This window comes from Acinetobacter thutiue, assembly GCF_030385805.1.
In the GTDB taxonomy this organism is placed as follows: Bacteria; Pseudomonadota; Gammaproteobacteria; order Pseudomonadales; family Moraxellaceae; genus Acinetobacter; species Acinetobacter corruptisaponis.
This window is the reverse complement of sequence record NZ_JAUDZE010000008.1, coordinates 57,672-115,342: the sequence shown is the minus strand read 5'-3', so window position 1 is coordinate 115,342 and position 57,671 is coordinate 57,672. Positions and strand designations below refer to the sequence as shown.

Sequence of the window (57,671 nt, the reverse complement as noted above, 5' to 3'; positions counted from 1 at the left end):
TCCCCAGACTTCACATTAAAATGCGATGAATAATCATTTAAATCAATGCTTTTTGGGTGAATTGCCAAACGTGAAAGCTCTTTGGTCAGTAGCTCACGTCCAACCTCAATATTCTTGCTGCGATCCTGTTGTCTAAACCAATGGCGTAACTTGTCACGGGCACGGGCAGTCTTGATATAACCTAAAGAGTTTACCAACCAGTCACGGTTTGGTTCACGATCTTTCTTGGTGAGAATCTCAACCTGTTCACCCGTTTTTAGGGTATAGGTGAGTGGCACATAGCGCTGGTTAACGCGTGCCGCATAGCACTTGTTCCCCACCTCGGTATGCACATGGTAGGCAAAATCCAGCACGGTTGAACCACGTGGCAACTCCTTAATGTCACCATCTCGGCTGAACACATAGATCTTTTCAAAATTCTCGAAATCCTGAATCTGATCAATGTCATTGGATTCATCATCTTCAGTATGTGGCGTGGTTTCAGTACGTTCCTGATAGTGTTCCAGCACCGCACGCAGGGAATGTAGACGATGGTTGAATGAATGGTCAGTGTTCTTCTCGCCTTCTTTATAGTTGAAGTGCGAGCAAACTCCAAGCTCCGCCTCATCATGCATGTCAAAAGTACGGATTTGCACTTCCAGTGACTTGTTTTCGGCAATCACTGCGGTATGCAGTGAACGGTAGCCATTGGCTTTCGGGTTGGTAATATAGTCATCAAACTGATTCGGGATGTGTCGCCAGATTTGATGCACAATCCCCAGCGCGTGGTAGCAGTCAGGGACATTCTTCACCAACACACGCACGGCACGAATATCATAGAGCTGGTCAAAGCTGAGGTTCTTGCTTTTCATTTTTCGATAAATCGAATAAATGTGCTTCACCCGCCCCGTAATCTCGGCCTGAATGTCATACTCTGCCAATTCGGTCTTAAGCTTATCAATCACAAACTGGATATATTGTTCCCGCTCCAGACGCTTTTCATTCAGCAGTGCGGCAATTTCCTTATAGCGTTCTGGTGCCAGATAGCGAAAAGCCAGATCCTCCAGTTCCCACTTGAGCTGCGCAATACCCAGACGGTGTGCCAGTGGTGAGTAAATGGTCAGGATTTCCCGTGCCACCCGTTCCTGACGTTCCTTGCTTGCGGTTGCCAGTTCACGTAAAGAATAGGTACGTTCCGCCAGCTTGATGAGAACCACACGAACATCTTCTGTCACCGAGATCAGCATTTTATAAATGCCACTGAGGTGTTCACGCTGGTTATTGTTGAAATGGTCTTCCAAACGCTTGTTTTTTTCAATCAGTTCAGACAGTTTACCCATTGCAAGTGTGCCCTTGACCAGGCTATGGACTTGCTCGCCAAACTGTTGCTGAATATTTTCCAGGGTGATTAAGCCCTCACGCACACTGCGGTACAACACTGCCGCTGAAAGCGTGTCTTCATCAACATGCAGATGCGCTAAAATATCGGCCATGCCAATCCCTGTACTAAAGGTATTGGTCCGATGGTTTACCGTGGTTTCCAGCTCTTTTGCCAAGGTCAGTTCTGCAACCTGCTGAAGTTGCCTTAACTCTGCCCCATCCAAGATATCACGCACCCGATCCAGCCAGGACACCAGACCACTTTGCGCTTCAGCGGCATGTTCTACAGTCGCTTCCTCAGACAACTCATGGAGCTGTCCAGGTAACTGTTCACGTACTGTGACCATACCATTCTCCTCTGGCTAAATAACTCATTTTCTAATCGTTTATCTCTTCGATTTTTTCAGGCTGCCCAATCTTTTCAAACTGTTCAGTTTTCTCAAATAGTGCAATGGATTCAATATGTTCAGTATGTGTAAACATATCCATCACTGCGGCTTTTTTGAGTTGATAGCCATATTGTGCCAGTACACCCGCATCCCTTGCCAGTGTTGAAGGATTACATGAAACATAAACGATTCTTTTTGCTCCAAAATTAGGTACATATTGCATAACTTCAACCGCACCTGAACGTGGAGGATCAATCAATAATGCATCAAATCCCTGTTTTGCCCAAGAATGATGCGAAAAGTCTTTTGTTAAATCTTGTGAAAAGAACTGTGCATGGGCCAACTGGTTTGCTTTCGCATTTTCTGTTGCCCGTTGCACCATCTCATCACTTGCCTCAACACCGACCACCTGACCCGTCTCACCGACACAGCGTGCCAAAGGTAGAGAAAAGTTGCCCAACCCACAAAACAGGTCAAGTATCCTTTCCCCTTTCTGTAACTGTAGCAATTCACATGCCAACTGAATCATTCTCGCATTTACACCACTATTGACCTGGGTAAAGTCGAGAGGTGAAAAGGCAAATTTGATGGCAAAGTCATCTAGGCTGTAGTGCAGACGCATCTCCGCATAGACATCATCGACACGATGAACACTGTCCGCACCTTTCGGCTGCAAATACAGTTGCCATCCCTTGAGTAACGTAAATTGACGTAATTGGTTGACATCCGACACATTTAATTCATCTAAATGACGAACTAGCAATGCGACCTCGGTATCTCCCATCGCCAATTCTATATGACCAATATGGGCCTTGCCTGTTAGACTTTCGAGAAGTTTCTTCAGTTCAGGCAATACATCTGACAGGGTGTGATCCAGCACCTTGCAGTGCTGGATTTCAGTCAAATGGTTGCTGTGGTGTTCACGGAACCCCATCACCAGACGATTTTGCCTGTGCAGATAACGCACCCCTATACGCGCACGGCGGCGATAATCGGTTTTGACCGAACGAATTGGGTCCAGCCACTGTTCAGGTTGCAATCCTGCAAAATGCTGTAAATGCGACTGCAATACCTGCTGCTTGAGTAAAACCTGCTGGTCAGGGTGAATATGTTGCAAGCTACAGCCACCGCACACGCCAAAATGTGGACAGATCGGATCAATTCGCGCCTCGGCGGCATCACTTTCCAGCCTGAGCATTTCCGCCTCTTCCAGGCGTGTGGTCTGGTTGGTAATCTTCGCCTGTACAGTTTCCCCCACCAACGCATAGCGGATAAACACTTTCTTGCCCTGCTTTTCCTTGGGATGGTCTGGATGCGTGCCATAATGCGCAATTCCACGTCCTTCATGTGAAAAGGACTCCACCTGAAAGGTATAGACAGGGTTTTGTGCTGGGCGGCGTTTTGCTTTATGTTTCAAAAGATGAACCTAAATTTTTGCTGCAAACGTGTGTGCGGTGAATACAGTATATTGCGATGTCTGCCGCCATACCTGTAAAAATTCTGTTTGTTGCGTCTGTGTCTGTAAATAATCGGCTGTCGCCTGAATCCATTGCTGGTGATCCTGTTGATTCAACTGACCTTTTAGTAATAGCCAGCGCAGATAGACCAGCCATGTGTTAAGCACATCACCCTCACAGTAACTGGTGAGTTTCAACCATTGTTCAGTGCGTACATATTCAGGCACATGATAACCCGTTTCACCACGCTTTCCAGGGAATCCCAACAGACAGGCAATGTCATCCAGCTTCTGGAAATTGCGTCCATTAAACATCGCCATCACATCCATCAGGTCAACATGGCGGTGGTGGTAACGGTTCTGGTAATTGTTAAAGCGCTTCTGGTTATCAATTTCACCCTGATCAAACAGGCTTGGCGCAGAAAGTCCATGATACATGGCACGGAATAGAATCACGGGCAGGTCAAACTGCGAACCATTCCAGCTCACCAGCGTCGGCTGCTTCTTGTCAAAAATGGACAGGAATTTTGTCAGCATTTCTGCCTCGGAACCCTGCTCCCGACTAAATGAAAATAGGCGAAAGCCCTTTTCATCAATCCATAGACCTGAAATACAGACAATTTCATGCAAGGGCAGACGCTGAAAATCGCTGCCTGATTCCTGACGGCGGATTTTGGTCAGTGCCTGTTCCACCTCGGTTTCAGGCAAATCAAGGTGATAAAGATGAGCACCAGCCTTTAAGTCAGTCAGTGTTTCAATATCAAAAACTAAAATTGGAAAACGCAAGCTCATCATTCAGTGTAATCAGTTAGACCTGATCTTCATCTTGAACTGAAAACAGCCCTGTTGACAAGTAACGATCACCACGGTCACAGATAATGCACACAATCACGGCATCAGGTGTTTCCTCAGCAATTTTGAGTGATGCCCACACCGCCCCACCAGAGGAGGTTCCCGCACTGATGCCTTCCGTGCGTGCCAGTTTACGCATGGTCTGCTCCGCTGCAAGCTGTGGAATATCAATGATACGGTCCACACGGCTACGGTCAAAAATGGTCGGCAGATATTCTTCAGGCCAACGGCGAATTCCCGCAATGCTCGCCCCATCTTCGGGTTGTAAACCGACAATCTGAATGTCTGGGTTTTGTTCTTTTAAATATTTTGAAACACCCATGATGGTGCCTGTGGTGCCCATCGAGCTGACAAAATGGGTGATTTTTCCAGCTGTCTGTTTCCAGATTTCAGGGCCTGTGGTGAGGTAATGCGCCTCAACATTATCTGGATTGCCAAACTGGTTCAGGACAAAGCCCTTGCCATCCGCCTGCATTTGCGTGGCAAGGTCACGCGCACCTTCCATCCCCTGCTGCTGCGTCACTTCAATCAGTTCAGCACCATAGGCCAGCATGGCGTCCTTACGTTCCTGACTCATGTTGTTTGGCATGATCAGCTTCATTTTATAGCCACGCATCGCGGCAACCATCGCCAGGGCTATTCCCGTGTTGCCACTGGTGGCCTCAATCAAAGTGTCGCCTGGCTGAATCTGCCCACGCTTTTCCGCCTGGACAATCATGTTGTAGGCAGGGCGATCCTTGACCGAACCCGCTGGATTATTGCCTTCCAGTTTTGCCAATACCGTAGCTTGAGTATGACACGCCAAACGCTGCAAACGGACTAAAGGGGTTTTACCAACATAATAGTCCAGTAAAAATTCATCTGCTAAAAAATCAGTTTGCGTATTCGTCATGATCGACACCGATATTAAGGTGGCGACTATTGTATGAAAAAAATGGAAATACTGCACCTTTTCACTATGCTTTTTATTGGCTAGCCCATACCGCTGTTTGCCACAAAGCATGCTAAGATGTTGCACAGAATGATAAATCTGACCGCATTATGTCAAATTTCAATAAAACCCTGTCAAAACGCTTACGGCTCAATCATGCCTATGGACAACTGATTGCCCTCATTCTGGTGCCAATCGCAATTTTGACAGGTGTGGGAATTTTCTGGGTTTTATCTGAAACGACCAATGCGGCCAAACAGCAGCAACGCTCCGACGCCTCCGCCATTCTGGCACGCTACCACCAGACCGCGAATGATCTACTGCAACTGGTGCAGCAACATCCTGACCAATATGACCGCGCCCAGAACATCATGCAGAAGATGTTTGATGAGCGAAACCTGCAACGTGCGGTCCTGATTGACAACAAGGGGCAGACCTACTTAAGCGTGGGCTACCAGAACAATCGCTTCTGGCCAACGTTTCCTGACAACAGTAATTTTTTTGGCCCGATTTCGCACAACCACAATAATATTTATGGTGCAAAACTAGATGCCAGCAATCCTGATTCTGTGTGGCTGATGATTGAACTGGACAATCAGCCTCTGGAACTGGCCCGCTATAAAATCCTGCTTTCGCTGGTGGCGACAGGTCTGATTACTCTGATGATTCTATTATTTTGCCTGAATGTTTTTTCACGACGCTGGCTGGCACCACTGTATGAAATCCGTATGCAAATGCAGCGCCTGAATGCCGATACACTGGATCAGCATATTGTGGTGAACAGTACAGGCGAGTTGCGTCTGCTCCAGCGGGATATTGCCAATGTGGTTAAACGTCTACACTTTAGTTTTCTGGAACTTAAAGAACATACTGAGCAAACCGAGGAAGACTTACGCCGTACACTGGATACGCTGGAAGTTCAGAACATTACCTATCGTCAGGCGCGCGATCAGGCGATTTCATCAAATCAATCCAAGTCCGTCTTTTTAGCGAATATCAGCCATGAACTCAGGACACCACTCAATAGTATTGATGGCTTTATTCATTTGCTGTTACGCCAACAAAACCTAAGCAATGAGCAGAACCTCTATCTACAGACCATCCGAAAATCCTCTGCGCATTTATTGGCATTGATCAATGATGTACTGGATTTCTCCAAGATTGATGCGGGTAAACTGGAACTTGAGACAGCTCCCTTTGATCTTGAGGAAGCCATTTTTGATGTGATGGACATGCTTTCGCCTTTGGCCGCGCAGAAGCATATCAACATGGCATTTTATTATGCCGAGAACATCCCACAGCATGTGATTGGTGATGCGCTACGTTTCAAGCAGATTCTGACCAACCTGATTTCCAATGCCATCAAGTTTACCCCTGATGGTGAGATCATTGTCCGTGTCCGCATGGAAGATGATGACATTGGACAGTGCCTACTACATTTCAGCGTTCAGGACAGTGGGATTGGTCTCAGCGGTACCGACCGTAAAAAGCTGTTTGAATCATTTTCCCAAGGTGATGCCTCAGTCACGCGCCAGTTTGGTGGAACGGGACTCGGACTGGCAATTTCCAAGCAGCTTGTGCACCTGATGCATGGCCAGATTGGCTTTGAGGATAATCAGGAACGTGCACCAACCGAAAAAGGTTCGACATTCTGGTTTACCGCCTCATTCAAGCTTGAGGAAGAGGATGAAACCGTAGAGCATCCACGTTTCGATCAATTAAAAGTGGTGTCTTATCTGGCTCATCCCGCAACCGCGAGTGTGCTGCGCTCATATCTGGAAAACTACCATGTGGCGCATATTGAAACACAGTCGATCCTTGACCTGTTCAGCCGCCTCAACCACCTGAACCAGCAGGAAAACACCTGGCTGATTGTTGACCACAGCGGTGATACTGAAGCCTTACTCAAGGAAATTCGCCAGCGTTATCATGGCAATCTGGCGGTTTATGGTTATCAGATGAGCCTTGAGCCGAACATGCTGAATGAATACCGTGCCCGTCCACTGTATCAGCCATTAAGCCGCCGTGAACTGGTTCAGTTGCTGGGCAATCAGCCTGTGTTTGAACAGGAATCTGAGGATTTCAATGGTCAGGGTTTACACGTATTGGCGGTTGATGACCATCTTCCCAACCTGATTGTGCTTGAGGCACTGTTGGGTGAACTGAATGTCACCACCACCAAGGCATTAAGTGGCCAGAAAGCGATTGACATGATTCAGCAGCGGATTGAACAAAAGCTGCCACCCTTTGACCTTGTGTTTATGGATATTCAGATGCCTGTCATGTCTGGAATTGACACCACCCGAGCCATTCGCTCGCTTGAGTCAACGCTGGATACAGGCATGCAACTCCCGATTATTGCACTGACCGCACATGCACTGGCTGATGAAAAACAGAAATTGCTAAAAGTGGGGATGAATGATTATGTGACCAAGCCAATCCAGATGGAACAGATCATTCAAATCCTGACCCATTGGACTAAAAACAACTTCTCTTCCCAGCCTGTCAATACTGAACAGAAGCACCCGACAGAATCAATTGATCCACAGATTTTAAACTGGCAGCAAAGTATCCAGTTGGCAGCCAACAAGGAAGAACTGGCACAGGACCTATTGGGTATGCTGGTGGATAGCTTTGATACTGAACTGACTGAAATGCAGCAATTGATTGAGTTGGAGGATTTCCCCCAGCTTGAGCATGTGCTACACCGTCTTTATGGTGCAACACGCTACGTTGGCACCCCAGCTTTACAAAAGGTTTCAGGGGAATTTGAGCAATTCGTTTCAACCCTGCGTAAAGAGCGCCGCAAGGCAGATGATGCCTTTATACGGGAAACCAACCATCGTTTTAATGAGTTGAACTTTGCGATTGATCAAGTGAGACAGGCCGCCAGCCTGATTTTACATTCCCACGATACCTAGGGTCTGCTGGCATCTACAAGATGCTGGTCATCACCGCTATTTGTGACTGTGGTGTCATGTTCCAGGTGAAAGACTCATGTTATGCTGCCCAGCATCAAACACAATAAGAGTAAGGCAAATGGCACTGTTACGAGTTGAAAAGAACAATGGAATTGCAACGGTTTACCTCAACCGTCCAGAAAAACGCAACGCAATGAGTTTTGCGTTATTAAAAGAACTGGTAGCAACTGCAAAGAAAATTGAAAAAGACCGTTCGATTCGTTGCGTCATTTTAACAGGTGAGGCACAGGTTTTTAGTGCGGGTATTGACCTATCTGACCTGAACAATCCTAAAAATACCGCATTTGCCGCATGGGAACTGATCAAGCCAGGTCAAAGCCTGTTTCAGAAAGCATTCCTGATTTGGCAAAACCTGCCAATTCCAGTGATTGCCGCCATTGAGGGCTATTGCTTTGGGGCGGGCATGCAACTTGCGCTTGCTGCGGATATCCGTATTGCAACGCCGACCACCCAAATGTCAATTATGGAAAGCCGCTGGGGACTGGTTCCAGACATGGGTCTCACCCGCTCATTGAAAGGACTAATTGGCGTTGATTTAGCCAAGGAGCTTACCCTGACCGCACGTGTCTTTGATGCAGAATACGCCAAAGAAATTGGTTTGGTCACACATCTGGACAACAATCCGTTGGCAAGGGCCAATGTGATTGCACAGGAAATGCTGCAACGTTCCCCTGATGCCATCATGGCGGCTAAACGTGTATTGGATGCCATGGAACACCAGCCAGAAAAATCGTTACGTTTAGAAAAACTTTGGCAACTTAAACTTTTGTTGGGTAAAAACAGTAGCCTTGCACGCAAGAAAGACAAGAATCCTGAGATTCAGTTCTTACCGCGTCAGTATAAGTAATTACAGCTTGGATAAATTCACATGCATGTTGATCAACACCCCCCGATTGCTTTTTTAGGTATGGGGTTAATGGGAAGTCGAATGGCCAGCCGATTATTACAGGCGGGTTATACGGTAGCAGTTTGGAACCGTAGCCCTCATGCATGTGAGCCACTTATTCAACAGGGTGCGGCAACTTTAGCTTTGGAAGATATTGGAAATTATCCTGTCATTCTCACCTGTCTGGCTGACGATCAGGCAGTTCAAAGTGTTTTTGCCCAAATCCAGCCTTATTTACAGGCCAGACAAGTCATTGTTGATTTCTCCAGCTTATCGGTCGCAGCAACGCAACAACTGGCGCAATCTGCTCAACAGCAAGAGGTTATCTGGATTGATTCCCCTGTTTCAGGTGGAACAATTGGTGCAGAGCAAGGCACTTTGGTTATTTTTGCAGGTGGTGATGCAGAAATGATTCAACAGCTTGACCCGATCTATCAGGTGTTATCACAGCGTGTGACCCGTATGGGAGCATCAGGCACTGGTCAAGCCACTAAAATCTGCAATCAATTGATTGTTGCAGCAAACAGCACCCTGATTGCTGAAGCAGTGGCACTTGCTGATCGAGCTGGAGTGGACACCACACTCCTTGCCCCTGCGCTTGCAGGAGGTTTCGCAGATTCCAAACCTTTCCAGATTCTTGCACCACGTATGGCAACTCACAACTTTGAACCTGTGCAATGGAAAGTGCAAACATTATCAAAAGATTTAAACAATGCGCTAAAACTTGCACAAAATCTAAACTTAAAGATACCTGTTGCACAAAAATCTTTATTACAGTTACAAGCCCACCAAGAAAATGGCTTTTCTGAGAAAGATTTAGCAACTATCATTCAATATATAGAACAATAATATTGATTTGGGGAGCCTGAAATGAGCCATCTTGCAGTCAATTTATCCATGATTTTTACTGAAGTTCCTCTTATTGAGCGCTTCGCCTTGGCACATGCCCACGGTTTTGAACACGTTGAAATTCAGTTTCCTTATGAACTCGACATTTTCGATATTCGAACCCAACTGGAACAGCACAACCTCTCACTATATCTGATCAATGTTCCTGCTGGCGACCTGATGCAGGGTGGTAATGGGCTAGCGGGTATCCCAGGACGAGAGGTGGAGTTCCATCATGCACTTGAGCTGGCAATTCGCTATGCCACAGCATTGGATGTTCCACGTGTGAATATTTTAGCGGGCAAACAGCCTTTAGACGCTGACCTGCTCCCTTGTTTAAACACCCTCTCAAGCAATCTCAAACTGGCCTGTCACATGCTGACAGAGCAAGGGATTGAACCCCTTTTCGAAATGATCAATGGCACCGACATGCCTCGCTTTTTGGTGCAGAATATTGCCCAGGCACAGGAAATGCTGGAGGCCATCAACCATCCCGCACTGAAAATGCAATATGACTGCTACCATATGGCCATGATGGGTGAAGATGTTTTAGCTGGTTTGCAAGAAAACCTGCACCAGATTGGACATATCCAGTTCGCTGACTGCCCTAGCCGTCACGAACCCGACACGGGCAATATCGCATATAAGGCAATTTTTGACTGGCTATTACAAAGTGGCTATCAGGGTTTTATTGGGGCGGAATATAAACCAAAAACTAATTCAGATCAGTCCTTTGCATGGAAACAGAAATACTTTGCCAATGATGTCAACACCTAGAGTCAGACATAAACTGTTACCGCTAAATTTGAACTTTTTAGAAAGAAACGGTATATTTGACAATGAGTAATTGTCAGGAAAATATACCCTCTATGAATTTAGAACCATCGCCCAGCGCTTCTAATTCTCACGACCTAAAAATCAAAACATCGAATCAAGATGTACAGGCTTGCTTAAAAGTTGTACATGAAGCCCTCACAGATGTAAAAGCCAAAGATATTCTAGAACTTGATGTCAGTTCGATCAGCAATGTTGCCGATGCGATTGTGATTGCAAGTGGCACCTCAACCCGTCATGTTAAAGCCCTTGCGGATAATGTTGCTGATGAAGCACGTAAAGCAGGTTTTCGCCCAATTGGTGTCGAAGGTGAACGCGATGCTGAATGGATCCTCATTGACCTTGGTTTCGTTGTGGTACACGTAATGTTGCCAACAGCCCGTAAATTCTATGACCTTGAAAGTTTATGGCGCGCACCTGAATCCGTTGCCTAAAGCTTAAGAAAAGCGACCGATAAGGTCGCTTTTTTCATTCCTACAACAACTGGCTTAAGTCGACTGCTGGGTAATGCTGTTTTATTTCATGTTTAATCTGTGCATACAATTGGTCTGCCTTGCCTGGACCATAAAAACTACAGTAGATCACATACAGCGTTGTAATCATGACCGCATAAGCCTCTTTCGGCATTTGCATCAAGCACTGCTTCTCTGAACCTGCAATATACCAATATCTAGCAAGTAAACGATGTTTCTTCATTTTGCCCTGAATCTCTTCCACAAAATCCAGATAATCAGGTTGACTGACGCCTTTTAACACGCCCATCACAAAGTCATGGAACGCCTGAAACAGGTCCAGTGTTTCGGGACTTGTCTCAGCGGGCATAACTTCTTTATCCGTTTTTACCTTGAGGCGTTCCTGTTTCTCAACCACCGAAATTTCATACAATACCTGCCGCAACATCTCCTTGCGCTGCAAGCGTAGGTCATCACTGGTGCAAATTTCACTGAGAAAACGATTTAATACAAAGGATGGCTGGTGACCATATTCACTTTCCCAGTACTGCAAAACCCGCTGCAATACAGAATCTGGCAAGAACTGTGCAAGCCCCTTTTCCACTGCCAGCCTTTTTTGTTCAATGCTTAATTCAGCCATAACAATCACCTCCCTTAATGGCGATGAGTGATATTTTCGGTTTCAAAGGTGACATCTCTCTGAAACTCTGGGTATGACAATTCAGCATGTTCAGTATAATCCAGTCCCCGCTGTTCATGTTGCTGGGAAACCCTTAAACCACCGAGAACCTTGTCGAGCACCTTAAACATGATAAACGCGGCACCAAAGCCCCAGACAAATGCAGCCCCCACACCCAAAGCCTGAACTGAGATCACATCAAGGTTAAACGGTTTCTCCAGAAAGAAGATCCCTGCGGCAATGGTTCCCCATGCTCCACACACCCCATGTACTGCAACAGCATCCACCACATCATCCAGCCGCATCTTTTCAATTAACAAAGGTACAAAAGTCATCAGCAAACCCGCTATAGCACCTGTGATGACCGCAAATACGGGGGACATGGTGGCACAACCCGCCGTGATTGAAACCAGACCACCCAATGATGCATTTATGGTATTACGCATAAGCACCGCCTTGGATTGAAGCAAGGCCAAAACCATATACGTTGCAGCCGCAGCACAGGCAGCCAAATGCGTGTTGAGGGCAATACGTCCAATGCTCACACTTGCGGCAACCGTGGATGCCGCATTAAACCCAAACCACGCAAACCATAGCACAAAGCCACCCAATGCCACCAAAGGCAGATTATGTCCTGCTAGAAAATGGCTTTGCCCCTTACGACCAAACCGTCCCAAACGAGGGCCAAGCACCATAATGCCTGCAAGCGCAACCCATCCACCAATTGAATGCACCACAGTTGAACCAGCAAAATCAATAAATCCCAAAGCTTTCAGCCAGCCATCACCACCGAACAGTCCGCCCCATGCCCAGCTACCAAATACAGGGTAAATGATGCCACTTACAAAAACCGCACTTACCACATAAGCCACAAAATGAATGCGTTCAGCCATGGCGCCACTGGCAATCGTGGTGGCTGTCGCCGCGAACATCATTTGAAAGAACAGCAGGTTCCAGTGCCAGTCATCCAGTTGATCTGGCATGAAATGACTGAGTCCGATCCACCCTGTTTGATTCAGGCCAAACATCAGGCCAAAGCCAAACAGCCAGAAAATAAGTCCTCCAATACAGGTATCCATATAGTTCTTCATGAGTACATTCACGGTATTTTTACTGCGCACCGAGCCGCTCTCGATCAGTGCAAAACCTGCCTGCATAAAGAAAACCAGAATACCACCCACCACCACCCATACACTATCCAGGGAAATACGGATTTCCTGAATATTTGTCGTGGTTTCAGCAGATGCATGGGATGTGAGAGATAGTAAAAACAACAACATTAAAATTATACTTTTCATAAAATTCCCCTAGAAACACCAAGTAATCCGATGCAAAGACAATGCCAAAATGAATTCTTTTTTTCTTTTAATAATTCATTGGTTTATATTTATTCATCATAAAAAAATGATCTAAACTAAATACTTAATATCCAAACCTTTATACACCTTTTATCAATAACAATCTCTTCTTCCCTTTCAAATTTGACATGACAAGTTGTCAAAATTAACGCACTATAGGACCTGCTTTAAAATTCATCAAATAAAGAGCATTATTGGAGTAGATGAAGTGAAAATTCTGATTACAGGTGCAAATACAGGTATTGGTTTTGCCACAGCGGAAGAGTTGATAAAGCAGGGACAGCATGTCATTCTTGCCTGCCGTAATCCGCAAAAAGCGCAAGCTGCGCAGGATAAATTGCGTGCATTGGGTCAGGGAAAGGTTGATTTGGTTTCCCTCGATTTAAACAGTCTTGAATCAACCCGTAACACAGCCGATGAGATTGCAGACCGCTACGGTAGTCTTGATGTCCTGATTAACAACGCAGGACTATTTGCCAAGACCAAGCAGCTGACGCAAGATGGTTTTGAACAACAGTTTGGTGTGAATTATCTGGGCCACTTTCTACTGACACATAAGCTGATTCCTGTTTTGGAACAGGCACCAAAAGCTCGAATTGTACATCTCGCCTCAATTGCACACTGGGCAGGTTCGATCAAACCTAATAAGTTCCATGCAGAGGGTTTTTATAATCCCCTGTTCTATTATGGTCAGTCCAAGCTCGCAAATTTACTCTTCAGCAATGCACTCGCTGAACGTATGGCGGATAGTACCATCACTAACAACTCATTGCATCCAGGTGGTGTTGCTTCTGACATTTATCGCGAACTGCCAAAACCTGTTTATGAAGTGATGAAAATTGGTTTAGTGCCGACCTCAGTTCCTGCAAAGTTGATTACGCAAATGGCAACTGGAGATGAGTGGGCAAAGCGTAATGGCGAATATGTCAGCGCGCACATGCCAGACTGGAAATCACCACATGCCAAAAACCAGCAACTTGCCCGTGATCTTTATGCACAATCTATGGATCTTGTAGAAAAATACCTTTAATAAATATGCTCTAACAAAAAAGCCACCTAACGGTGGCTTCTTCAATCCTGATGAGGTCAGATTAGTGGCCACCACCATTGATTGCTTTTGTCATATCTTCAACAACTTTTTTCGCATCACCAAAGATCATCATGGTTTTTTCATTGTAGAACAAGTCATTGTCTAAGCCAGCATAACCTGTTGCCATAGAGCGCTTGATCACCATGATGGTACGTGCTTTGTGTGCTTCAAGGATCGGCATACCATAGATTGGTGAGCTTGGATCATCTTTCGCCGCTGGGTTAACAACGTCATTCGCACCGATTACCAATACCACGTCAGTTGCTGGGAAGTCAGAGTTGATCTCATCCATTTCCAGGATGTCTTCATAGGCAACATCCGCTTCAGCTAACAATACGTTCATGTGACCAGGCATACGACCCGCAACTGGGTGAATCGCAAAGCGAACTTTTACGCCCTGTTCTTTCAGGATTTCACACAATTCTTTAACCGCATTCTGTGCACGACCTTGTGCCATACCATAACCAGGTACAATCACAACGCTGTCTGCATTTGACATCAGGAAGCCTGCGTCATCTGCCGAACCAGAACGGTAGTTACGCTGAACCTGCTCACCTTTGTCCGCTGAGGCAACTGCTGCACCGCCCATGGCACCACCAAACAATACGTTGATGATTGAACGGTTCATCGCCTTACACATGATGTAAGACAGAATCGCACCAGAAGAACCAACCAGTGAACCTGCAACAATCAACATATTGTTTTCAAGTGTGAAACCAATACCTGCCGCAGCCCAACCAGAGAATGAGTTCAATAGCGATACCACAACTGGCATATCACCGCCACCCACTGGCGCAATCCACACCCAGCCGAATACAAGTGCAAGCGCTGTCATCGCCCAGAATGCAGTCATGTTGCCTGTAGTGAAGAAGTAGAAACCACATGCAAGCATTGCAATAAAGATGATTGCCTGAACAGGTTTAACCCATGCACCAGAAATTGTTTTGGCCCATTTTTTCGCAGCCAATTTACCATAGGCAAATACAGATGCAGTAAAGGTAATCGCACCAACGAAACAGCCCACGAACAATTCAAACAGGTGAACTGCGCTCATGTGTGCATGCTGTACGCCAGCAGCTTCCAATGCATCTTTATTTTGCTCAAACAATGCAATTAGCTGGTTATTGTGCAGAATCGCAGCAATTGCAATCAATACCGCAGCCAAACCCACCAATGAGTGCATCAATGCAACCGTCTCAGGCATTTGTGTCATAGGTACTGTTTTCGCACGCGCGATACCTACAACCGCACCCAGCACCATCGCTCCGCCAATCATCCAAACCACTGGGTGTTCAGCAACGAAGAATGTGGTGATGACTGCAATGGTCATTGCGACCATGCCATAACGGTTACCCGCGATTGCAGTCTTAGGACCAGACAAGCCACGCAAGGTTAGGATAAAGAGAACTGCACCAATCAGGTAGAACCAGTTCGCAAATTCACGAATAAATTCCATCAATTAGCCCTCTTTTTTCTTTTGCTTTGGCTTGAACATCTCAAGCATACGAGCAGTTACCGCAAAGCCACCGAAAATGTTGATACTTGCCAGAAACACAGCAACTGCGCCAAGGATACTCACAACATTTACACTCTGGAATGCAACATTGGCATCAACACCAATCGCAGGCATACCAACAGTCTGAATCATTGCCCCTACGACAATGATTGAAGACAATGCATTGGTTACCGCCATTAATGGTGTATGTAACGCAGGCGTTACACCCCAAACCACGTAGTAACCTACGAAGATGGCAAGGACGAAAATCGTAATCGTTTCAACCATGAGAACTCTCCTTAACCGCGCTTGAGCAGTACTTGACCGCCATGAGTCACGAGTAACGCTTTTTGGATTTCATCTTCTTGATTAAGCACAAAGTTCTTGTCTTTGTCGAATAATGTCTCAAGGAAGTTGAAAACGTTACGTGCATACAATGCAGATGCTTCAGTTGCAACTGTGCCTGGAATGTTTGGAATGCCCAAAATCTTCACGCCATTTTCAGTTGTAACTGTTTCGCCCTCTTTAGAACCCTCAACGTTACCGCCAGTTTCAACCGCCATATCCAAGATGACAGAACCTGGTTTCATTTTGGCAACAGTCTCAGCCTTGATCAGACGTGGAGCATTACGACCTGGAATCAATGCAGTGGTGATTACGATGTCAGCATTTGATACCGCTTTATCTACAATCGCAGCTTGATCCTTGATGTATTGCTCACCAGGCTGCCAACCATATCCGCTTTTCGCAGCTTCAGCAGCACGTTGTTTTTCTTCATCGGACATTGGTACGTCTAACCATTTGCCGCCTAAAGACTCAACCTGCTCTTTTGCTGTTGGACGTAAGTCAGTTGCCTCAACAACCGCACCCAAACGTTTTGCAGTTGCAATTGCCTGTAGACCTGCCACACCAACACCCATGATCACGACACGTGCAGGTTTTACTGTACCCGCAGCGGTCATTAACATTGGGAACATACGCTGGTATTCAGCCGCAGCCAACAATACAGATTTATAGCCTGCCAAGTTTGCCTGAGAAGAAAGTACGTCCATATTTTGTGCACGAGAAAGTGTACGTGGAAGTAATTCCAAGGCAAAAGCGTTGACCTGCTGAGCAGCAAACTGGTCTAGTTCAGGATTGCGGTAAGGGTCAAACATTGCAACCACAGTCGTATTCGCCGCAAGCTTTTGAATTTCGTCACCCTTAGGGGCACGTACCTTCAAAATAATTTGGCTGCCTGTATATGCATCGTCCGTAATAGTTGCGCCAACTTGTTCATAAGCACTGTCAATATACGCGGCTTTAACACCAGCACCACGTTGAATGACAACGCTATGACCTGCGTTAATCAACTTCTTTACTGTCTCAGGTGTAGCAGCTACACGACTTTCACTGGCGACAGTTTCGGTTGGGATTCCGATCTGCATGAGCGTTCCTCAAGCTAGTTTTTCTTAAGTAAACATCGCGGATAGCAATGTTTCCCCCAGGAGTATTCTTTGTAGAATTTTGGATTCTAATGGAACTTTTTTAAAATTCCACCCACTATTTATTTAATAAATACCCATATTTTGAACTGATGATTCATATTGATATTGAAACCTTGTATGCTCAGCATGTTTGGCTTTTGATAAATCATACTTGCTTAGCCATACACATCGAAGATAAAAATTTCATTCTCTTCTGTATCTATCCGTTCATTTATATGCCTTGTGCCTTTTTTTCATTCAATGCCAAAGCGGTATAGATTAAATAACCCCATGTTTTATCTATCATCATAAATAGAACACATACCAGCTCTTTAAACATTGTTCATATTCAGGCTTGGCTAAAACGGGTCTATGGACTGAAACCGCATCATAATCGTGCAGCTATGTAGAGAAATTGGCTTACATGAACTTTTATTGGTTTTTTCGGCGACTATTTATCTTGAAAAATAAAAGTCCTATTTCAAGACAACAGAATAGGGTTTATCAATAAATCTGAATTGTATGGATGCCATCCCTCAGAAAAACTAAAAAGAAATGTAAAAACTTGAATCGGCATTTTTTCAAGTGATATTTATGTAATTTTGTCTGATCAAAATAGATTTAACGCACAATATTGGTGCAAAAATCACTCTATCTCATTCATCATTTTATTTTTCTGATTCAGCAACAGTAAAATTTCCTGAAAATGCACACCCATTGATCGTTCTGCAAGACAATCATCAGGATTTCTCAGTGGACATTGTTCCAGTGATAGGCAACCACAGCCAATACATTGATCAAGCTGTTGGCGCAACTGTAAGAGCATCATAATTTGCCGATCAAGTTGCAACTGCCACTGCTGGGACATGGTTTGCCAATCTTTTTTGCTTGCAACCTGCTGCTTGGGCAAGCTTTCAAAGGCCTCTTTAATTTGTTGCAGGCTAATCCCGACTTGTTGGGCTGTTTTAATAATGGCAATTCGCCTGAGCATTGCCCTTTGGTAACGGCGTTGATTTCCTGTGGTTCGTGTGCCCCAGATCAATTCTTTTTCCTCATAGAAACGAATGGCAGCAACACTTACGCCACCACGTTTTGCAAGCTCCCCGATGCTGAGCCAAGTCTGCAATGGTACTTTTTTCAAAATAAGCTTGACCTCTAGTTAACTTGAGTCTTGATACTAACATAGCCCAAGTTTTAGGAAGTGGTCTGTCTTATGAATCAGGTCAACACACCCACATTTAAAACCATCAACCCAGATCAACTGTATGATCCGCGGAGTAATGGTTATAGCCATGTTGTCATTGTGGAACCCAATATGCGTATCATCCATATAGCAGGTCAGGGAGGAGAAAATAAAAATGGTGAACTTTCCAAGTTTTTTGACCAACAGGTACAACAAGTCTTTTATAATATTCAGCATGCTTTAATCGCCGCTCAGGCACAACTTTCAGATATCGCCGTTTTGCGTGTGCTGATTGTTGACCATGATTCTGAAAAACTTCAGGTATTGGCAGGCATCATGCGAAGTTTATGGAAAGATCATGCTTTTCCTGTATGCACATTGATTCCTGTTTCCAGATTGGCATTAGCAGGAATGCTCGTTGAAATTGAAGCAACCGCATATACTACATAAACCAGTGATAGAGAAAATTATGTCAGCCCCTCAAGATATTAGTCAAAAAAAGGCCTTACTCTGGTTTATGGCTGCGGCATGCGGTCTATGTGCAGGTGCCAACTATTATAGCCAGCCACTGATTCATTCCATTCAGCAGTATTTTGCCGTAACAGAAAGCCAGGCTGCCCTGACCGTCACCTTTGCACAGGTCTCCTATGCCTTGGGTTTGCTATTTATTGTGCCAATGGGTGATGTGGTCAATAAGACCAGGTTTATTCCCCTACTCATGACTTTATGCGCCCTGGGTTTATTCCTGAGTGCGTTCTCAGTGAACCTGCCAATGTTATGGGTTGGAACAGTACTGGTTGGGTTATTTTCCGTTGCGGCCCAAGTGCTGATTCCCCTCGCCACCATGACGGTACAGCCTGAAAAAACAGGCGAAGTTGTTGGCTTTCTCATGAGCGGTTTATTGGTGGGTATCTTGCTTTCGACCAGTCTGGCAGGATTATTCTCCAACCTGTTTCACTGGAAAGTCATTTATGTGGTCAGTGGGGTCTTGATGCTGATATTGGCTTATGCGCTTAAAAGCCGCTTGCCCTACGTCATGCGCATGAAAATGAATTATGGGCAAATCTTTGTTTCAATGGCCCAACTATTGAAGCAGGAAAAGCGCCTATTGTTACGGGCACTTGCAGGTGGGTTTGCCTTTGCGGCAGTCAGTATCCTGTATTCCACCATCGCGCTTCTACTAAGCTCAGCCCATCATTTACCTGACCTGGTGATTGGGATGGTGAGTCTGGTGGGTATTTTTGGTGCCTTATCCACCCAGTATATTGGCCGATATGCTGATCAGGGCTATACCAAACAACTGACCTGGATGGGCTGTGCCTTATTTATTATCAGTTGGGTTTGCTTCTATTACGGGCAAACAGTCCTCGTCAGCTATATTGTTGGCTTTGCCCTGATCCAACTGGCGTTGGCATTGGTACACACCAGCAACCAGAGCATTATTTTCCGCTTACGACCTGATGCAAAGTCACGTATCAATGCAATCTATATGACCGCCTATTTTACTGGAGGTGCCTGTGGTTCCGCACTTGGCATTTTTGCATGGAATCATGGCGGTTGGACCATGACCTGTTTGGCAGGCCTATGTCTGGTTCTTGCGTGTATGCTGTTTAGTTTACTGGATAACCTTTTAATGAGGAAAAGCCCAGTTACCACCAATTAAACCAGTTTATCCTGTATAAACTGGCCAATTTCATCCAGCACATCATCTGCCTTTTGGATCAATAGATTAAACATTTGAAAATTATGCCACATATTTTCATAGACATTCAGGGTCGTTTCTACACCAGAAGCCTCAGCACGACTGGCTAAATTGCTTGCATCGCCTAGCAATATTTCCTCACTACCCGCCTGAATCAATAAGGGCGGCAAGCCTTTGAGGTCAGCAAAAAGTGGCGAAATGCGTGGATCATCTGCGTTTAGTTTTCCTCGATAACCATCGCCACCCCGTTTCAATGCCAAACTTTTCAGCATCGGGTCACTCTTGGCATTGGCACGCACAGAAACTGAACTCAGGGTCATATCAACGTAGGGGGAGATCATCACCATTCCCGCAGGCAGGAGTTGCTGGGTGTCTCTCAGTTGAATCGCCAAGGCAAGTGCCAGCGCACATCCCCCAGAATCACCACCTAAAAAGATTTGATCAGGTCGCCAGCCATCACTCAATAAGTGTTGATAAACCGTTTTAACATCATCCAAAGCGGCAGGATAAGGATGTTCAGGCACACGACGATAATCCAGCATATACACAATGACCTGCCCCCTCACTGCCATCTCAGTCGAAAGTGCTCGATGCGTTCTGGATGAACCTGCAAAGAAAGCACCGCCATGACAATGCAATAACACGCCTTGTGGTCGGGTTGGCGGAGTTGCCACCTCAGCCTTTACAATATTCTGGGTGGCAGCGTCTTTTAATTTGATCTTTTTGATCAAGACAGCAGTTCTGGGTCTGAAAATTGTTGCGCCAATTTCCATTGCACCACGCAATACAGGAAAAGGTAAAGGCAAGCCACTGGCTGTTTTAAAGCTGAATCTCAAGCCTTGTTTCAGCAGACTTTCTTTTATTTTTTCCATATTTATGTTCAGACCCATATTTTTTTCACCTCAGTTCACCTACCAAATAACACCATTAACTGGCTTTTTTTGCTGTTTTAATCGCAGCCTGATTCTGAAAGCTCAATTGGTAATCATTTAGGTTGCAGCTTGCCAGACGTGAACGCATTTCAAACGTTGTCCACGGCCATAACGTGCTGTTACGACCATTGGCATCAATAAAATAACTGCTACAACCGCCTGTATTCCAGACCGTATCTTTTAAGGCTGTTTGTACTTCGTCATTATAATTTGCCAACACATCAGGGCGAATTTCAATAGTTTCAATCTGTTGTGCTTGGGCTTTTTGCAAGGCATCCAGAATATAGGCCAACTGTGCTTCAATAATAATGAGGGCAGATGAACTGACCGCAATATTTGGCCCAAACATCACAAAGGCATTTGGACAGCCCTCCACCACGGTGCCTAAATAGCCTTTGGCACTGCCCTGCCAAACCTCGTCCATCGTTTTGCCATCTTTATTACGAATCTGCTTGGCAACAGGTGGATTACTGATCTCAAAACCTGTTCCAAAAATAATCGCATCCACCTCATGTTGCGAACCATCACTGGCAATCAGGGTATTGCCACGAGCTTCCTGAACGCCACAACGTAATACATCAACATTGGATTGTGCCAAAGCTGGATACCAGTTGTTGGATTGCAGCACCCGTTTACAACCAATGGTAAAGTTGGGAATTAACTTTTCACGCAATGCCGCATCTTTCACACCTAAACGGATATTAAGTTTGGCAACACGTTCAATCTGCTTAATCAGTTTAGGATGATGCATACTGGAATTTAGTGACTCAAAAACGCCATACACGCTATAACGAGTCAAACGCTGGGTGATTGGTAAGGCTTTAAATAACAGTTGTGCCGCTTTTGGCAGACTCTGATCCATCTTTGGCAATACCCATTGCGGGGTACGCTGAATCAGGGTGAGTTTTTGCACTTTCGGCTGAATGGCTGGGACAAACTGAATCGCTGATGCGCCTGCCCCAATCACTGCTACTTTTTTATTGCTTAAATCAACCTCATGCTGCCATTCGGCTGAGTGGAAACATGCACCTTTAAATGTATCTAAACCCTTGATTTGAGGAATCACTGGTTCGTGCATTGGACCGCCAGCCATAATCACAAAACGGGCATGTAGATCACCCCGACTGGTTTTAACCACCCAATGCTTTGCCTGATCATCCCATGCACTTTCAATCATTTCATAGCCAAAACGGACGTATTTCTCAACATCAAATTTTTTGGCAACATCCTGAATATAATCTTTAATTTCTGCCTGTGGAGCAAATACCCGACTCCAGTTTGGATTGGGTGCAAATGAAAATGAGTACAATGCCGATGGTACATCACAGGCACAGCCTGGATAAGTATTAGCACGCCAAACACCACCAATTTCATTGGCTTTTTCCAAAACGACAATATCAGTAAAACCTGCTTGCTGTAACTTAATCGCAGCCCCAATTCCTGCAAAACCAGCCCCAATCACAATGACATGAAATTTCTCAATCTGAGACATAAAATCTTTCCCTTATTTTGTTTTGGTCAAACGGTCTAAACGCTGGGTATAGGCTTGACGATCATTTTGATCCAAACCTTTTAAAATACGGTCATCGCCGAAAAAACGACGTGCTTTGGTATTGAGCCAGTGTGGGACAAAGCCATAAGCTTTCGGGGTATGGGTTAAATAATTTGGTACAGCAATTTCAGTCAGATTATGTTTTACAGCCGTGATAATCGCTTGAGCCACATCTTCAGGTTCAACGGTTGGAATCGGTAAATTATCACCTGTACCCGATGACAGTTCAGTACGCACTTTAGACGGCAATACCGCAGACAAACCAATCGGCGTATCCCGTAACTCCTGTTGCATCGAAGCAGTTAAACCCACCACCGCAAACTTGGTTGCACAATAAATGCTTGCGCCAGGAATCGGATATTTACCTGCCAAAGAAGCGACATTGACAATATGTCCTGACTGACGTTGCTGCATTTTCGGCAAGATTGCTTTCATGCCATGAATCACGCCACGAAGATTGATATCAATCTGGGCATCGGTAATGGCCTGGCTTTCATCTTCCATTTTACCCATTGGCATGATGCCTGCGTTATTGACCAAAATATCAATTGGCCCCAACGCCTGTTCAGCCTGAACAATAAAATCATGAAAAGATTGCTGGGAACGCACATCCAGATAGCCACCAAAACCCTGTACCTTGCTTGCAGCCTGCTGCGCAAGCTCAGCATCAATATCGCCAATGGCGACTTTTGCACCTAGTTTTTTAAATGCCAGTGCTGTGGCAAAGCCAATCCCTCGCCCACCACCAGTAATCAACACCACCTTGTCGGTAAATACATAACCCTTTGCCATCACCCTATTTCCTCTTAAATTAATTATCCACAATTTCGGAATACAATGTCATAATAGGAATTTAATGTCAATTACTCAGCTATACTATCGTAATCCTGACTGGGTTCTGCTAGACTTTTGCCATGAATGAACACACTCCATTGACTCGGGCTGAACGCCAACGTCTGCAATTACAAGCTGAAATTATTGAAGCGGCTTTTCTTGAATTTTCTGAACGTGGTTATCATCAGACTGCGATTTCTGACATTGCCAAGCGTTTAGGGATTGGGCACGGTACTTTTTATCGCCATTTTCAAAATAAGCGGGACATTTTAGATAAGGTCATTCTGGATACCTTATATAAAATTACTGCACTTTTAGCCGAAGAAAATGCACCTGATGCGGTGTCGACTCTTGAAGACTACATCATTCAATGTGAAAGGATTGCAGATAGATTTCAGCAATTTGCCAAAGATAATCCTAAAACTGTTCGCCTGATTTTGCTAGAAGCCACCTCGATTGATAAAGAAATGACAGCGCATATCAATAACTTATTGCATATGGGTGGGTTATTTGTGGCGAATTATCTAAACAACGGCATCCAGAAAGGTTTTTTAAAGGCAAATCTGGATACCGAAATGACGGGACATGCAGTGGTTGGAATTATCATTGCAGGCGCGCTACGCTTCCTTTCAGATGTCGAAAATCCCAAGATGCTTGAACAATATGCGCATGCTGCTGTTCAATTGTTGATTTCAGGTGTGGCAGCCTGATCTCCCTATTATAAAAGGCAAAAGGCTATATATAGAGTTTGGAAGTGATGATTGGTGAATTGATCACAAAACTCGTATAATGCTGCCCTTTCCTTGCCTGTCCAAATCCAAGAGCCTTTTTTATGCAATCACTTGAGTCATTAAAGCCACGTATTTCCGTTGCCCCGATGATGGATTGGACAAGTGAAATTTTCTTTATAATTTAAATCAAAAACTTATCAAAAAAATTTAAATTTTTAGGCGTAAAATAGGCGCAAATAACATCCATATTTTGTCCAATTTCGGGTACCCATTATTTTAATTCTGTTTGTTTATTTACCAACCAATCTTACCAGAATTTAAGCGAAATCTAAAAAACCTTTATACTGTTCTTAACTTATATTTTTGCTTGGGACTTCTGGGCTTATCTGGGATAGTACGTTCAATCAGCCCCACTTCTATCGCTGGATTAAGATAATTTTGCTGGAATGTTGGACGGTGAGACAATCCAAGTAAAGACATTAATTCTGTTAAATTATATTCCCTATGTTCCATAACTGAAATCAAACGCTGAACATGATCGCCATCTTGTACGGTAGCTTGATCGGTATCATGTACGGTGACTTGATCGGTTGTTGATGAACTTTGAATGGCATCAAAAATCATCTGTAAAATAAATTCGATAAAGGGTGCAGAATCAGTCTGATCTGTACTTGCCTGTAAGGCATCGTAATAAGCTCTCTGGTTCTGATAAATCAAACTTTCTACAGGAATATTGGCAAAAATTGGATTCCATTTTGTCAGGATTAAGGTTTGCCACAGTCGCCCCATCCGACCATTACCATCAGCAAATGGATGTATAAATTCAAACTCATAATGAAATACAGAACTGGTAATTAAAGGATGTTCATCACTTTGCTCTAACCATTGCAATAAATCATTCATCAAGCGTACAACCTGGCTTGGTGGTGGAGCTAAATGCACAACTTGATCACCAGACATCACGCCCACACCACCTTGACGGTACTGTCCAACCTCATCAATTAATCCAGCCATTAAAACTTGGTGAGCCTTTAATAAATCCTGTTCACTGGCTGGTTGCCATTGCTGAAACTGTTCATAGGCTTTAATGGCGTTACGGACTTCCTGAATTTCTTTAGGCGGTGCAATCACAGGTTTACCATTTAAAATTGCTGTGATCTGTTCTTCGCTAAGGGTATTTCCCTCAATGGCAAGTGAACCCTGAATCGTTCTAATTCGATTGGCTTTTCTAAGTTTCAACTCATCTTGAATCTGAGCAAGTACCGTCAAACGTCCTAAAGCTTCACTAATCTGGGCAATCAGGTGAATAATTTTAGAATTAATCTTGTAAGGTGGTTGATATTTCATTTTAGCAAGTACTCACCATCAAGAGATTCATCATATATAACAAAATACGATTATACCTCCTTTTTAACCAACCAATATCCACGTGTTCCACCGACACGCTCAAGCCAACCTGCATGTTTTAGAGCCTCTAAATGCTTTTGTATTGCGGACTTATTGATACCCAATTGCTCAATCATTTCACGATAAGATATTTTCGGCTGTTTTTGTATCAATTCTAAAATCTGTATTTGGCGTTCAGTCAAAGTATGGCTTTCAACTATACCACCGATTGTACCACCTAATTCATCTATTGTACCACCGATTGTACCACCATCAGAATTCTGATCAGGACGATATAACTTCACATCAAAAAAATCACCAGTTTCCAAAAATTCAGGCGTGGCTAAATGTTCTGCTTCACAGATTTGTTTTATCCGTTGCAGACCACTACCCCAATGCTCAATATAGCCTAACTCTCTAAATACCCGAGCCAATACCCGATTACGAATTTCTGAACGTCCTTGCAACAAATCTGCTTCGGTTAAACCATTCGGCAATCCACCTGGAGACACAATATTAACCAGATCATCATAAACAGCGACTTTAATATTACGCCCAAAATTACTATAGTCCCGATGAACATAAGCATTGATTAAGGCTTCACGAATTGCATTTTCTGGAATTTCCAAATAATCGTAACGCTTTAAGCCACGAATTTCGGCACGCAAAGACAAATGATTTTTAATAAAAATTTCTGTCTGCTCAATTTGAGAAAACAAGTCCCCTGTATATTCTTTACGGTCTAAAAATACGCTCATGTTTGTGCCTTTAAATCTGGCACACTGGGTCATAACGTGTTCATACTTACCCAATAAGATCAGTAAGCCATGACTGGCATAATGCTGTCCTTGTTCCTCGATAACCAGCTTTAGGTTCAGCATTTTTTCTAAGGTGAGTGCTTTATCGGCAGCTTTAAAAGCCGTTTCCAATACTGTTAAATCTAGTTTTTCTAAAGGGTATTGATAGTTTGCCAACGAATCAAAACTCACATTGAGTCGTTGCAATTCCAGTTGTTGAATATTTTCAGGCGATGCGACACGGTTACTTGCACCTAAGCGGATATATGTCCCTTGCTCACGCCCCACAGATTTAAGGTGATATGGAAATAAACTTCCACGAGCCACTTCCACAACCAATAACTCTACGCCTGTAATATTCTCAATATAAATTTGTACTGCCAGTTGTGGACTGCACAGCTCATAAATCATTGAGGTGATTTTATCTTGTAGGTCAAAGATATCTTCCCGAATTCCAACTAACTGCCGATCATCTGAAACCCCAACAATCAACTTACCGCCACTACTATTTGCAAAAGCGATTAAAGTCTTAGCAATTTGCTGCCCTTTGGGTAACTGCTGTTTAAACTCTAACGTTTTGCTTTCGCCTTTTTGAATCTCTAGCAGTAATGGATGTTCAGTATTCATGAATAATCTTTAAATTCTCTTGAGCATTAAATATTAAGCATATACCTCTTACTTTGATATAGGTATAAAGTTTTGCCCTCCTATGCAAACAGACGAATCTAAGTAAAAGTATATTTAACCCCTTACATAAAAAGATTAAAGCTCTCCCCAAAACAGAAAACATCTAACCAACGTAATATTTTACAATAAGTCAGTTAAATGAGTAAAAGTTAAAGGGCCTTATCTATTATTAGCGAGTAGACAAGCAATTGAACTACTAGAGTAGCTTATTACCACTCACAAGCAGAAAGAGCAGTATGTTTTTTTACAATCACAGTACAGCTAAACCTGTGAGCAGTAATGCAATTTTATGCTTGATTCGTACAATGGGCTACAACGGTAAAAGACTGGACATGGTTTTCGTGGGCTGGCTTCTACGACATTACATGAACAAGGCTATAGCACGATACCATTGAAATCCAATTAGCTCATACAGTGGGTAATGCTGTATCTCAAGCATATAACCATGCACAACTTTAAACTATCGAATTAAGATGATGCAGGAATGGTCTGATTTTATTGATAATTTGAGAAATAGAATGACTACTTCCTTTAAAATTGTGTAACTGATCCTATAATTTATAACAAAATTGAGGTTTTTACAGCCAAACGTTTCTTAAAAACTTTAATATTCCTATTACGTCATAACCTGACGCTTAGAACTTTTCTACTAATTCAAATCTTATAACCTATGTTACTATCCATAATAGTTTTATATAAATTTAATGATCAGGCTGAGTAATGAGTATAGCATTTCAAGATTTTGCAGAGAATACTGCAAGTTCTTATCAGGCAAAATTGCAAGAAAATATTTACAAAAATCAAAAAATTAATAAAGGAAAGAAGCCTAAAATTTTGTCACTATTTACTGGTTGCGGAGGTCTAGACTTAGGCTTTCATATGGCTGGATATGAAACAGTTTGGGCGAATGATCTTTCTAAGTGGGCATGTGAAACCTTTAGGAAAAATATAGCAGACATAATTGTAGAAGGAGATATTGAGCAAATAGATCCTTACGATAAAAATATTCCTGATTGCGACATTATTTTGGGAGGTTTCCCATGCCAAGACTTTTCTATGATCTGGAAACAACCAGGCCTAGAAGGTGAGCGTGGAAATCTTTACAAAAGTTTTCTTCGATTTGTTGATGCAAAAAAACCTAAAGTCTTCGTTGCTGAGAATGTCAAAGGGTTATTAACTGCAAATAAGAAAAAAGCAATTAAACAAATTATTGAAGACTTTGAAGCAATTTGTCCAGGGTATTATGTACAAGCAAAGCTTTATAACTTTGCGGAATATGGTGTCCCTCAGCTACGAGAACGCGTATTAATTGTTGGAATTAGAGTAGATACAGGTTTTGATTTTAAGCATCCAACTCCCACTCATGGACAAGATTCAACTAAAGGATTAAAACCATTTGTGACAGCTGGTGAAGCTGTAAAAGATATTCCAGCAAATGCTACTAATAATGAGTTACTACGTATTAGCCCTAAAACAGTTGATATGTTGAATTTAATCCCCCCAGGCGGTAATTTTACAGATATTCCCAAAGAACATCCCTTATATGTAAAAGGCATGATTAGCCATGTCTATAGAAGAATGCATCCAGATGAGCCATCTAAAACCATTATTGCTGCGGGTGGTGGTGGGACATGGGGATATCACTATCCTGAACCACGTGCCTTTACTAATCGTGAAAGAGCACGAATTCAATCATTTCCTGATAATTTTGAATTCGTTGGGTCAACTACAGAAGTTCGACGACAAATTGGTAATGCAGTTCCTCCTCAAGGAGTATATGAGCTTGCAAAAACTATTTTACCAATTTTTAGCAATAGTTACGAAAAAGTTGATTTATATGAACGTCTTGAGAAAGAAAAAAGTGTCCATTTTCAAGATAGACTTAACAAGATTAAAGGTTAAAAAATGGAACTTGTTTTTTCAAACTTTTCCCCAGCAAAAATTACTAATAAATCTTTGCAAGATACTTGGTTAAAGCTGTTTAAATCTGCTGATGAAGTACTAATTGCTACTGGTTATATTTCTAATGACTCTATAGAAGATCTCCATTCTATTCTTCAACAGAATCCTAATTTTATAAAAAATATTCAAATACTAGTTGGCATGCATTATTTAGAGGGATTTACTAAGCTTCAATATGATAGCTTAGTAAAACTACATAATTTTTTAATTAATAATAATAGAGGAGCTATCTATGTCTCTCAATTTATGAAATTCCATGGTAAATTATATTCATTTAAAACTAATGAAAAAGTTGATAGCTTAATTGGATCAGCGAACCTTAGTTGTTTTTTGAATAGCCTCGAAAGAACATACGAAACCATGTTACATATAGAAGAAAATATTGTAGCAAATGCAATATACGATGACATAAAAAAAACTATTCAAGCAATAGGAACTTTGATTTCTGAGGCCCCTATGCCATCAAATTTTATATTAAACAATTTACATCTAGATGAACACTTAGGCGTGGAAAAAGTACCACTAGAAAAAGTAAAAAAATTATTCAAAAGAACTTCCGAGTATAATTTTAAAATTCCTATAAAAACTACTGATAAGAGCAATGTTAATGCTTACTTAGGTAAAGGAAGACAAGATCAAAGAGGATTTATTATACCTCGCTCATGGTATGAGGTAGAGCTTATTGTTTCCAATACCACTACATCTCAAGAAGGCTATCCTGTTAAACAGTCTTTCTCGGTTATTACTGATGATGGATGGCAATTTAAATGCAAAACTTCTGGTGATTTTTCGAAAAACTTTAGGTCAGAAGATGATTTAAAAGTGTTAGGTAAATGGATTAAAGGAAGATTAGAGATAAATGGTTGTTTAAAAACGGGACAAAAAATTACAGATGATATACTATTGGAGTATGGAAACAATATAATAGATTTAAGATCCACAGATGATCCAAATTTATGGCTATTATCATTTAAAGGTAAATAAATGTATTTAGAAAGTTATTTGAATTCGATTCCTCTTCATCAAAAATCATCAATAAAAGAGGTTTCTAAATCTTTTATTGATAAATTAAAAAAGACGGATCCTAAACAAAAAACTCGTAATACACTTTTACTGGGTAATGTTCAAAGTGGGAAAACAGGAAAGGTTCTTGGTTTAGTAAGTTCTTTAGCTGATGAAAATTATAAATTTTTTATATATCTCACTACTGACAGCGTAGATTTGCAAAGGCAAACTTTTGAACGAGTCAAAAACAGTTTACAAGAGTTTTCTGTTTTGTCAGAAAATGATATACATAATTTTGATAGCTTATTCCGATTAAATTCCCCACTTATTGTTGTGCTAAAAAAGAACAGTAGAATTCTAAAAAAATGGAGAGATACATTAAGTAGTAAATCATACCTTAATGGATATCAACTTATTATTATTGATGATGAAGCAGATGCAGCGAGTCTTAACACAAAAACAAATAGTAATAAAGGAATAAGTACTATTAATAGTTTGTTAGCTGATATAAAAAATACTTGTAATCAATCAATCTTTATTGAGGTAACCGCCACCCCACAAGCAATACTTCTACAAAATAATAATTCGGATTGGTATCCAGAATTCATACAATATTTTGAACCAGGAGATGGCTATATTAGCGGTAATTTTGTCTTTACTGAACCAGAGAGCTTTATAACACACTTTATTAACGAAGAGTCTGAAAATGCAAAGGATGAAAGTTCAGAAATACCAGAGGGATTAAATCAAGCTCTAAAGAGTTTTATAGTTACATGTGCTGACTTCTATCTTTCATCACAAAATAACTGTAATTTTATTGTGCATCCAAGTGTCCGTATCAGTGATCATCAAGCATTTGCAGATAAAATCATCGAACACCTTAATGCAATGGCTTTCGCCTTAAATGATGGAATTGATTTATCAAGTGAGTTTTTACCTATCTGGAAAGATTTAAAAAAAACAAAACCAGATATTAATCATTTTGAAGATATATATCAGACAGTAGTAACAATTTTAGAAAACCAATTTATTAAAATTAACATTCTCAATTCTAAAGCTGAAACAACCTTTGACATAAGCAAGCACTATAATATCATTATAGGTGGGAATGTTATTAGTAGAGGATTAACCATACCTAAGCTTCAAACAGTATATTATAGCCGAACATCTAAAGCTCCCAATGCAGATACTTTCTGGCAACACTCAAGAATTTTTGGTTATGATAGAGAGAGAAGTTTATTACGACTATTTATTCCAAATGACATTTATAAGTTTTTTGTTGAATTAAATATAGCTAACAATTTATTGATTAAACAGTCCTATGATAAAAATCAAGAAAAAATTCAAATTATTTATCCAAGTAAGATTCAACCGACAAGGAAAAATGTACTGGATGACAAAAGTTTAAGACTACTTGCTGGTGGAAAGAACTATTTTTCGGATAATCCAGATCAAAAAAATCTTAATCAAGTCAACTTATTAATGGATGATTTAGATGATTTCCCACAAGAAAATAAAGACTTATATCAAATTGAATCAGAATTTATGATTTCAATTCTGGAAGCATTGGGAACCTATAGCAAATGGGACTGGGATGTTTCCAAGTTTATTTCCTGTATCAATGCAATAAAAAGTAAGCGCCCAAGTCTTAAATATTATTTACTAGTTAAAAATAATCGTAAAATTTCTAAAGGAACTGGGACTATGTTATCACCAAATGATCGGAAGATTGGTGATACTAAATCTAATGATATTATCCTTACCATTTATCAGGTAACTGGTGATATCGAATCAAATTGGGACGGCAATCCATTCTGGTTACCTAATATTAAGTTCCCAACAAATATGATATTTTGGGATGTAGATTCTTAAAAATTAAATCTAAGGTGCTTTCAGTTTGTATTGAGAAACATTTCTCCCAATACAAACTATACTTTTATAAAAATTACATTAACCTAATTTACTGCTTGCACATTTTGTCTAAAACTTTGTTCTATAGTTGTAATATCAGGTATATCAATATTTTTTTGTTGATCAGTATAAAACTCCTCTACTATATCTAATTCTTCATCCCCACCTACCTCAAAGCTAGCATTGCCATAACCCTGCCGTGCCATATGATCCAGAGCTTCCTGATAAAACCCTGCTGCCTTACCCTGTTCATCCATTTGCCTAGCTGCTGCAATTGCCTCATGCAAATTGATCCCATCACGCAAGGTCAAGTCCACGTAGTAGATTGGGGTACGGTAGCTTTGCGTGGTGCTCTTACCCCGCAAGGTCAGTTGTAAAGGCAAGCATGACAATAAGTCACCCGATGCGGCATGATAGTAACTTAGCCTTGCCGCCAGTGTCCGAATACTGTTAAAGCCTGTGGTTCTAAAGATGAATGTGCCAAATTCGTCCGATTCGTCCAGATTGACGTACAGTCTGCCATAAGGTTTACACAGTCCACCCTGTGCCAGTGGACAGAGATCAGGTGATGGGCATGGATGTTGTTCAATACCGTTTTGCCCAAGTCGCTGACAGGTTTCGCCATTACCTGAGCAGATTAAGCGTCCAGTCTGGCGGTCAAACAATGTGTATTCTGCCCGTAGGTTTAAATCGGGATCATTAAAGATCATACGCACTGGAATGCTTCTCAGCTTTTGGTTTTGATTCGGTGCTTTGGCTCGAAGCTGTTCATCCAATGGATGCTTGACCCATCCGTCTTTCCCCTGGATTTGGCTGGTAATGGTGAACTGGTCATCCTTTTCAGGAATGCGCTTGCCGTTCTTTTCGACAATCTTGCCGATGCTGATACGACCCAGTACAGGTGGTGTGATTGCTAAACCTTTAATCATGGTGATGTCCTCTATAGTGATGTGAAATGGTGTTTTAATTTAGGTAAATAAATTTGGGGTATAAAAAATCCCATACCTGCTGGGGTATGGGATCATTAGGTTTGGGTGTTGGTTGATTTGATACGTTTATTGGGGAAATATAATGGTGGATATACGTAGTTGCCCTATCCACCATTCGGATAAATCTGGAAACGCCGTGTTCCTGCCCTGGTTTGTGGAAACTGATTAAGATATTCAGGATGTTGTTTCAACAGTGCCTTGCTGTCCAGGCTGACTGAGTCCTGTGCCTTTTTCCATGTCACCGAACCTCCAATAAACACGGCCCGCTCCGCATCTTTCATCATCATCTGTAGTTGATGCTTCAGTTCATCAAAATACTGCTGGTGCTGTTCAACCCTGTGCCTCTCCTCCAGTAACTGGTTAAACAGGTGGTTGGCCTGTTCGTTCTGGGTCAGGTCCTCCACCAGTAACGGCACCTGTTCAGGATAAAGCTGTTGCAGGGCCTTGGCTGCCGAGTCAGAGGCATCGACACTGGGTGGAATGCCTGACTCCACGCATTGCCAGAAGTGGCGTTCGGCATTGATGATGTGCTGGATCACCGTTTCGCTTCTCGTCACCTTAAAGATTCGGGTTTCATGCCCACAGATCAGGGCACAGATATGCGCTGCCTGTTTGCCTGTCACCGCCAGTTGATGCTGTACCTGACAGAGTACATATAGAGGTACGCCATCCCGCCATAGTTTTGAGCCGTACTCTCCTATGGTTTTACACTCTAATATTTGCACTTCCTCATTGCCCACCACGGCATAATCTAAGTTTGCCAACATAAAGTATTTGTCTTCATCAGGGTGTTGTAGCACTGCATTGACTCGACGAACTTTGTGATTGGTGTGCATGCTGTAGTATTCAGCCACCAACGGTTCAAGCTGCTTGCCCCAGTACAACGGTGCATAGCCCGCACTTTCATCCTCAATGTTCTGCTGCATCCGACCTGTCTTGATCATCCACAGTTCCAGCATCGACATATAGGGATTGAGTCCACAGGCGGTGGCCGCATCACTGCTGCCAATACCCTGTTTTCTGACTTCCAGCCATTGCTGGTAATTCATCTGCTTGGTATTGGCTAATCGTTTGGGTGTGGGTGGTTTGGGTTTTCGGGGATGCTTGCTGGATGAATTCAGGTTTGGTGAATATGGCTGTAACGGTGGGTTGTTTAAACTGTTTTGAATCTGGGTATTGCTATTCATTTGGAAAATTCCTGTTTGGGTAAAAGCGTAAAGGCTGAATTTTGGGCATAAAAAAAGCCACGTCGGGGGAGACGTGGCGAAAGGGTTCTGCGGTTTAAGTTTTACCTGATGGTTAAAATAAGATAGTTTTCTTAAATAAAACTGACTAATGACAGTGTTTATTAAGACACCATTCTTAATGCCTGTTCCAGACCTCGTTGTTTAATGGCTGCACCTGCGCCAAACCATGCAGAATCGAGTCGGTGATCGGTACTCATAGCTCGACGTTCGTGGTCGGTGAATTCTGTAATAGCGCACAGTAATCCATAGGCTGTATCCTTGGCTGAACTGAGTTCTGCCCCTCGTCCATGTCCGTTAAACATGGTCATCACCTTGGACATGGCTCGTCCATTGGGTTCAGTTTTACTGTCTGATCGAGTTTGGTTAGGCATAGCAGCATTGCGGTAGTACTGGACAATGCTTTCATCCTGTTCGGCAATGCTTAGGCTGGTATTATTAAATACGGCATCAAAGTAGGCTGCCGCTTCCTGTTGGGTGACTTTACGCTGACTCAGTTGTTTCATTTCATACATGTGTTCATCCCATGCACGGACTGAAATTCCCAGTTGTCGTTTGACTCGTTCCGCATCAAATCGGGTACTGTGTGGAACTTTGACCACACCTGAATTACCTTGTTGACCACGTAGTGCGATTGCCAAAGTGTTGTTACACACCACTCGGATACTGGTGAACTGGGCTGTCGTTGCCAATGTACCATCACAGGCTGTTGCCAATAGAATATAGCCATTACTGACATCCTTACCCTTGAGTGCTGACGTTTGTCCTGTCCGTGCCAATGCCCAGAATTTCTTGCCGCCCTTGAGTACGCCTGCTGTTTCCAGTTCAAAGCCTGATTGTTCAGTCAGGTCACGGTAGAAATGCAGGATTTCCATCGGTTGGACTTCCTGAAAGCGTTGGCTGACCACCGACAATGGTGCGTGGGTGTCTGAGCGATAAAGTACTCGCTGTTCTTCAAAGGGCATAATAATGTTTTGCCCCCGATGGTTTTGTGCCATATAGCTGACATCGGAGGATTCGATGCGCCAGTCCATGCCTGCCTGCTCTGCCCAAACTTCCAACGGTTGATTCGGTGTGAGTTGATTACCGAGTCCATGCCATGGAGTTTGTCCAGTAAATGCCATTGTTTCAACTAAATGTGCCATAAGATATATCCTTTATTCTGATTTGAATGATGTCTTGTTCAGTGATTTATGCGTGCTGATGCTGGAGCGGGTTTGATCGGCCAGTACCAGAATCACCCCACCCAAAGCTGCACCTGCCACGCCACCGATCATCGGTGAGAAGCCCATCGACTTGGCAAGGTTCATGCCCAGCATTGCCAATGTTGTCGGTGCGCTGGCAAGGCTGAGTTGCAGGGGTTGGGGTTCCCGAAAGCGAGGGTTATACGGTTCTTCTTCTGTATCCAGATACGACATGGAATTTCTCCAAAGTTTAAGAAATGAATGTTTAAACGCTGTGGCAGAGACGCTAAGTTCAGTGCCTAGCGTTGCTTCATTTCGGTAATATGTATCTGAAATAACTTGGAATCGTATACCTGTTCATTTTTTACTGGGTTGTACAAGACATCGGGACAAATCGAATTGACCTGTGAAACCATTGTGATTATCATGGGCTTGCTGACCCTCATGGTCAGGCGGTTTTAGCAGACCGTTTTAGCTAAGCGCACAACGATACATGTTGTATGTGTTTCTTGTGCGTACCTTTCTCTGTACACCGTTAGGGTGGAACGGGAGAGGGACGCGCTCGCGCGTGCTGATTCTTAGCTATCAGTCTGCTAACCCGCTCTCGTTCTGCCACCATCATTTAGCAGTGATATGGCAGGACTTCTTTATTAGCTAAGGAGTCAGCCATGACTATTTTCTTTATTTCCAGGCATTCCCCACCCCCACCTCACTTTTATAACGATAGCGTCCTGCCTCATCACATCTGTGCCTTTCCACGCACGGACTAATCCCGTTTTGCCACAGCATTGTGGTTAATCAGGAGTTTCAGGCATGAAACTGATTGCTCAGTTGATTCTGGTCATTGGCTTTATTGTCATGGTCGGGCCGAGCTTTGTCCTGATGCTGCTCGCCATTATGTTCCTGATGGCTCTGGCAGGCTGGGACAACAAGTCTGACGATAAATAGCACCAGAACCAAATCTTTCTAAAAGTTATAACAATATCAAGGTGAAAGAAGATGTTTACAACCAATCGTACAATGATCATGGGTGGGGTTTTAATGGGTCTGCTGGCACTGGCAGGCTGTGAAAGCAAGTCCAAACGTGACTTTAACGCTGGCTGCCAGTCGGGCGGTCAAAGCCACTCCACCTGTTCCTGTGTCTATGACCAGTTGGAAAAGCAGTATTCACCCGCACTCATGGAGAAACTGGGTCAGGCCAACCTGTACAACATGGAGCTGCCAAGGGGCTTTGACCTCGCCATGATCCGTGCCGTACAGCATTGCCAGTCACGCTAGGGGGATGCCATGAAAGCCAAGCATTACCTGATCGGTGTCTACCTTGTGATCGCCCTGCTGTTCTCATTCTACCTGAAAGGTTGCAGTGACACGGCTGACCGCAGCTATTCCTACAATTTCGGCAAGGCGCTTGCCTGGCCGATCTCAATGTTTAAATAAAACCTGAAAAAGTCCTGCGCGTAATCAATAGCTTCGTTCGAGCAGGCAAACCCATAGGCAATCCAACAACAATAATCAGGACCTTTTTTATGAACAAGCATGTTAAACCGTTTTTACAGGGCAGTGTCATCATGGCCTGCCTGTTCAGTGCCACACATGTCCATGCCGACCTGAATCGGGTGATGGCCTTGATCAATGATCCCTCACAGGCACCCGAAATCAGGCGCTGCCAGGGTAAGGCGAACTGCAACGCCTTTGTGGCAATCAGCAAGGAATGGCAGGTCATCCCCAAAGGTGACCCGCTACGCTACTTTATATACAGCAACGACATGCAGGGACTTATCCATGAGGGACAGGGCAAGAACCTGAAAAACCAAAGACTTAGGGAGATTGACGAGCTGCCCTTTTACCTCTTCGACCAGAGTGCGGAGAACCCGAATGACTACTGGCTATACCTCAAGGGACTGGTTGTTCTGCAATACATTGAACGCACCCAGCCTGATTTTAAGTAAGCCACTGGATCATCCGCCATTTCAGGAAGAAAACCCCTTATGAACAGATTAATACTTACAGCCACCCTGCTGCTCACCCTAACCGCCTGTCACAAGTCCCCCGTTGAGGAGTCCCACACACCGCCAGCCGATGCCGCCGATACAGGTGTGGCTGACCCTGAACCACAGGACAACACAGGCAGTCAGGTGGACTGGCCCCTTGATGAGGCAAGGGAAAGCAAGGCGGAAGCCGCGGCAATCGCCCACGATGCCTATGACCCCGACAGTATCTATACGGGATCGGACAATGTCGCCATTCCACCACCCCAGCTCAAAAGGAGGCTGTTGCCAGGCGAGTCCCTTGACACGGAATACAGGCCTGTGGGCTTTACCCGAACATTTCAGGTCAGGGCAAGCACGATTTACGACATCACCCGCCTAAGGGTAATGTCCGAAAGCAACGATGTGGTTGACCGAATTGAAATCAATGGCGGGGCCTGCCAGATATCGGGTTTTGAACCCTACACGATACGCTTCCCAGTAAAGGTCATCTATGCAACCACGTTCAACCTGATTGTCAGGAACTGTAGGGCTGACCAGATCAGGGAGGTTGACCTCTATACCACCTATGGAAAACTACCCTATACGTTAATTGAGGAATAAAGCCATTTCACGCAGGTACAGCCTCCCGATTAAACATTCTGCCTCCCCTTTCCCTGTTAGACTTTCAGCGTAAAAAAGCCAGATACATGGATGGGCTTGGGGTAGAAATGTTTCTTAGGGGAACATCCCGTTCAGGATGAAACGTCTATCTACTTTGCAAAGCTAATTATATTCGTAAAAGGAGATCAGCACTTTCCATCGCACATCCACTTATCACTCATATTAATTAATAAACCTATAGGATGTGCAGTCTTGTTTTTAATTACACATTACAAGAGGAAAACTAACTGTTTCCGAGAGCAGAGTTCAGTTGAAAATATAACTCCGAAGCTTAGAACTGTACGAAAGCTTCAACTTCTGGAATTCGTTTTTTCAAAAATTCTCGTATCGTCTTTTTTAAACTATTCACATGCAAATTTAAGGTTTGAGGTTGCCTCTTTTTCGAAGAGTTAAGAGAGTTGCTGACTTCCTCTTTGAGCGTAATTTGAATACTTTGGATCTTGCGCTTCCCTCTACTGGGAGGTGAAACTGCTATATGAAATTTTTCTGATTGCAAAAGAATTTTTTCTAAGTTATTAACGAAAGACTCATAAACTGTACTAAATTTCAGGGATATGCCACAAGGAAATTCATCCACCTCTTTATCATCTTTCAGCATGTTATTTATCTTGTCATTTCCAGAATGATCAGTATCTTTTTTAAGGTCAATAACATTCAAATTATGGTCTTTAAAAATGAGTTTACAATGATATTCAATAAAAAAAAGAGCAAGTATGGCATTTAGAACAGCATCGTATCCGAGAGAGTGGATTTCTTTTCGATTGCCAATTCGTTGATTCGAAAATTTGTCTAAAACAGACAAAATTTCTTTCGCCACAGCGCTTAAGTTGTTAATTTCATCAATCTGGGCAGAATGATATTCATTATTATTCCCTTTTCTCATAAAGTCTAAGCGCCTTGACTGATAATTGATCAAGAAGTCTCGAAGTAAATAGGGTAAATTTTCAGGGGGCTCATCCAAGTCCATTTGAAGTACAAAGTGGGTTAAAGTAAGCTTTGAATTAACTTCAGTGCTGTAGTCAAGATAAGATGAAGAGTCAAAATAAAGGGGAGATGCATGAGAATATAGAGGAGCAAGAATTTCATAGCATTCGTTACTAGTTGGTAATTTAGCAAGACTTTTCTGATCCTTACTGCTATTAAACTTACCGTAAGACAAATGAATTGGTAAAAAATTTAAAAATAGATCTTCAATGCTAAGCAATGGAAATAGGTTCGGCAGGTATAAACCATTCTCATTTAGGTATGATAAAATCTCGTCTTTTCCATAATTTTCTCTATTGGAGTGAAGTATCTTGGAGGCTTCTTCCCAAAAAGAGATAGAAACTTGGGAAAATAACTCTCGAATTTCATCAAGAGTCATAATTTCATTCGAAATGAGAAAAAGATCTGGTAACAAAAGTCTGCCAGTTTGGATAAAGCCAATCGCATTATCCAGAAACCGTCTATCTTCCAGAATAATACCTATATTTTCTTCAAGCTTATCATCCATAACTTCATTGTTATATTTTAAATATGCCTCTATCAATTTAAAACTTAGCTGTTTATCGATATTTGATCGGCTATTAACCATGAGCATATAAAAAGTAGGAAATTTCAACCTAAATTTACAAGAGTAAATCGCTTGTTCGATATGGTTTTTAACTAATGGATCAGCAATGGAAAAAATTGCATGTGTGTAAGTTTTCTCAGTAGCCAATTTTAATCCTATATAAATCAAAAACTAAAACAAAAAAATCAGGGTGGATAGATATTCAATTCTCAAAGCAGCAAACTAACTTATACCAACTAGCCTACTCCTAGCTTTGAGGAACAATGCGATGTGCCAATTTGAAAACTTAATGCAACTGCTACAAGTGATACGCCACGATTTCGGTAACATCATTTCATTTCAGTTTAAGAATCAACCATCTATCTTCACGATCATACTTGCCTATACGATCACTGAAAACTGGCTGATGCTGGCTTTTCTTACCCGTGGTACTTATATGATTAATAATAAATATTAATCAACAGGTTACACTTAAACAGAATCATTAACCATAAATTGTATCCAAATAACAAATTTGGTATATGAGGGAGACTCTCTATGACTACATTAATTCAGCCAATTAATCGATTAATAGTTAAACCAATTACCACATGGAAAAGACCCAATATTGTGTCTTTAGATGAAGATCTTGACATATTTGAAGCAAACTACGGCAATGCATCAAATGTCTTGGATCAACACCATACATTGAGACTACAGGATAGCCTTTTTACTCATAATCAAGAAAAAGGTAGTCCACAAATTCTACCTGAAGATGCGTACCTCCTCAGACACTTTTATTGTTATTGGATCACAGAAAGAGTTAGCAACAGAGATGAGTGTTTTCTGTACTATGAGCGAAATTCGATAACCTCATCCCATAAACTGCTTGTAAGTGATTCAATTCTTGCTAGTTACTACAAACGGCTTTTCATGTTTGAGGATATTAGTGAGGGTGACTACAAAAGCGAACATTACAATTGCGTCATGGGTGCTGTAAGCAAATTCTGGTCTTACCGCTTTGATCTACTCAATCTATGGAATGCACCTAGGGCAAAGATCACAATCCAAGAGGAGAATGGATGTTTCCAACAAGTTGCTGTCGCTGATATTCTGAATCAAATAAATTTAGAAGTGTATAAGAATATTCATGGTCCTATCTTTAAAGAGGCTATTCGAGTACGAGTTAGGCGTGCCGCCAGCCACTTTAAAAGTGCAAAAAAATACCTCTCTGAGCTACGTAATGACTTCGGACGGCTGCTAGTTATTCGATTGGACTTATGCGTACCAACGGAACTAAAGAATATTAGTGTTTCCGAGTTGAAAGTTAATTTTGATCGTTTCACACAGAAATTGAGAAGAAGTAGATTACTGAAGCTAAATGGCTATATCTGGAAGCTTGAATATGGTTTTGCAAAATCGTTTCATTATCATCTGATTATATTTCTATGTGGTAGAAAACACAGCCATGACATCAAACTTGCCCAAATGATTGGTGAGATGTGGGATAAAACGATTGGAGGTAAAAATTGCTATTTTAATTGTCATTCTACCAAGCATTTAAAACATTACAAAGATATTGTAGTAGGTCGATTAGAGCGAAATGATCATTCAAAATTTGAGCGGTTACTGAATGTGGTCATTAGATATTTCTGTAAAAAAGATCAGTTCATTATACATAAAAGTATTTTGAACAAAAAAACTTTTGACACTGGTCGTACATACAGCACTCGTAAAAATCTTGGGCGTCCAGCAAAAATTTAATTTATAGGAAAGGAATACAAGATGAATCAAATTCTTCCCCCAATATCTAATAATTGGTCAAGTTTTTCTCAAATGACTCAAAACATTTGTATCCATCCAAATGATCAGCAACAGGTTGCGATTTTAGCCCAAACTCAAAAAGCTCTTGTAAGAATGGAACGAGATTCTTTTAAGATTTTTGCCGACAAAAAACGAACAAAATTTAGTCCAGAATGTATAGCATTTTTCAGGTTAATACCGTCTATTGCTCAATTACGTTTTTGCCTTGATCAAACAATTGAAATAAATAGTTACATTCGAGTAATTTTTGAAGAATTATCTCATCCTATGCATGAACAGTTTCTAACTGGCTTTCATACATATTTAGATACGGAATATTACCTTAATACTATAGATCGCATTAAATCTGCGGTTATACAAAACAAGTGCGCATTAAAGTCACTCAAGAAAGTAGCTTTAATCAAAGATCAGGTAAGCAAGCAGAAAAAGAACTTCAGCCAACTTTTGATTAAACACCAAGAATTGAACTGTTTTCTAATTGAGTTACCATTCGAGCAAAACTCTGCGGCACTATGGGGAGAGTCGTTAGACTCTTCAGAAAAAAATACTATCTTGTTTTTGAAAAAATATCTAAAAAATATTCATGCAGCCACTATCTTTGATCAAAAGCTATGTGACATACAGTGGCGCATAATAAAAAACTTTAACGGGAAATTAACTGGTCAAATTTTAATTTACCTAGTTAATATTAATGTGGACTGTCAACCAGCTTTCCAAGAGATTTGGACTAATACGACTAAAGAGGGACTAGCGAGTTATAGTCCTATCTCATTGTTCTATATCACTCCATTAACCTGTTATATGGGTAATGGTGTAGCTTTAAAAGAGTGGAAAGAAAAGCTGGATTTACTACAAATCCCATTAGAATTTTATAGCTATAAAGCCAATGGTATAAGTTTCGAATGGAAAAGTTACACAGGTAATTTATATGCATTAAAGTCAAAGGACTAGTAAATATGGGAGCAGCAATTCAACTATCTACTTCAGACTATTTATTCATGAAATACCGCTCAATGACAGTTCTGCTGGATGAAGTAGTACGAGAATACTATCCTCATCTCAGCAAGGTAAAAGTCCTTGAAAAAGCACGTAATCAGGAATTTCCTTTTTCTTGTTTTAAATTGGATAAAAGTCAAAAAGCACCATACTTTGTTCATGTCCAAGACCTAGCAAAGGTCTTGGATCAACAGTATACATTGGCTCATCAGGATCATGTTACCTTTCATCGATGAGGGGTAACACTTCTGCCAACGCTATAGTCTTTTTCCTTTTCTTCACAGAAACATACCTTTCCAAACTTCCCCATGAATCATGCAGGCTTACCTGCTGAATCTGGGGAATCGTAAACCCTTGTTCTGCAAGACGTGTACACCCCTCATGTCTTAGATCATGAAATCGTAAATCTTCAATACCTAGTAATTTACAAGCATTTCTAAATTCACCACCTATGGTTCTAGGGCTAAGCGGTATCAGTAAATCCTTATCATACCCTCTTTTAAGCATACGTTTCCTGACATCTTTACGCTGCAATAGCTCAATCATCTTTTGACACGGTTCAAGTACATTAAACTCTTTATGATTTCCTTTGGAGCCCTTGGGGTTCTTTAGGTCTCTGACTTTCCAAACTTCATTATCCACATCATGATCAGCCAACAGCATCTCCGTAATTTCTGCCTCACGTCGGCATGAAAATATAGCGAACCACATGATCAAGTGCATGGGATAACTATATACAGGGTTCTGCCATTTTCGATAAAAGTACTCGGTCAGTTTTTTTAACTCCGCCGTCGTTGGCAATCTGTCACGCTTGCCACTGGAGGAAATTTGCCTTGTTTTTCTTAATTGAGCTGTAGCCTTATCAAAACCAGCCAAATCCACATTCACATCCCACAGGACTGAGGCATGGGACAACACACCACGGATATGTAATAGCTCATGTTGCAAGGTGCTGGTTGCAATTGGCTTTAAATCTAGTTTGTCATAGCCATTCTTGCGTAAAGCCACATGATCTGAAATGTCTGCTGGTTTTATTTTTGTGATAATATGCTGCGCAATTGGAAATTTCTGAATTAGGCGAAGACAGTAGGTTTTAGTACGACCATATTCATTGCCAACTTCATCAAGATATTTCTCTATGGCATTGGCTAAAGTGATGTTGGTCACATCCGATCTGCCTAATAAAATCTCTGGATTTTCTTCGATTTCCTCTTCACGCATTGCTAACCATTTTTGGGCAAGTCGCATTGAACTAAACGTTTTACTCTCTTTGAAATTTGCAAGGCCTTTACGGCTTATTCTAATTTCAGCACGAAAGCGTATAGTTCCATCCGCCAATTTGCGTTGTGAAATTGTTCCCATAGTTTACGCCTTATCTCTTTCTCAAGACCATAATGGCGTAATTTGGTGTAAATTTCAAAAATAATGGTTCGAAATGAGGCGTAAAAAATCGAAATAGTCCAAAATATGCAACACTGTAAAGGTATGTTTTTTAATATGAATATTAACAAAACCATTGAAAGCACGAAAGAACCTCGCATCAGTGTTGCGCCCATGATGGATTGGACAACACGCGACTACCGATTTTTTGCCCGTCTATTTAATCCAAATGTGGTGCTGTATACCGAAATGGTGACCACAGGCGCGATCATTTATGGGGGTGCTAACCGCCATCTGGACTTCAACAAGGAAGAACATCCGATTGTGTTACAACTGGGTGGATCCAATCCGCAGGAACTGGCAACCTGTACCAAAATGGCTGAGGATTGGGGCTACAACGAAGTCAACTTAAATGTCGGCTGCCCAAGTGACCGTGTCCAGAACAATAAGATTGGTGCATGTTTAATGGCTGAACCAGACTTGGTGGCTGAATGTATTCATAGCATGCAAAAAGTAGTGTCGATTCCTGTTACCGTGAAACATAGGATCGGGATTGATGACATGCAGTCTTATGAAGAAATGCTGCATTTTGTTGACACTGTTGCGGCAACGGGCTGTACCCATTTTATTGTACATGCACGAATTGCCATTTTGCAGGGCCTGTCTCCAAAAGAGAATCGTGAAGTGCCGCCTCTGCGCTATGAAGATGTCTATCTTCTCAAGCAGGAACGCCCTCACCTCACCATTGAAATTAATGGCGGCATTAAAACCTTTGATGAAACACAACAACATTTACAGCATGTTGATGGGGTGATGATTGGCCGCGAAGCCTACCATAATCCTTACTTATTGGCTGAACTGGGTCAATTGTGGAATTTAGAAGCACCGAATCGTTTTGACATCATACAACAGATGATGCCGTATATTCACCAGCGAGTAGCTGAGGGAGCCCCCCTTTCAATTATCACACGTCATATTCTAGGTTTATTCCAGAACTTGCCAGGCGCACGTAAATGGCGTCAGGCACTCAGTGGTGGCAATGCAAAAACCATCACCGACATTGAAAATGCCATTCAGAATATTCAGGCAGCCATGCAACGTACTGAAGACTACATAAAAGAACATCAATCCTGATTGATGCTCCACAAAAACGTGACATAAGTCACATCAAGAAATATCATTTTACAAATATTAAGATCCAAATTTATGGAAATGTAACCTATTTAAAATTAAGAAAATCTTCAAAAAGTTTTCTTAAATAATTTATTATAAAAAGCCTCAATTGTTACATTATTACATTACATTTTAGTTTTTTTAAAATTTATCGCTTACTATGTGCCGCGTACGGATTCTGGCACACGTTCAGTTGTTTTGAAAATGCGGTAGAGATTTACAATGATTTATGATGTACCTTCAGTTGACCACAGCATGATATATCCACCAGCACAACAGCTGGTTATTCCTTATCGGGAGATGCCAAGGCCGCCATCAACGCCAACCATTGATGTAAGCAAGTTTTCTCAAAAGCTAACCACGCGGGCGTCCTATCGTAGCTCATCTCAATGTGCCAAATTCGTTAGAATCGCCCTGCAATCTGCGGGTGCCAATATTGTTCAGCATCCTATTGCCGCATCAGACTGGGGCCGTACCTTGCAGCAGATTGGCTATCAAAAAATCACGCCTGACTTTAACAATCCACAACCAGGTGACATTTACATTATCCATCGTACCAAGAAGCATCGTTATGGACATATTGCAGGTTTTACGGGTTCGCAATGGGTTTCTGACTTTAAGCAAACCAGCTATGACGTGTACAAAGACCCGAATGTGACCTACAGCTATTACCGCCTAGCATCACAATATCCACAGGCTTAATTTATCGGGCTGTTTAAGCCCTGATTTTATCCAGCTTCTTCAAGACTTCAGCCACCGCAACCATTGCAAAACTTGAAGTCACCACCACCGCCGATCCATAGCCACCACAGCGCAGTCCAGCAGTTGCACAGACATCAGCGCTTGAAAATGGATTGTCGATGGAGTAAACGCAGGTAATTCCAAACTTGTCTTTCGGCTTTTTACAAATGCCTTTGGAACGTAGTTGTGTGCGTAGTTTGGCAAGCATTGGGTCCTGTTCTGTTTTGGACAAGTCCGCCACCCGAATCTTGAGCGGGTCAAGCTTTCCACCTGCACCGCCTGAAACGATCAACGGAATTTTGTTAAAACGGCAGTGCAGCATCAAAGCCAACTTGGCTTTGACATCATCAATACAGTCTAAAACGATGCTTGGAACAGGATCCAGAATCTCCTTAACATTCTCAGGTGTGAGATAGTCATCAATCACATTGACTTTCATTCGTGGATTGATTTGACGGCAACGTTCCGCCATCACCTCAATTTTTTCCTGTCCCAGTGTTGAACTCATTGCAGGCAGTTGACGGTTGATGTTGGATGCGGCAACCACATCCATATCCACCAGCGTCAGCTCACCAATCCCTGTACGTGCCAGTGCCTCAACTGCCCAGCTTCCCACACCGCCAATACCAATCACCATGACATGGCTTTGCTCATAGTGTGCAAATGCATTTTCTCCATAAATTTTGGCTACACCAGCGAAACGGCGGTCATATTCATCATTTTGGAGATCGGTCATAGCAGTCGTGGTCTATCTTTTCAGTCAAAGCGGTATTTTAGCGTGTTTAGCTTCTTTTAGGTTAGCCCGATGAAACTTTCCTTGGTGATTGGCCTTGGCGACTTAAAACCAGCAACAGAATAAAAACCATGAAGCTCATGGATAAGGCTAGAAGGTTTGCATTGATCCAACCTAGACTACTTAAAATTGGGGCAGGTAAAAATGCCCCTAAAGTTGCAAACAAGGCAATTCCTGTCTCATTGATACCTTGTACACGATGTTTTTGCTGCTCATTTAAACCAGCCAATAAAGTGGATGCACCTGAATAAGCGAAATTCCAGCCCACACCAAGGACAATCAGCGCAACATTCATATAAATTCCAACCCGTCCAATCATTGGAATCAATGACGATAACATCAGCAAAGCAAAGCCCACATAAATCGTGGTGTGTGCCCCATCGTTGAATCAGTTTAGATACAAAGAATGACGGAATAAACATTGCCAATACATGCAACTGAATGGAGATCGAGGCATAGTGAAATGAATGATTTTCCTTTAAATGCAAAGAAGACATAATCATCATCACATTCATAATATAGTAGGCAAATGCACCGCTTATCACAGCGGCGATAGCCTAGAACACCCGCCAGAAAGAGGCAGATGCAGCCAAATTGAAACACCAGATGACGTCCCAACTTTTTCATTAAAAAAGAAAAGATAAAGGTGGTCAGTAGCATCGCTAAAAACTGCAAGCCATAAGGAACTGTGGCTAAGGCTTGCGTAGGTGCAAGCTTTAAGCCGACAATCGCCGCCACGGCACCGATAAGACCGCCGCAATTAAGTTCAGTGCCTGTGCAGCCAAGAGATAATAAACATAGCGTGGTAATTGATTCAAAGCCTTTATCCAGTTTTATCGGGCCTGGCTACCTTAACGCTGAATGCTTGAAATTCAAACAAAAAAGATGAAAGACCAGCTTTCATCTTTGCTTGAGGAGGTGTCCTAACACCTTATGCAGCAATCAGATTGCGCAGTACATAATGCAAAATGCCGCCTGCCTTAAAGTATTCCACCTCATTTAAGGTATCAATTCGGCACAACACCTTAAACTGCTCCTGACTGCCATCCTCACGTACCAGCTCAACATTAAGGATTTGATGCGGCTGGATATTATCTGACAATCCATAAATGGATAACACTTCGCGACCTGTCAGGTTCAGGGACTGGCGTGTTTGCTCATCGACAAACTGCAAAGGCAATACGCCCATTCCCACCAGATTGGAACGGTGAATCCGCTCAAAACTTTCCGCAATCACGGCCTTGACACCCAGTAGGTTAGTTCCCTTTGCGGCCCAATCCCGTGATGAACCCGTACCATACTCCTTACCTGCAATAATCAACAAAGGAGTTTTTTGCTGCTGATAACGCATGGCAGCATCATAAATTGCCAGTTTCTCACCTGTCGGGATGTAAATGGTGTTGCCACCCTCCTCTCCATCCAGCATTTCATTTTTAATGCGAATATTGGCAAAAGTGCCACGCATCATCACCTCATGGTTACCACGCCGAGAACCATAAGAGTTGAAATCTTTGGGTTCGACTCCTTGATCCTGCAAATAGCGCCCTGCTGGACTGTCCTGTTTAATGTTGCCTGCTGGAGAAATATGGTCTGTGGTGACCGAATCTCCAAGCACGGCCAAAATACGCGCCTGCTCAATATTAGTAATGGCTTTAGGTGGATGGTTGATCTCCTCAAAAAATGGTGGATGGCGAATATAGGTCGAGTTGTTTTGCCATGCATAGGTTTGGCTTTGTGGAATCTGGATAGCCTGCCATGTCGCATCACCATCAAACACAGCCGCATATTCCTTATGGAACATCTCAGTATTGACTTTCTGCAACACCTGATCAATTTCCGTTTGGCTTGGCCATATATCTTTTAGATAGACTTCCTGCCCCTCCTTGCCCACACCAATTGGCTGGGTGGTTAAATCGGTACGGATATTACCCGCCAGACCATACGCAACCACCAACGGCGGCGAGGCAAGCCAATTGGTTTTGACTAGCGGATGGACACGGCCTTCAAAATTTCGGTTTCCCGAAAGCACAGAGGCAACATTTAAATCATGGCACTGAATGGCGGCTTCAATTGCTTCTGGCAATGGCCCAGAGTTACCAATACAGGTAGTACATCCATAACCCACAAGGTTATAACCGAGTTGATCCAGATAAGGAGTTAATCCTGCGGCGGCAAGATAGTCTGTCACCACTTTGGAACCAGGTGCGAGGGAACTTTTCACCCACGGCTTACGCTGCAAGCCTTTTTCAATGGCTTTCTTGGCAAGCAGGCCCGCAGCCAGCATCACACTCGGGTTAGATGTATTGGTACATGAAGTAATTGCTGAAATCACCACATCACCATGATTGAGAGGATAACTTTGTCCATCCAGCGTACAGGATGGATTTTCATGGGGCAGGTTTGCAGCTTTGGCTTCCACGGCAGTGCCACCGCCACCCTCATTTTCCAAACGTTCCTTTGCTTCTTTGGCTGGTTTCAGAGTCAGTTCCATCAAGGCATTAAAGGTTTTGGGTACATCTGAAAGCAGGACCCGATCCTGTGGACGTTTTGGTCCAGCCAGACTGGCCTCAACCGTTCCCATATCCAGACTCAGCACATCAGTAAAAACTGGTTCATCACCCGCATTGCGCCATAAACCCTGTGCTTTACTATAAGCCTCCACCAGATCAATACGGTCCTGTTCGCGGCCTGTCAGGGCCAAATAGCCCAAAGTCACGTCATCAATCGGGAAGAAACCACAGGTTGCGCCATATTCAGGTGCCATATTGGCAATGGTGGCACGGTCAGCCAGTGGCAGATCAGCCAAGCCATCTCCATAAAATTCAACAAATTTACCCACAACGCCCTTTTGGCGCAGCATCTGGGTAATGGTCAGCACCAGATCGGTCGCGGTGATTCCCTCACTTAACTTCCCCGTCAGCTTAAAGCCAATCACTTCAGGAATCAGCATGGATACAGGCTGTCCCAGCATGGCCGCTTCCGCCTCAATACCACCAACACCCCAACCCAACACACCCAATCCATTGATCATGGTGGTATGTGAATCTGTTCCCACCAATGTATCTGGAAAAGCAAAGGTTTGTCCCTCATCTTCCCCAAGCCAGACCGCTTGGGCCAGATATTCCAGATTGACCTGATGGCAAATTCCTGTCCCAGGCGGCACTACACTAAAGTTATTAAAGGCAGACTGGCCCCAGCGCAGAAACTGGTAACGCTCACCATTACGCTGCATTTCAATTTCAACATTTTCGGCAAAGGCATTCTGGTTGGCAAAATGGTCCACCATGACGGAATGGTCGATCACCAAATCCACAGGAGACAGTGGATTGATACGGTTTGGGTCACCACCTGCCTGAGCCATCGCAGCACGCATGGCCGCAAGGTCAACCACTGCGGGCACCCCTGTAAAGTCCTGCATCAACACTCGGGCTGGGCGGTATTGAATTTCCTGATCCGAACTTCTGGTTTTTTGCCAGTCCACCAAGGCCTGAATATGCTCAACTTTTACACTTTTTTGATCTTCAAAGCGCAGTAAATTTTCCAGTAAAACTTTTAATGATTTTGGGAGCTGATCAATATTACCCAGACGCTGTGCTGCCTGAGCCAAGCTAAAAATTTGATATTGCCTTGAACCGACACTGAGTGTTTGTAATGAATTAAAGCTATTGATTTTGCTATATCTAGCCATCGGGTTACCCTCCCAGTTTGGCGATTTCATTTGTTTGTTATGAAGTGCTTTATTCACTCTAAGCCAGTTTAGGAAATGATGTGTTCCCTTTTAGTTATCTTATTTTTAATGGGATGATTGTTATTATCCTAAACGCAAGGCTGCCAATGAGTTTTGCCATAATTGCTCGGCAAGCTGGTCTTGTGGTTGCCCAAGGGTTTGCGCCAAACTATCTAAAACATAAGGCAGATTCACAGGTGTATTTCTGGTACGGTGTTCGGTTGAGGTCTGGCAACAGAGCGGTGTCATATCAGGGCAATCAGTTTCAATCACCAGATGTTCAGCCCCAATCGCCTGTACCACCTGATGCAATTTTTTGGCATTTGGATTGGTGATTTGCCCCGTCACACCGATTTTAAAACCGAGTTTGACCAGTGCCTTGGCTTCTTCCACACCACCACTAAAGGCATGGGCAATACCACCGAGCTTGAATTTCTGCGCCTTTAAAATGGCAAGGGTTTCGGCATGGGCCTTACGAATATGCAGCAGTACAGGTTTTTGATAATGCGTTGCCAGTTCAAGTTGGGCATTAAAATAATGCTGCTGTTTGGCAAAAAGCTCAGGCTGTTTATGTTGCTTTAAAAAGGTGTCCAGACCAATCTCACCAATGGCGACACAATCATGTTGCTTTAACACCTGCTCCAGTCGTTGTAGATGTGCCTGCTGATGTTGCTCAATATAGAAAGGATGCAACCCTGGTGCGAGATAGGATTGAGGAACATTTTCCCAATGTTGCAACTGTTGGTGGGTCTGAATGAGTTCACCAAAGCGGGATTCAACAAAACCGATGAGAACCAAAGCCTCCACCCCAACCTGTTTCGCCTGTACAGCCAAATGTTGCCGATCATGGTCGAAATCGGCAACATCAAAATGGGTATGGGTATCAAACAGTTGCATCATTTTATTAAAAGTCCCACTTTACCAAAGGGGGATTTAAGGGGATTTATTTGCCACAGGCGTAGATGCTGCTGGTGCTTCCACCTTTGGCAAATATTCAGGTTTTAACACACCTTGTAATTTGTCAAATGGAATCACCAGACGTGGCAGACCGACCACATAAGGACCAATTTCATATTCAGCATATTGCAGAATTAAACCCTGCTCACCCAACAGGAAGTTGTCAGTGACCTTAAACGGCCAGGCCTGCTCATATTCCTCAGGGTTATTGGCAAGTTTGCTGTCTACAATCCAGACCTTGAATGCATCATGCGCCAGCTTGTCCAAAGTTGCCTTTTGTTTTGGCAATAGCAGGTCGTTCAATTGCACCTGTTTTTGATTGGTCAGGTCAAAGTTGTAGTAGCGTTGCGAGGTTGAACCATGTGCGCCACCCAAATAACTGCTGCTATTCAGGACAACCGTTGCCAGCATCCCCTTAGGCTGTAAAATCTTCGGTTTAATCATCAAACTGATTTGATGGCTGCTGCTCAATGCCTTCAGTTCTTCATCAATCTTGATAAATGAATTGGCATACAACTGTGCCTGTGCATCCAGATTCTGCTTTTGTTCAGTGGTCTGTACAGTAGAGGCAGCGGTATCTTTATCAACAATTTCAAGCATCTTGCCAAGTTGACTCAGTATTTCCTGATCAAGCAACTGGTCAATAAACGGGAAGTTACTCTGCAACCGTTCAACGCTAAAATCTGGACAGGTATTGCCCTTACATTCAGGCAAACTCACCTGCACCTTGACCGTTTCACCACGTAAAGTCGGCTCAGTCTGTGTCTGTACAACAGGCTGCTCTTGTGGCTTGTCCTCTGGCTGCTTAGGTTCTGATTTTGGCTGGCATGCGGCAAGCAGAATTGCACACGCCAGAACGCTAGATTTATAAAATGTTTTCATCGGAAACCTGCAAGCATTGTGATGACACAAGATTTTTAAATGCTAGCGGACTTCACCGCAAACCGCTAGTGATACATGCAATTCCTATACGCTTGTTATAAAAATTAGAACATTTGTTGATAAATATCAGGCTGTAGCATCTGTTTACTTTGTTCAGTGGTTAAATAAATATCCAGTTGTGGTGCATCCTTACTGATTTCATTGGCACGGTAATGCAGGCCAATACCCTCGCCATCAAAGAACCAGTCGGCCTGTCCCCAATAGAGTTTTTTCGGCACCTGTTTTTTAACTTCTGTAGATTGTTTCTCAATCCATTGTTGATAATGTGCCTGAATAATGTCATTCAGTGCATTTTGCTGATTCTTCTGAATCACATCCAACACGCTAAGGCTTTTTTGTAGTTTGCGGTCTGCAACAAAGAAATAAAAACGATCCTTGACCGCAATATCTTCCTGCTGAGCATTTACCCCCACTTGCAGTAACACATACTGATTCCGCTGCGATGCAATACGGGTATTCAAATGCAGCTCGTAAGCCTTGTTTTTTGAATATTTATCCTGCCATTCATCTGACTTTTTAACATAGGCATTGATGGCCTGTTGCAGGGTCAGGTTTTTATTCTGTTCAATCTGTTGCTGGATCACGTTGGCCTGATTTTTTGCAATCCACGTATTCAGCCATTGATCCTGGGTTTTAATGGTTTGAATATCGACATCAATACAGTTTTTCTTTTCACAAAATGGCAAGGCATAATCTGCCTTGGCCTCCTGCATGTTGAGATAAGGTAAAACCTCAGCTTTTTCAACTGGCGCAGTATGCTGTTCAGTTTCCTGTGCTGAATCAGTTTCATTTTTCTTTGGATGATCACATGCCGTTAAAGCCATCATTCCAATCATTAAACTGACAGCAAAAAGTGGTTTTAAAGTGTTCATCTCATCATCCCTTATTTTTAGTTTGTTCAATTAAAAACAGCCTCTAATTTAGAAGCTGTTTTTATATATTTTAGTGTTCCCGTGTGTTACGGAACTGAATATCTGGCCAGCGTTCCTGCATCAACTGCAAGTTGACACGGCTTGGCGCCAAATAAGTAAGGTGTCCACCACCATCAACCGAGAGTTGATCGTGGGCTTTCTTCTTAAATTCATTCAGAATCTTTTCATCATCACAATGAATCCAGCGCACGGTATGAACACTTACAGGCTCATAAATACAGTCCACCTTATATTCTTCTTTTAGACGGTACGCGACCACATCAAACTGTAACACACCCACTGCACCAACAATCAGGTCATTGTTGATTTGTGGCATAAACACCTGTGTTGCGCCCTCTTCCGACAGCTCTTTCAAGCCTTTCTGCAATTGCTTGGACTTTAACGGATCACGTAAACGCACACGGCGGAACATTTCAGGCGCAAAGTGTGGAATTCCCGTAAAATGCAGGTTTTCACCACTGGTAAAGGTATCGCCAATCTGGATGGTGCCGTGGTTATGTAGACCAATAATGTCCCCAGGCCAAGCCTCTTCTAGATGTTCACGCTCACCCGCTAGGAATGTCAGGGCATCACTGATACGCACGTCCTTACCGATACGCACATGATTCATTTTCAAGCCTTTTTCATATTTACCTGAGCAAATCCGCATAAAGGCAATACGGTCACGGTGTTTCGGGTCCATGTTGGCCTGAATTTTAAACACGAAGCCTGTGAAGCCCTCTTCATTGGCATCGACAGTACGTTCCTGAGTTGGATGCGCTTTAGGCTCTGGTGCCCAGTTGATAAAGGCATCCAACACATGGTCAACCGCAAAGTTACCCAATGCCGTACCAAACAGCACAGGGGTTTGCTTGCCTTGCAGAAACAACTCACGGTCTAATGGCTCATTTGCCATTTGTACCAATTCAAGTGATTCTTCAAACGATGCCCATGCTAGCTCACCCACTTTGTCACGGATATCCGCATGGTCATAACCATCACGCACTTCAATATCAGTAATGGTTGAACCAAAACCCGCCTTGTAGACATACAGCTTATTTTCAAGCAGGTTGTACACACCCGCAAAGTCACGCCCCATGCCCAATGGCCAGGTGATTGGCACACAACGAATTTTGAGGACATTCTCAATTTCATCAAGCAATTCCAATGGCTCGCGAATTTCACGGTCCATTTTGTTGACGAATGAAATGATCGGTGTGTCACGCATACGACACACTTCCATCAGTTTGATGGTACGTTCCTCGACCCCTTTTGCACCATCAATCACCATTAAGGCAGAATCCACGGCGGTTAAGGTACGGTAGGTATCTTCTGAGAAGTCTTCGTGTCCTGGAGTATCGAGAAGGTTGATGGTGTGCTTTTTATAGGGAAACTGCATCACCGAGGTAGTAATCGAAATACCACGCTCTTTTTCCATTTCCATCCAGTCGGATGTTGCGGAACGGTCAGACTTACGGCTTTTCACCATGCCTGCAACCTGAATAGCCTTACCCCATAACAGTAGTTTCTCAGTCATGGTGGTCTTACCCGCATCGGGGTGGGAAATGATCGCAAAGGTGCGTCGCTGGGCAACCTGTGCCGCTAGTTCATCTTTAAAACTCATGAGAAAAATCTTCAATATGTACACAGTTATGTACACAATTCCAAATGTGTACTTAACCGAAAAAAGTGGGAATTCAAAATTGGCGCAATTGTAGCAGATTTAGAGAGTATGTTTTATGCATTGTTGATATGTCTTAAGTTATCCACATGATCATCTCAGGTAAATGCTGAATAAACGTTATATACCGATATAATCAGTGATGGAGAATAAATTTCTCTTTTATTTCAGTGTTTTTAGAACAGATGAGCAAAAGGCAATAAGATGAAAATAATAAATCCCGAAGACATTCCATTGGCATTTCAAGCTGCGTGGAATCACCATGACATGACGGCCCTTGCAGATTTATTTTGTGAAGATGCAACCTTTGTGAATCGCTTTGGACACTATGTTCAAGGAGTTCAGGAAATTGTGGCACTTCACGTTCCCATCCATGAAAAAATCTATAGTGACTCCACACTCGCAAATGAGCTGATTGATCTCTTTTACATTACCGATGATGTAGTAATCAGTCATTTTTGGAGTCGGCTGACAGCAGGTGTTGCCCATCCAGTTGGCCCACATCAAATAGATACGCTGATTCTTGTGGTGCCCACAAGGCAAAATCATTTATGGCGAATCCGTGCGCTGGAAAGTGTAACACTGACCAATCCCCGTACAGGGCAAACCATCTTACGGGATACCTGAACCATCTTTTGCACGGATTTATTTTTATTGAGAGTTTTTGATTTTCAAAGAAATTTCTTATGGTACTTTCAAAGAATCTAAAACCAATAATTCTCTTTTTTCAATCAAGAACTCCATCAATACACGAAGCTTGGCAGGCATATGTGCCCTTGAGGGCGAAGAAACCTGAACGTGGACGAACCCAAGGTAACAAAATACGCACCAGTCGACCATCTTGCAAATAAGGCTGCACGCACAAGTTCAAATGCTGCACTAAACCAATACCTGACAAAGCGGCACGCAACATACTGTCATCATCATTGAAAATGGCATTTCCTTTAGGTTCATACACAATTGTTCGGGCCTCTGCATCAGGTGTAATGAATGACCAGCGATCAATTACACCACTCGAAGAAAAACGATAGGACAAACAGTTATGATCTTTTAATTGCTGTGGTGTTTCTGGAACCCCATAACATTCAAAATACTCAGGAGCACCCACAATCGCCATCTCTAATTGTGGAGTGATGGGTGGTGAAAAAGTTTGTCGATGCCCATCCTGAGTTCAATAAAATGAAAGTGGCTTTATACAGTCAGTGTCTGGGTGGTATTTCACAATATGCAGCCATCAGCAAACATCCTGAACTTTTTGAAAATGTGCTGTGTATGTGCAGCCCACTCGTACCTAACATGACGGTTATTTTAGAGAGATTCGCAGCATTACAAGGTGTTGATCAATACCTTGAATTAGTCGACCTTGAATTGCTGAAACTAGGTGGTTTTCCAGCAGCAGATATGTCAGGGGCATTGTGGGCACCCCATGTCAAACTTCCAGTGTTGATGTGGCAAGTGCGTAAAGACATATTGACCACTGCTGAAGATTCTCAAAGAACATTTGATCTGTTGGCCAGTACCGATAAAGAGTTGTACTGGATTGAAGATACAACCAAACGCTTTGAGGATGGCTACAACTGGTTTGGCCGCCATCCTGAAAAAGTATTGTCTTATCTCGCCAAATATATGAGCTAATCTTTTTGGATACTACAGCAGTCATTGCCAATCCGCAGACTGCTGTAACCCACACTCAGGTGGCAACGCTATAAAAAATACCAGTCTCTACCTTTTAATCTAGACAGCAACAACCTTGGCACGTGCGGTATGCAGCTTTTTATAACTGTCAATCAGGCGCAAGTGTCGATCCAGTCCCTCCAGTTTCATACTGGTTGGGGTGAGACCATAGAAACGGACACTGCCATCTACCGATCCAAGTACACTATCCATTCGCTCATCACCAAACATACGGCGGAAGTTAATTAGATAATCATCGAGTTCCAGCTCATCATCCAGAATCACCTCCAGTACCACATTCATGCACTGATAGAACAGGCCACGTTCAACCGTGTTGGTGTTGTATTGCAGGAACTGCTCAACCAATTCTTTTGCCTCTTCAAATTGCTCTAAAGCAAGATAAATCAAAAGCTTTAACTCAAGAATGGTCAGTTGCCCCCACACGGTATTGTCATCAAATTCGATACCAATCAATGTGGCGATTTCGGTGTAGTCATCCAGCTCACATTCCTCCAGACGTTCAACCAAGGCCTCAAGGCTGTCATTATCCAGACGATGCAGGTTTAAGATATCTTCACGGAATGACAGCGCCTTGTTGGTGTTGTCCCAAATCAGGTCTTCCACCAGATAAATCTCGGAATAGTCAGGCACCAAGATACGGCAAGCCGTTGCACCTAAGTGCTGATACACTGCCATGTAGACTTCTTTGCCCATCTGCTCAAGAATGGCAAACAGTTCTTCCGCTTCTTCCACATTGCTGTTTTGACCTTGGTTGGTAAAGTCCCAATCCACAAACTCAAAATCAGCTTTGGAACTAAAAAAGCGCCATGACACCAAACCGCTGGAATCAATAAAGTGTTCCACAAAGTTGTTTGGCTCAGTCACCGCATTACTTTGGAACGTTGGCTGCGGTAAATCATTGAGACCCTCAAAACTACGCCCCTGCAACAACTCGGTCAGGCTACGTTCCAACGCAATTTCAAAACTTGGGTGTGCACCAAATGAGGCAAAGACTCCGCCTGTACGTGGGTTCATTAAGGTGACGCACATAACAGGGAACTGACCGCCGAGGGAAGCATCTTTGACCAATACAGGGAATCCTTGCTCTTCCAGACCTTTGATACCAGCCAGAATACTTGGATATTTTTCCAATACAGCCTGTGGAACATCTGGCAGGCTCATTTCACCCTCCAGAATCTCACGTTTCACAGCACGTTCAAAGATTTCCGATAAACATTGTACCTGTGCCTCAGCCAAGGTATTGCCTGCGCTCATACCGTTACTAAGATATAAATTTTCAATCAGGTTGGATGGAAAATACACCATTTCACCATCCGACTGCCGTACGAATGGCAACGAACAGATACCCCGCTCAGTATTACCTGAGTTGGTGTCATATAAATGTGTGCCCAGCAATTCATCGTCAGGGTTGTAAATCTCTAGGCAGTATTCATCCAGAATTTCTACTGGCAATT

At 42.8% G+C, this 57,671-nt stretch carries 54 protein-coding genes and 2 pseudogenes (2 of these 56 cut by a window edge); 26 read left to right on the top strand and 30 right to left on the bottom strand.

All coding sequences use genetic code 11. From position 1 onward, the window contains the following. The 4 genes in view from QTA56_RS14590 to cysM are tightly spaced (at most 31 nt apart) and all read right to left on the bottom strand, a layout consistent with a single transcriptional unit that may run on beyond the window. Positions 1–1,706, bottom strand: the 5' portion of a protein-coding gene (locus QTA56_RS14590; RefSeq protein WP_267981730.1) for a RelA/SpoT family protein. Its footprint begins 601 nt before the window's first position; 1,706 of the gene's 2,307 nt are visible here — the first part of the coding sequence; the start codon lies at positions 1,704–1,706; the stop codon falls past the left edge of the window. A 31-nt stretch (positions 1,707–1,737) separates the two neighbouring features. Then, positions 1,738–3,165 carry a 23S rRNA (uracil(1939)-C(5))-methyltransferase RlmD gene (rlmD, locus tag QTA56_RS14585; protein ID WP_267981729.1) on the bottom strand — a complete coding sequence of 476 codons (1,428 nt, stop codon included), beginning with the start codon at positions 3,163–3,165 and terminating at the stop codon, positions 1,738–1,740. Positions 3,166–3,174: 9 nt separating this feature from the next. Then, complete coding sequence (locus tag QTA56_RS14580; RefSeq protein WP_267981766.1) at positions 3,175–3,990, bottom strand: 3'-5' exonuclease; 816 nt, start codon at positions 3,988–3,990, stop codon at positions 3,175–3,177. A 22-nt stretch (positions 3,991–4,012) separates the two neighbouring features. Then, positions 4,013–4,948 carry a cysteine synthase CysM gene (gene cysM / locus QTA56_RS14575; protein ID WP_267981728.1) on the bottom strand — a complete coding sequence of 312 codons (936 nt, stop codon included), beginning with the start codon at positions 4,946–4,948 and terminating at the stop codon, positions 4,013–4,015. Positions 4,949–5,097: 149 nt separating this feature from the next. On the opposite strand from cysM, the gene QTA56_RS14570 reads away from it, so the two are divergent. The 5 genes from QTA56_RS14570 to rsfS all read left to right on the top strand — a co-directional run bounded on the left by QTA56_RS14570 (position 5,098) and on the right by rsfS (position 11,010). Continuing rightward, positions 5,098–7,908 (top strand): GacS-like sensor histidine kinase, encoded by a 2,811-nt coding sequence (locus QTA56_RS14570; RefSeq protein WP_267981727.1) that lies wholly within the window; start codon positions 5,098–5,100, stop codon positions 7,906–7,908. A gap of 118 nt (positions 7,909–8,026) precedes the next feature. Further along, entirely contained in the window at positions 8,027–8,815 is a 789-nt protein-coding gene (locus QTA56_RS14565) for a crotonase/enoyl-CoA hydratase family protein (protein ID WP_267981726.1), read from the top strand. 21 nt (positions 8,816–8,836) lie between these two features. Continuing rightward, entirely contained in the window at positions 8,837–9,703 is an 867-nt protein-coding gene (locus QTA56_RS14560; protein WP_267981725.1) for an NAD(P)-dependent oxidoreductase, read from the top strand. A 21-nt stretch (positions 9,704–9,724) separates the two neighbouring features. After that, positions 9,725–10,519, top strand: coding sequence for a hydroxypyruvate isomerase family protein (locus tag QTA56_RS14555; RefSeq protein WP_267981724.1), 795 nt, complete (start codon positions 9,725–9,727; stop codon positions 10,517–10,519). Between the two features lie 92 nt (positions 10,520–10,611). Next, positions 10,612–11,010, top strand: coding sequence for a ribosome silencing factor (rsfS, locus tag QTA56_RS14550; RefSeq protein WP_004678353.1), 399 nt, complete (start codon positions 10,612–10,614; stop codon positions 11,008–11,010). Between the two features lie 40 nt (positions 11,011–11,050). Here the strand turns inward: rsfS and QTA56_RS14545 are convergent, their stop codons facing one another. After that, positions 11,051–11,668, bottom strand: coding sequence for a hypothetical protein (locus QTA56_RS14545; protein ID WP_267981723.1), 618 nt, complete (start codon positions 11,666–11,668; stop codon positions 11,051–11,053). 14 nt (positions 11,669–11,682) lie between these two features. Beyond that, complete coding sequence (locus QTA56_RS14540) at positions 11,683–13,005, bottom strand: ammonium transporter (RefSeq protein WP_267981722.1); 1,323 nt, start codon at positions 13,003–13,005, stop codon at positions 11,683–11,685. Between the two features lie 268 nt (positions 13,006–13,273). Between QTA56_RS14540 and QTA56_RS14535 the strand changes: the two genes are divergently transcribed. After that, a complete protein-coding gene (locus QTA56_RS14535; RefSeq protein WP_267981721.1) occupies positions 13,274–14,095 on the top strand; it encodes an SDR family NAD(P)-dependent oxidoreductase in 822 nt (273 codons plus the stop codon). Between the two features lie 61 nt (positions 14,096–14,156). On the opposite strand, the gene QTA56_RS14530 is transcribed toward QTA56_RS14535, so the two are convergent. The 4 genes from QTA56_RS14530 to soxR form a co-directional block, all read right to left on the bottom strand. Next, positions 14,157–15,611 carry an NAD(P)(+) transhydrogenase (Re/Si-specific) subunit beta gene (locus tag QTA56_RS14530; RefSeq protein ID WP_267981720.1) on the bottom strand — a complete coding sequence of 485 codons (1,455 nt, stop codon included), beginning with the start codon at positions 15,609–15,611 and terminating at the stop codon, positions 14,157–14,159. Positions 15,612–15,614: 3 nt separating this feature from the next. Next, positions 15,615–15,938 (bottom strand): proton-translocating transhydrogenase family protein, encoded by a 324-nt coding sequence (locus QTA56_RS14525; protein WP_004664154.1) that lies wholly within the window; start codon positions 15,936–15,938, stop codon positions 15,615–15,617. Between the two features lie 11 nt (positions 15,939–15,949). Further along, positions 15,950–17,077 (bottom strand): Re/Si-specific NAD(P)(+) transhydrogenase subunit alpha, encoded by a 1,128-nt coding sequence (locus tag QTA56_RS14520; protein WP_267981719.1) that lies wholly within the window; start codon positions 17,075–17,077, stop codon positions 15,950–15,952. A gap of 685 nt (positions 17,078–17,762) precedes the next feature. Next, positions 17,763–18,257 (bottom strand): redox-sensitive transcriptional activator SoxR, encoded by a 495-nt coding sequence (gene soxR, locus QTA56_RS14515; RefSeq protein WP_289821555.1) that lies wholly within the window; start codon positions 18,255–18,257, stop codon positions 17,763–17,765. Between the two features lie 72 nt (positions 18,258–18,329). On the opposite strand from soxR, the gene QTA56_RS14510 reads away from it, so the two are divergent. Then, on the top strand, positions 18,330–18,749 hold the full coding sequence (locus QTA56_RS14510) for a RidA family protein (protein WP_267981718.1): 420 nt from the start codon (positions 18,330–18,332) through the stop codon (positions 18,747–18,749). A gap of 19 nt (positions 18,750–18,768) precedes the next feature. Then, on the top strand, positions 18,769–19,962 hold the full coding sequence (locus tag QTA56_RS14505; protein ID WP_267981717.1) for an MFS transporter: 1,194 nt from the start codon (positions 18,769–18,771) through the stop codon (positions 19,960–19,962). Here the strand turns inward: QTA56_RS14505 and QTA56_RS14500 are convergent. Genes QTA56_RS14500 through QTA56_RS14490 form a run of 3 tightly spaced genes read right to left on the bottom strand, consistent with a single transcriptional unit; the run spans position 19,959 to position 23,277 of the window. Next, positions 19,959–20,873, bottom strand: a complete 915-nt coding sequence (locus QTA56_RS14500; protein WP_267981716.1) for an alpha/beta hydrolase — start codon at positions 20,871–20,873, stop codon at positions 19,959–19,961. The two genes, QTA56_RS14505 and QTA56_RS14500, sit on opposite strands and share 4 nt — an antisense overlap. Before the next feature lie 55 nt (positions 20,874–20,928). Beyond that, positions 20,929–22,425, bottom strand: a complete 1,497-nt coding sequence (locus tag QTA56_RS14495) for a flavin-containing monooxygenase (RefSeq protein ID WP_267981715.1) — start codon at positions 22,423–22,425, stop codon at positions 20,929–20,931. A 12-nt stretch (positions 22,426–22,437) separates the two neighbouring features. Then, complete coding sequence (locus QTA56_RS14490) at positions 22,438–23,277, bottom strand: SDR family oxidoreductase (RefSeq protein WP_267981714.1); 840 nt, start codon at positions 23,275–23,277, stop codon at positions 22,438–22,440. A 122-nt stretch (positions 23,278–23,399) separates the two neighbouring features. Here QTA56_RS14490 and QTA56_RS14485 point away from each other — a divergent pair, with 122 nt between their 5' ends. After that, a complete protein-coding gene (locus QTA56_RS14485; RefSeq protein ID WP_267981713.1) occupies positions 23,400–24,029 on the top strand; it encodes a TetR/AcrR family transcriptional regulator in 630 nt (209 codons plus the stop codon). 360 nt (positions 24,030–24,389) lie between these two features. Here QTA56_RS14485 and QTA56_RS14480 read toward each other — a convergent pair whose 3' ends face one another. Both QTA56_RS14480 and QTA56_RS14475 read right to left on the bottom strand, forming a co-directional pair. Next, positions 24,390–25,397 carry a Fic family protein gene (locus tag QTA56_RS14480; RefSeq protein WP_267981712.1) on the bottom strand — a complete coding sequence of 336 codons (1,008 nt, stop codon included), beginning with the start codon at positions 25,395–25,397 and terminating at the stop codon, positions 24,390–24,392. Positions 25,398–25,447: 50 nt separating this feature from the next. Beyond that, complete coding sequence (locus tag QTA56_RS14475) at positions 25,448–26,860, bottom strand: AlbA family DNA-binding domain-containing protein (protein ID WP_267981711.1); 1,413 nt, start codon at positions 26,858–26,860, stop codon at positions 25,448–25,450. 235 nt (positions 26,861–27,095) lie between these two features. On the opposite strand from QTA56_RS14475, the pseudogene QTA56_RS14470 reads away from it, so the two are divergent. From QTA56_RS14470 to QTA56_RS14455, 4 genes and pseudogenes are all read left to right on the top strand, one after another. Further along, positions 27,096–27,465 (top strand): annotated as a pseudogene (locus QTA56_RS14470) (tyrosine-type recombinase/integrase); the annotation flags it as partial. 175 nt (positions 27,466–27,640) lie between these two features. After that, a complete protein-coding gene (locus tag QTA56_RS14465; protein WP_267981710.1) occupies positions 27,641–28,822 on the top strand; it encodes a DNA cytosine methyltransferase in 1,182 nt (393 codons plus the stop codon). Between the two features lie 3 nt (positions 28,823–28,825). Next, a complete protein-coding gene (locus tag QTA56_RS14460) occupies positions 28,826–29,866 on the top strand; it encodes a restriction endonuclease PLD domain-containing protein (protein WP_267981709.1) in 1,041 nt (346 codons plus the stop codon). After that, positions 29,867–31,759 (top strand): Z1 domain-containing protein, encoded by a 1,893-nt coding sequence (locus QTA56_RS14455; protein ID WP_267981708.1) that lies wholly within the window; start codon positions 29,867–29,869, stop codon positions 31,757–31,759. It abuts the gene before it with no gap. 83 nt (positions 31,760–31,842) lie between these two features. Here QTA56_RS14455 and QTA56_RS14450 read toward each other — a convergent pair whose 3' ends face one another. From QTA56_RS14450 to QTA56_RS14435, 4 genes are all read right to left on the bottom strand, one after another. Then, complete coding sequence (locus tag QTA56_RS14450) at positions 31,843–32,727, bottom strand: recombination directionality factor (protein WP_267981707.1); 885 nt, start codon at positions 32,725–32,727, stop codon at positions 31,843–31,845. A gap of 164 nt (positions 32,728–32,891) precedes the next feature. Then, positions 32,892–33,974, bottom strand: a complete 1,083-nt coding sequence (locus QTA56_RS14445) for a YqaJ viral recombinase family nuclease (protein ID WP_267981706.1) — start codon at positions 33,972–33,974, stop codon at positions 32,892–32,894. Positions 33,975–34,135: 161 nt separating this feature from the next. Further along, entirely contained in the window at positions 34,136–35,176 is a 1,041-nt protein-coding gene (locus QTA56_RS14440; RefSeq protein WP_267981705.1) for a DUF932 domain-containing protein, read from the bottom strand. Positions 35,177–35,188: 12 nt separating this feature from the next. Beyond that, on the bottom strand, positions 35,189–35,449 hold the full coding sequence (locus QTA56_RS14435) for a hypothetical protein (RefSeq protein ID WP_267981704.1): 261 nt from the start codon (positions 35,447–35,449) through the stop codon (positions 35,189–35,191). Between the two features lie 579 nt (positions 35,450–36,028). On the opposite strand from QTA56_RS14435, the gene QTA56_RS14430 reads away from it, so the two are divergent. From QTA56_RS14430 to QTA56_RS14410, 5 genes are all read left to right on the top strand, one after another. Continuing rightward, positions 36,029–36,163, top strand: a complete 135-nt coding sequence (locus QTA56_RS14430; protein WP_267981703.1) for a hypothetical protein — start codon at positions 36,029–36,031, stop codon at positions 36,161–36,163. A gap of 51 nt (positions 36,164–36,214) precedes the next feature. Further along, complete coding sequence (locus QTA56_RS14425) at positions 36,215–36,493, top strand: hypothetical protein (RefSeq protein ID WP_267981702.1); 279 nt, start codon at positions 36,215–36,217, stop codon at positions 36,491–36,493. A 9-nt stretch (positions 36,494–36,502) separates the two neighbouring features. Then, positions 36,503–36,652: a hypothetical protein gene (locus QTA56_RS14420; protein WP_267981701.1), complete on the top strand. Its 150-nt coding sequence runs from the start codon at positions 36,503–36,505 to the stop codon at positions 36,650–36,652. Between the two features lie 89 nt (positions 36,653–36,741). Continuing rightward, positions 36,742–37,164 (top strand): hypothetical protein, encoded by a 423-nt coding sequence (locus tag QTA56_RS14415; RefSeq protein WP_267981700.1) that lies wholly within the window; start codon positions 36,742–36,744, stop codon positions 37,162–37,164. 39 nt (positions 37,165–37,203) lie between these two features. Continuing rightward, positions 37,204–37,806, top strand: coding sequence for a hypothetical protein (locus QTA56_RS14410; RefSeq protein WP_267981699.1), 603 nt, complete (start codon positions 37,204–37,206; stop codon positions 37,804–37,806). Between the two features lie 331 nt (positions 37,807–38,137). On the opposite strand, the gene QTA56_RS14405 is transcribed toward QTA56_RS14410, so the two are convergent. Further along, positions 38,138–39,565 (bottom strand): hypothetical protein, encoded by a 1,428-nt coding sequence (locus QTA56_RS14405; protein WP_267981698.1) that lies wholly within the window; start codon positions 39,563–39,565, stop codon positions 38,138–38,140. 121 nt (positions 39,566–39,686) lie between these two features. Between QTA56_RS14405 and QTA56_RS14400 the strand changes: the two genes are divergently transcribed. The 4 genes from QTA56_RS14400 (at position 39,687) to QTA56_RS14385 (ending at position 42,453) form a co-directional block, all read left to right on the top strand. Beyond that, positions 39,687–39,875 (top strand): hypothetical protein, encoded by a 189-nt coding sequence (locus QTA56_RS14400; protein WP_267981697.1) that lies wholly within the window; start codon positions 39,687–39,689, stop codon positions 39,873–39,875. A gap of 80 nt (positions 39,876–39,955) precedes the next feature. Beyond that, complete coding sequence (locus tag QTA56_RS14395; RefSeq protein ID WP_267981696.1) at positions 39,956–41,161, top strand: YagK/YfjJ domain-containing protein; 1,206 nt, start codon at positions 39,956–39,958, stop codon at positions 41,159–41,161. Positions 41,162–41,182: 21 nt separating this feature from the next. Beyond that, positions 41,183–42,172 carry a hypothetical protein gene (locus QTA56_RS14390; protein ID WP_267981695.1) on the top strand — a complete coding sequence of 330 codons (990 nt, stop codon included), beginning with the start codon at positions 41,183–41,185 and terminating at the stop codon, positions 42,170–42,172. A 5-nt stretch (positions 42,173–42,177) separates the two neighbouring features. Next, positions 42,178–42,453 carry a pyocin activator PrtN family protein gene (locus tag QTA56_RS14385; protein ID WP_267981694.1) on the top strand — a complete coding sequence of 92 codons (276 nt, stop codon included), beginning with the start codon at positions 42,178–42,180 and terminating at the stop codon, positions 42,451–42,453. Here QTA56_RS14385 and QTA56_RS14380 read toward each other — a convergent pair. Continuing rightward, a complete protein-coding gene (locus QTA56_RS14380) occupies positions 42,437–43,579 on the bottom strand; it encodes a site-specific integrase (RefSeq protein ID WP_267981693.1) in 1,143 nt (380 codons plus the stop codon). The genes QTA56_RS14385 and QTA56_RS14380 overlap by 17 nt on opposite strands. Before the next feature lie 135 nt (positions 43,580–43,714). Between QTA56_RS14380 and dusA the strand changes: the two genes are divergently transcribed. After that, positions 43,715–44,731, top strand: coding sequence for a tRNA dihydrouridine(20/20a) synthase DusA (gene dusA / locus QTA56_RS14375; RefSeq protein ID WP_267981692.1), 1,017 nt, complete (start codon positions 43,715–43,717; stop codon positions 44,729–44,731). Between the two features lie 261 nt (positions 44,732–44,992). After that, the gene (locus QTA56_RS14370) at positions 44,993–45,472 is read left to right on the top strand and encodes a CHAP domain-containing protein (RefSeq protein ID WP_267981691.1); all 480 of its coding nucleotides are present in this window, start codon (positions 44,993–44,995) and stop codon (positions 45,470–45,472) included. Between the two features lie 13 nt (positions 45,473–45,485). Here the strand turns inward: QTA56_RS14370 and QTA56_RS14365 are convergent, their stop codons facing one another. From QTA56_RS14365 to QTA56_RS14335, 7 genes and pseudogenes are all read right to left on the bottom strand, one after another. Beyond that, entirely contained in the window at positions 45,486–46,247 is a 762-nt protein-coding gene (locus QTA56_RS14365) for a tRNA threonylcarbamoyladenosine dehydratase (protein WP_267981690.1), read from the bottom strand. 61 nt (positions 46,248–46,308) lie between these two features. Then, positions 46,309–47,122, bottom strand: a pseudogene (locus QTA56_RS14360) (MFS transporter). A gap of 113 nt (positions 47,123–47,235) precedes the next feature. After that, entirely contained in the window at positions 47,236–49,992 is a 2,757-nt protein-coding gene (acnA, locus tag QTA56_RS14355; protein ID WP_267981689.1) for an aconitate hydratase AcnA, read from the bottom strand. A gap of 123 nt (positions 49,993–50,115) precedes the next feature. After that, entirely contained in the window at positions 50,116–50,928 is an 813-nt protein-coding gene (locus QTA56_RS14350; protein ID WP_267981764.1) for a TatD family hydrolase, read from the bottom strand. A 36-nt stretch (positions 50,929–50,964) separates the two neighbouring features. Beyond that, positions 50,965–51,870 (bottom strand): RsiV family protein, encoded by a 906-nt coding sequence (locus QTA56_RS14345; RefSeq protein WP_267981688.1) that lies wholly within the window; start codon positions 51,868–51,870, stop codon positions 50,965–50,967. A gap of 104 nt (positions 51,871–51,974) precedes the next feature. Next, positions 51,975–52,802: a hypothetical protein gene (locus QTA56_RS14340; protein ID WP_267981687.1), complete on the bottom strand. Its 828-nt coding sequence runs from the start codon at positions 52,800–52,802 to the stop codon at positions 51,975–51,977. 70 nt (positions 52,803–52,872) lie between these two features. Further along, positions 52,873–54,465 carry a peptide chain release factor 3 gene (locus tag QTA56_RS14335; RefSeq protein WP_267981686.1) on the bottom strand — a complete coding sequence of 531 codons (1,593 nt, stop codon included), beginning with the start codon at positions 54,463–54,465 and terminating at the stop codon, positions 52,873–52,875. Positions 54,466–54,726: 261 nt separating this feature from the next. On the opposite strand from QTA56_RS14335, the gene QTA56_RS14330 reads away from it, so the two are divergent. Continuing rightward, positions 54,727–55,149 (top strand): SgcJ/EcaC family oxidoreductase, encoded by a 423-nt coding sequence (locus tag QTA56_RS14330; RefSeq protein WP_267981685.1) that lies wholly within the window; start codon positions 54,727–54,729, stop codon positions 55,147–55,149. Positions 55,150–55,249: 100 nt separating this feature from the next. On the opposite strand, the gene QTA56_RS14325 is transcribed toward QTA56_RS14330, so the two are convergent. Beyond that, positions 55,250–55,639, bottom strand: a complete 390-nt coding sequence (locus tag QTA56_RS14325; protein ID WP_267981684.1) for a LysR substrate-binding domain-containing protein — start codon at positions 55,637–55,639, stop codon at positions 55,250–55,252. A 23-nt stretch (positions 55,640–55,662) separates the two neighbouring features. Between QTA56_RS14325 and QTA56_RS14320 the strand changes: the two genes are divergently transcribed. After that, a complete protein-coding gene (locus QTA56_RS14320) occupies positions 55,663–56,157 on the top strand; it encodes an alpha/beta hydrolase family protein (RefSeq protein ID WP_267981683.1) in 495 nt (164 codons plus the stop codon). Positions 56,158–56,256: 99 nt separating this feature from the next. Here the strand turns inward: QTA56_RS14320 and QTA56_RS14315 are convergent, their stop codons facing one another. Further along, a protein-coding gene (locus QTA56_RS14315) for an OsmC domain/YcaO domain-containing protein (RefSeq protein ID WP_267981682.1) crosses the window boundary here: on the bottom strand, positions 56,257–57,671 show its 3' portion. It continues 784 nt past the right edge of the window; only the last 1,415 of its 2,199 coding nucleotides appear in the window; the start codon falls outside the window, past its right edge; its stop codon occupies positions 56,257–56,259.

What these genes read in the sequence shown, in the direction of transcription:
- QTA56_RS14410 (WP_267981699.1), top strand. Translation starts at nt 37,204, where the DNA reads ATGAACAGATTAATACTTACAGCCACCCTGCTGCTCACCCTAACCGCC.
- rsfS (WP_004678353.1), top strand. Translation starts at nt 10,612, where the DNA reads ATGAATTTAGAACCATCGCCCAGCGCTTCTAATTCTCACGACCTAAAA.
- QTA56_RS14395 (WP_267981696.1), top strand. Translation starts at nt 39,956, where the DNA reads ATGACTACATTAATTCAGCCAATTAATCGATTAATAGTTAAACCAATT.
- QTA56_RS14415 (WP_267981700.1), top strand. Translation starts at nt 36,742, where the DNA reads ATGAACAAGCATGTTAAACCGTTTTTACAGGGCAGTGTCATCATGGCC.
- QTA56_RS14385 (WP_267981694.1), top strand. Translation starts at nt 42,178, where the DNA reads ATGGGAGCAGCAATTCAACTATCTACTTCAGACTATTTATTCATGAAA.
- QTA56_RS14420 (WP_267981701.1), top strand. Translation starts at nt 36,503, where the DNA reads ATGAAAGCCAAGCATTACCTGATCGGTGTCTACCTTGTGATCGCCCTG.
- QTA56_RS14510 (WP_267981718.1), top strand. Translation starts at nt 18,330, where the DNA reads ATGAATCAGGTCAACACACCCACATTTAAAACCATCAACCCAGATCAA.
- QTA56_RS14340 (WP_267981687.1), bottom strand. Translation starts at nt 52,802, where the DNA reads ATGAACACTTTAAAACCACTTTTTGCTGTCAGTTTAATGATTGGAATG.
- QTA56_RS14460 (WP_267981709.1), top strand. Translation starts at nt 28,826, where the DNA reads ATGGAACTTGTTTTTTCAAACTTTTCCCCAGCAAAAATTACTAATAAA.
- QTA56_RS14365 (WP_267981690.1), bottom strand. Translation starts at nt 46,247, where the DNA reads ATGACCGATCTCCAAAATGATGAATATGACCGCCGTTTCGCTGGTGTA.
- QTA56_RS14545 (WP_267981723.1), bottom strand. Translation starts at nt 11,668, where the DNA reads ATGGCTGAATTAAGCATTGAACAAAAAAGGCTGGCAGTGGAAAAGGGG.
- QTA56_RS14500 (WP_267981716.1), bottom strand. Translation starts at nt 20,873, where the DNA reads ATGGAAAAAATAAAAGAAAGTCTGCTGAAACAAGGCTTGAGATTCAGC.
- QTA56_RS14540 (WP_267981722.1), bottom strand. Translation starts at nt 13,005, where the DNA reads ATGAAAAGTATAATTTTAATGTTGTTGTTTTTACTATCTCTCACATCC.
- QTA56_RS14520 (WP_267981719.1), bottom strand. Translation starts at nt 17,077, where the DNA reads ATGCAGATCGGAATCCCAACCGAAACTGTCGCCAGTGAAAGTCGTGTA.
- QTA56_RS14485 (WP_267981713.1), top strand. Translation starts at nt 23,400, where the DNA reads ATGAATGAACACACTCCATTGACTCGGGCTGAACGCCAACGTCTGCAA.
- QTA56_RS14560 (WP_267981725.1), top strand. Translation starts at nt 8,837, where the DNA reads ATGCATGTTGATCAACACCCCCCGATTGCTTTTTTAGGTATGGGGTTA.
- QTA56_RS14525 (WP_004664154.1), bottom strand. Translation starts at nt 15,938, where the DNA reads ATGGTTGAAACGATTACGATTTTCGTCCTTGCCATCTTCGTAGGTTAC.
- acnA (WP_267981689.1), bottom strand. Translation starts at nt 49,992, where the DNA reads ATGGCTAGATATAGCAAAATCAATAGCTTTAATTCATTACAAACACTC.
- QTA56_RS14440 (WP_267981705.1), bottom strand. Translation starts at nt 35,176, where the DNA reads ATGGCACATTTAGTTGAAACAATGGCATTTACTGGACAAACTCCATGG.
- QTA56_RS14345 (WP_267981688.1), bottom strand. Translation starts at nt 51,870, where the DNA reads ATGAAAACATTTTATAAATCTAGCGTTCTGGCGTGTGCAATTCTGCTT.
- dusA (WP_267981692.1), top strand. Translation starts at nt 43,715, where the DNA reads ATGAATATTAACAAAACCATTGAAAGCACGAAAGAACCTCGCATCAGT.
- QTA56_RS14455 (WP_267981708.1), top strand. Translation starts at nt 29,867, where the DNA reads ATGTATTTAGAAAGTTATTTGAATTCGATTCCTCTTCATCAAAAATCA.
- QTA56_RS14380 (WP_267981693.1), bottom strand. Translation starts at nt 43,579, where the DNA reads ATGGGAACAATTTCACAACGCAAATTGGCGGATGGAACTATACGCTTT.
- QTA56_RS14495 (WP_267981715.1), bottom strand. Translation starts at nt 22,425, where the DNA reads ATGTCTCAGATTGAGAAATTTCATGTCATTGTGATTGGGGCTGGTTTT.
- QTA56_RS14425 (WP_267981702.1), top strand. Translation starts at nt 36,215, where the DNA reads ATGTTTACAACCAATCGTACAATGATCATGGGTGGGGTTTTAATGGGT.
- QTA56_RS14565 (WP_267981726.1), top strand. Translation starts at nt 8,027, where the DNA reads ATGGCACTGTTACGAGTTGAAAAGAACAATGGAATTGCAACGGTTTAC.
- QTA56_RS14530 (WP_267981720.1), bottom strand. Translation starts at nt 15,611, where the DNA reads ATGGAATTTATTCGTGAATTTGCGAACTGGTTCTACCTGATTGGTGCA.
- QTA56_RS14555 (WP_267981724.1), top strand. Translation starts at nt 9,725, where the DNA reads ATGAGCCATCTTGCAGTCAATTTATCCATGATTTTTACTGAAGTTCCT.
- QTA56_RS14490 (WP_267981714.1), bottom strand. Translation starts at nt 23,277, where the DNA reads ATGGCAAAGGGTTATGTATTTACCGACAAGGTGGTGTTGATTACTGGT.
- QTA56_RS14325 (WP_267981684.1), bottom strand. Translation starts at nt 55,639, where the DNA reads ATGGCGATTGTGGGTGCTCCTGAGTATTTTGAATGTTATGGGGTTCCA.
- QTA56_RS14445 (WP_267981706.1), bottom strand. Translation starts at nt 33,974, where the DNA reads ATGAATAGCAATACCCAGATTCAAAACAGTTTAAACAACCCACCGTTA.
- QTA56_RS14430 (WP_267981703.1), top strand. Translation starts at nt 36,029, where the DNA reads ATGAAACTGATTGCTCAGTTGATTCTGGTCATTGGCTTTATTGTCATG.
- QTA56_RS14335 (WP_267981686.1), bottom strand. Translation starts at nt 54,465, where the DNA reads ATGAGTTTTAAAGATGAACTAGCGGCACAGGTTGCCCAGCGACGCACC.
- QTA56_RS14465 (WP_267981710.1), top strand. Translation starts at nt 27,641, where the DNA reads ATGAGTATAGCATTTCAAGATTTTGCAGAGAATACTGCAAGTTCTTAT.
- QTA56_RS14480 (WP_267981712.1), bottom strand. Translation starts at nt 25,397, where the DNA reads ATGAAATATCAACCACCTTACAAGATTAATTCTAAAATTATTCACCTG.
- QTA56_RS14400 (WP_267981697.1), top strand. Translation starts at nt 39,687, where the DNA reads ATGTGCCAATTTGAAAACTTAATGCAACTGCTACAAGTGATACGCCAC.
- QTA56_RS14350 (WP_267981764.1), bottom strand. Translation starts at nt 50,928, where the DNA reads ATGCAACTGTTTGATACCCATACCCATTTTGATGTTGCCGATTTCGAC.
- QTA56_RS14390 (WP_267981695.1), top strand. Translation starts at nt 41,183, where the DNA reads ATGAATCAAATTCTTCCCCCAATATCTAATAATTGGTCAAGTTTTTCT.
- QTA56_RS14505 (WP_267981717.1), top strand. Translation starts at nt 18,769, where the DNA reads ATGTCAGCCCCTCAAGATATTAGTCAAAAAAAGGCCTTACTCTGGTTT.
- QTA56_RS14330 (WP_267981685.1), top strand. Translation starts at nt 54,727, where the DNA reads ATGAAAATAATAAATCCCGAAGACATTCCATTGGCATTTCAAGCTGCG.
- QTA56_RS14450 (WP_267981707.1), bottom strand. Translation starts at nt 32,727, where the DNA reads ATGATTAAAGGTTTAGCAATCACACCACCTGTACTGGGTCGTATCAGC.
- QTA56_RS14475 (WP_267981711.1), bottom strand. Translation starts at nt 26,860, where the DNA reads ATGAATACTGAACATCCATTACTGCTAGAGATTCAAAAAGGCGAAAGC.
- cysM (WP_267981728.1), bottom strand. Translation starts at nt 4,948, where the DNA reads ATGACGAATACGCAAACTGATTTTTTAGCAGATGAATTTTTACTGGAC.
- QTA56_RS14570 (WP_267981727.1), top strand. Translation starts at nt 5,098, where the DNA reads ATGTCAAATTTCAATAAAACCCTGTCAAAACGCTTACGGCTCAATCAT.
- QTA56_RS14370 (WP_267981691.1), top strand. Translation starts at nt 44,993, where the DNA reads ATGATTTATGATGTACCTTCAGTTGACCACAGCATGATATATCCACCA.
- QTA56_RS14435 (WP_267981704.1), bottom strand. Translation starts at nt 35,449, where the DNA reads ATGTCGTATCTGGATACAGAAGAAGAACCGTATAACCCTCGCTTTCGG.